Origin of the sequence: Robiginitalea myxolifaciens, assembly GCF_900115205.1 — a bacterium.
In the GTDB taxonomy this organism is placed as follows: Bacteria; Bacteroidota; Bacteroidia; order Flavobacteriales; family Flavobacteriaceae; genus Robiginitalea; species Robiginitalea myxolifaciens.
Map to the genome: position 1 here is coordinate 404,659 of NZ_FOYQ01000001.1, position 55,791 is coordinate 460,449.

At 49.5% G+C, this 55,791-nt stretch carries 56 protein-coding genes (1 of these 56 only partly in view); 32 read left to right on the forward strand and 24 right to left on the reverse strand.

Features of this window, described 5'->3' with window-relative positions; all coding sequences use genetic code 11:
• From coaD to BM318_RS01765, 4 genes are all read left to right on the forward strand, one after another.
• Positions 1-434 carry the 3' portion of a pantetheine-phosphate adenylyltransferase gene (coaD, locus tag BM318_RS01750; protein ID WP_092980185.1) on the forward strand. Its footprint begins 19 nt before the window's first position, so the window shows 434 of its 453 coding nt (coding positions 20-453); its start codon lies off the left edge, out of view; the stop codon is at positions 432-434.
• Between the two features lie 182 nt (positions 435-616).
• Complete coding sequence (locus BM318_RS01755; protein WP_092980187.1) at positions 617-2,464, forward strand: PAS domain-containing sensor histidine kinase; 1,848 nt, start codon at positions 617-619, stop codon at positions 2,462-2,464.
• The gene (locus BM318_RS01760; RefSeq protein WP_092980188.1) at positions 2,457-2,864 is read left to right on the forward strand and encodes a response regulator; all 408 of its coding nucleotides are present in this window, start codon (positions 2,457-2,459) and stop codon (positions 2,862-2,864) included. Before BM318_RS01755 ends, BM318_RS01760 begins: the two co-directional genes overlap by 8 nt.
• Positions 2,865-2,911: 47 nt before the next feature.
• The gene (locus BM318_RS01765) at positions 2,912-4,663 is read left to right on the forward strand and encodes a M14 family metallopeptidase (RefSeq protein WP_092980189.1); all 1,752 of its coding nucleotides are present in this window, start codon (positions 2,912-2,914) and stop codon (positions 4,661-4,663) included.
• Positions 4,664-4,677: 14 nt separating this feature from the next.
• On the opposite strand, the gene BM318_RS01770 is transcribed toward BM318_RS01765, so the two are convergent.
• Complete coding sequence (locus tag BM318_RS01770; protein ID WP_092980190.1) at positions 4,678-5,292, reverse strand: NUDIX hydrolase; 615 nt, start codon at positions 5,290-5,292, stop codon at positions 4,678-4,680.
• A gap of 7 nt (positions 5,293-5,299) precedes the next feature.
• Here BM318_RS01770 and pyrE point away from each other — a divergent pair, with 7 nt between their 5' ends.
• Together pyrE and BM318_RS01780 are read left to right on the forward strand one after the other, a co-directional pair.
• Positions 5,300-5,941 (forward strand): orotate phosphoribosyltransferase, encoded by a 642-nt coding sequence (pyrE, locus tag BM318_RS01775; protein WP_092980191.1) that lies wholly within the window; start codon positions 5,300-5,302, stop codon positions 5,939-5,941.
• Between the two features lies 1 nt (position 5,942).
• Positions 5,943-6,335 (forward strand): orotate phosphoribosyltransferase, encoded by a 393-nt coding sequence (locus BM318_RS01780; RefSeq protein WP_092980193.1) that lies wholly within the window; start codon positions 5,943-5,945, stop codon positions 6,333-6,335.
• Positions 6,336-6,356: 21 nt separating this feature from the next.
• Here BM318_RS01780 and BM318_RS01785 read toward each other — a convergent pair whose 3' ends face one another.
• On the reverse strand, positions 6,357-7,085 hold the full coding sequence (locus BM318_RS01785) for a biotin--[acetyl-CoA-carboxylase] ligase (protein ID WP_092980194.1): 729 nt from the start codon (positions 7,083-7,085) through the stop codon (positions 6,357-6,359).
• An 88-nt stretch (positions 7,086-7,173) separates the two neighbouring features.
• On the opposite strand from BM318_RS01785, the gene rsfS reads away from it, so the two are divergent.
• Genes rsfS through BM318_RS01815 form a run of 6 tightly spaced genes read left to right on the forward strand, consistent with a single transcriptional unit; the run spans position 7,174 to position 11,900 of the window.
• A complete protein-coding gene (gene rsfS, locus BM318_RS01790; RefSeq protein ID WP_092980195.1) occupies positions 7,174-7,551 on the forward strand; it encodes a ribosome silencing factor in 378 nt (125 codons plus the stop codon).
• Positions 7,552-7,554: 3 nt separating this feature from the next.
• A complete protein-coding gene (gene ftsH, locus BM318_RS01795; RefSeq protein ID WP_092980197.1) occupies positions 7,555-9,558 on the forward strand; it encodes an ATP-dependent zinc metalloprotease FtsH in 2,004 nt (667 codons plus the stop codon).
• Positions 9,559-9,568: 10 nt separating this feature from the next.
• Complete coding sequence (locus BM318_RS01800; RefSeq protein WP_092980198.1) at positions 9,569-10,183, forward strand: LUD domain-containing protein; 615 nt, start codon at positions 9,569-9,571, stop codon at positions 10,181-10,183.
• 2 nt (positions 10,184-10,185) lie between these two features.
• The gene (locus tag BM318_RS01805; protein ID WP_092980199.1) at positions 10,186-10,989 is read left to right on the forward strand and encodes a phosphatidate cytidylyltransferase; all 804 of its coding nucleotides are present in this window, start codon (positions 10,186-10,188) and stop codon (positions 10,987-10,989) included.
• On the forward strand, positions 10,979-11,650 hold the full coding sequence (locus tag BM318_RS01810) for a phosphatidylserine decarboxylase family protein (protein WP_092980200.1): 672 nt from the start codon (positions 10,979-10,981) through the stop codon (positions 11,648-11,650). Before BM318_RS01805 ends, BM318_RS01810 begins: the two co-directional genes overlap by 11 nt.
• The gene (locus BM318_RS01815; RefSeq protein ID WP_092980202.1) at positions 11,640-11,900 is read left to right on the forward strand and encodes an acyl-CoA-binding protein; all 261 of its coding nucleotides are present in this window, start codon (positions 11,640-11,642) and stop codon (positions 11,898-11,900) included. The genes BM318_RS01810 and BM318_RS01815 overlap by 11 nt, the downstream gene beginning before the upstream one ends.
• Positions 11,901-11,902: 2 nt before the next feature.
• On the opposite strand, the gene BM318_RS01820 is transcribed toward BM318_RS01815, so the two are convergent.
• From BM318_RS01820 to BM318_RS01845, 6 genes are all read right to left on the reverse strand, one after another.
• The gene (locus BM318_RS01820) at positions 11,903-12,667 is read right to left on the reverse strand and encodes a creatininase family protein (RefSeq protein WP_092980204.1); all 765 of its coding nucleotides are present in this window, start codon (positions 12,665-12,667) and stop codon (positions 11,903-11,905) included.
• A gap of 2 nt (positions 12,668-12,669) precedes the next feature.
• On the reverse strand, positions 12,670-13,947 hold the full coding sequence (locus tag BM318_RS01825) for a sterol desaturase family protein (RefSeq protein ID WP_092980206.1): 1,278 nt from the start codon (positions 13,945-13,947) through the stop codon (positions 12,670-12,672).
• The gene (locus BM318_RS01830; RefSeq protein WP_092980208.1) at positions 13,947-14,591 is read right to left on the reverse strand and encodes a leucine-rich repeat domain-containing protein; all 645 of its coding nucleotides are present in this window, start codon (positions 14,589-14,591) and stop codon (positions 13,947-13,949) included. Before BM318_RS01830 ends, BM318_RS01825 begins: the two co-directional genes overlap by 1 nt.
• Positions 14,592-14,647: 56 nt before the next feature.
• The gene (locus tag BM318_RS01835) at positions 14,648-15,355 is read right to left on the reverse strand and encodes a response regulator transcription factor (protein WP_092980209.1); all 708 of its coding nucleotides are present in this window, start codon (positions 15,353-15,355) and stop codon (positions 14,648-14,650) included.
• On the reverse strand, positions 15,348-16,619 hold the full coding sequence (locus BM318_RS01840) for a sensor histidine kinase (protein ID WP_092980210.1): 1,272 nt from the start codon (positions 16,617-16,619) through the stop codon (positions 15,348-15,350). The genes BM318_RS01835 and BM318_RS01840 overlap by 8 nt, the downstream gene beginning before the upstream one ends.
• A 174-nt stretch (positions 16,620-16,793) precedes the next feature.
• Positions 16,794-19,424 (reverse strand): valine--tRNA ligase, encoded by a 2,631-nt coding sequence (locus BM318_RS01845; protein WP_092980211.1) that lies wholly within the window; start codon positions 19,422-19,424, stop codon positions 16,794-16,796.
• 197 nt (positions 19,425-19,621) lie between these two features.
• Between BM318_RS01845 and BM318_RS01850 the strand changes: the two genes are divergently transcribed.
• Complete coding sequence (locus tag BM318_RS01850; RefSeq protein WP_092980213.1) at positions 19,622-20,008, forward strand: DUF1573 domain-containing protein; 387 nt, start codon at positions 19,622-19,624, stop codon at positions 20,006-20,008.
• An 85-nt stretch (positions 20,009-20,093) separates the two neighbouring features.
• On the opposite strand, the gene BM318_RS01855 is transcribed toward BM318_RS01850, so the two are convergent.
• Positions 20,094-21,437, reverse strand: coding sequence for a PDZ domain-containing protein (locus BM318_RS01855; protein ID WP_092980214.1), 1,344 nt, complete (start codon positions 21,435-21,437; stop codon positions 20,094-20,096).
• Between the two features lie 125 nt (positions 21,438-21,562).
• On the opposite strand from BM318_RS01855, the gene BM318_RS01860 reads away from it, so the two are divergent.
• The 9 genes from BM318_RS01860 (at position 21,563) to BM318_RS01900 (ending at position 30,393) form a co-directional block, all read left to right on the forward strand.
• Positions 21,563-22,762 (forward strand): pyridoxal phosphate-dependent aminotransferase, encoded by a 1,200-nt coding sequence (locus tag BM318_RS01860; RefSeq protein ID WP_092980215.1) that lies wholly within the window; start codon positions 21,563-21,565, stop codon positions 22,760-22,762.
• Positions 22,752-23,768: a UDP-N-acetylmuramate dehydrogenase gene (gene murB / locus BM318_RS01865; RefSeq protein ID WP_092980216.1), complete on the forward strand. Its 1,017-nt coding sequence runs from the start codon at positions 22,752-22,754 to the stop codon at positions 23,766-23,768. Before BM318_RS01860 ends, murB begins: the two co-directional genes overlap by 11 nt.
• A gap of 196 nt (positions 23,769-23,964) precedes the next feature.
• Positions 23,965-24,531 (forward strand): RNA polymerase sigma factor, encoded by a 567-nt coding sequence (locus BM318_RS01870; protein WP_092980218.1) that lies wholly within the window; start codon positions 23,965-23,967, stop codon positions 24,529-24,531.
• A complete protein-coding gene (locus BM318_RS01875) occupies positions 24,528-25,286 on the forward strand; it encodes an anti-sigma factor (protein ID WP_092980219.1) in 759 nt (252 codons plus the stop codon). The genes BM318_RS01870 and BM318_RS01875 overlap by 4 nt, the downstream gene beginning before the upstream one ends.
• Positions 25,287-25,371: 85 nt before the next feature.
• Positions 25,372-25,572 (forward strand): membrane or secreted protein, encoded by a 201-nt coding sequence (locus BM318_RS01880; protein ID WP_092980221.1) that lies wholly within the window; start codon positions 25,372-25,374, stop codon positions 25,570-25,572.
• A 15-nt stretch (positions 25,573-25,587) separates the two neighbouring features.
• On the forward strand, positions 25,588-26,157 hold the full coding sequence (locus BM318_RS01885) for an RNA polymerase sigma factor (RefSeq protein WP_092980222.1): 570 nt from the start codon (positions 25,588-25,590) through the stop codon (positions 26,155-26,157).
• Between the two features lie 112 nt (positions 26,158-26,269).
• A complete protein-coding gene (gene lipA / locus BM318_RS01890) occupies positions 26,270-27,145 on the forward strand; it encodes a lipoyl synthase (protein WP_092980223.1) in 876 nt (291 codons plus the stop codon).
• A gap of 21 nt (positions 27,146-27,166) precedes the next feature.
• Positions 27,167-28,177, forward strand: a complete 1,011-nt coding sequence (gene gap / locus BM318_RS01895) for a type I glyceraldehyde-3-phosphate dehydrogenase (RefSeq protein ID WP_092980224.1) — start codon at positions 27,167-27,169, stop codon at positions 28,175-28,177.
• Positions 28,174-30,393, forward strand: coding sequence for a hybrid sensor histidine kinase/response regulator (locus BM318_RS01900; RefSeq protein WP_245759709.1), 2,220 nt, complete (start codon positions 28,174-28,176; stop codon positions 30,391-30,393). The genes gap and BM318_RS01900 overlap by 4 nt, the downstream gene beginning before the upstream one ends.
• On the opposite strand, the gene lpxK is transcribed toward BM318_RS01900, so the two are convergent.
• Entirely contained in the window at positions 30,394-31,392 is a 999-nt protein-coding gene (gene lpxK, locus BM318_RS01905) for a tetraacyldisaccharide 4'-kinase (RefSeq protein WP_177218239.1), read from the reverse strand.
• Positions 31,393-31,442: 50 nt separating this feature from the next.
• Here lpxK and BM318_RS01910 point away from each other — a divergent pair, with 50 nt between their 5' ends.
• On the forward strand, positions 31,443-32,537 hold the full coding sequence (locus BM318_RS01910; RefSeq protein WP_092980227.1) for a Nif3-like dinuclear metal center hexameric protein: 1,095 nt from the start codon (positions 31,443-31,445) through the stop codon (positions 32,535-32,537).
• A gap of 5 nt (positions 32,538-32,542) precedes the next feature.
• On the forward strand, positions 32,543-33,325 hold the full coding sequence (locus BM318_RS01915; RefSeq protein WP_092980228.1) for a zinc ribbon domain-containing protein: 783 nt from the start codon (positions 32,543-32,545) through the stop codon (positions 33,323-33,325).
• A gap of 92 nt (positions 33,326-33,417) precedes the next feature.
• On the opposite strand, the gene BM318_RS01920 is transcribed toward BM318_RS01915, so the two are convergent.
• Positions 33,418-34,782 (reverse strand): FAD-dependent oxidoreductase, encoded by a 1,365-nt coding sequence (locus BM318_RS01920; RefSeq protein WP_092980230.1) that lies wholly within the window; start codon positions 34,780-34,782, stop codon positions 33,418-33,420.
• 136 nt (positions 34,783-34,918) lie between these two features.
• On the opposite strand from BM318_RS01920, the gene BM318_RS01925 reads away from it, so the two are divergent.
• The 3 genes from BM318_RS01925 to BM318_RS01935 are packed head-to-tail and all read left to right on the forward strand — an operon-like array spanning position 34,919 to position 37,974.
• A complete protein-coding gene (locus BM318_RS01925; protein WP_092982023.1) occupies positions 34,919-35,047 on the forward strand; it encodes a DUF2256 domain-containing protein in 129 nt (42 codons plus the stop codon).
• 3 nt (positions 35,048-35,050) lie between these two features.
• Positions 35,051-36,445: a DASH family cryptochrome gene (locus BM318_RS01930; protein WP_092980232.1), complete on the forward strand. Its 1,395-nt coding sequence runs from the start codon at positions 35,051-35,053 to the stop codon at positions 36,443-36,445.
• The gene (locus BM318_RS01935; RefSeq protein WP_092980234.1) at positions 36,442-37,974 is read left to right on the forward strand and encodes a cryptochrome/photolyase family protein; all 1,533 of its coding nucleotides are present in this window, start codon (positions 36,442-36,444) and stop codon (positions 37,972-37,974) included. The genes BM318_RS01930 and BM318_RS01935 overlap by 4 nt, the downstream gene beginning before the upstream one ends.
• Positions 37,975-38,006: 32 nt before the next feature.
• On the opposite strand, the gene BM318_RS01940 is transcribed toward BM318_RS01935, so the two are convergent.
• From BM318_RS01940 to BM318_RS01955, 4 genes are read right to left on the reverse strand one after another with little or no spacing between them, the layout of a single operon-like run.
• On the reverse strand, positions 38,007-38,558 hold the full coding sequence (locus tag BM318_RS01940) for a ClpP family protease (RefSeq protein ID WP_092980235.1): 552 nt from the start codon (positions 38,556-38,558) through the stop codon (positions 38,007-38,009).
• Between the two features lie 35 nt (positions 38,559-38,593).
• On the reverse strand, positions 38,594-39,427 hold the full coding sequence (locus BM318_RS01945) for a mechanosensitive ion channel family protein (RefSeq protein WP_092980236.1): 834 nt from the start codon (positions 39,425-39,427) through the stop codon (positions 38,594-38,596).
• Between the two features lie 52 nt (positions 39,428-39,479).
• On the reverse strand, positions 39,480-39,698 hold the full coding sequence (locus BM318_RS01950) for a hypothetical protein (protein ID WP_092980237.1): 219 nt from the start codon (positions 39,696-39,698) through the stop codon (positions 39,480-39,482).
• 1 nt (position 39,699) lies between these two features.
• The gene (locus BM318_RS01955; RefSeq protein WP_245759710.1) at positions 39,700-40,278 is read right to left on the reverse strand and encodes an RNA polymerase sigma factor; all 579 of its coding nucleotides are present in this window, start codon (positions 40,276-40,278) and stop codon (positions 39,700-39,702) included.
• Between the two features lie 120 nt (positions 40,279-40,398).
• Between BM318_RS01955 and BM318_RS01960 the strand changes: the two genes are divergently transcribed.
• Positions 40,399-41,097, forward strand: coding sequence for a hypothetical protein (locus tag BM318_RS01960; RefSeq protein WP_092980240.1), 699 nt, complete (start codon positions 40,399-40,401; stop codon positions 41,095-41,097).
• Position 41,098: 1 nt separating this feature from the next.
• On the opposite strand, the gene BM318_RS01965 is transcribed toward BM318_RS01960, so the two are convergent.
• The 3 genes from BM318_RS01965 to BM318_RS01975 all read right to left on the reverse strand — a co-directional run bounded on the left by BM318_RS01965 (position 41,099) and on the right by BM318_RS01975 (position 44,085).
• Positions 41,099-42,250 carry an MFS transporter gene (locus BM318_RS01965; RefSeq protein ID WP_092980241.1) on the reverse strand — a complete coding sequence of 384 codons (1,152 nt, stop codon included), beginning with the start codon at positions 42,248-42,250 and terminating at the stop codon, positions 41,099-41,101.
• The gene (gene kynU / locus BM318_RS01970; protein ID WP_092980243.1) at positions 42,247-43,524 is read right to left on the reverse strand and encodes a kynureninase; all 1,278 of its coding nucleotides are present in this window, start codon (positions 43,522-43,524) and stop codon (positions 42,247-42,249) included. The genes BM318_RS01965 and kynU overlap by 4 nt, the downstream gene beginning before the upstream one ends.
• Positions 43,525-43,626: 102 nt before the next feature.
• A complete protein-coding gene (locus BM318_RS01975; protein ID WP_317040329.1) occupies positions 43,627-44,085 on the reverse strand; it encodes a GNAT family N-acetyltransferase in 459 nt (152 codons plus the stop codon).
• 86 nt (positions 44,086-44,171) lie between these two features.
• On the opposite strand from BM318_RS01975, the gene BM318_RS01980 reads away from it, so the two are divergent.
• Entirely contained in the window at positions 44,172-44,813 is a 642-nt protein-coding gene (locus tag BM318_RS01980; protein WP_092980245.1) for an O-methyltransferase, read from the forward strand.
• Here BM318_RS01980 and BM318_RS01985 read toward each other — a convergent pair.
• From BM318_RS01985 to BM318_RS02010, 6 genes are all read right to left on the reverse strand, one after another.
• Entirely contained in the window at positions 44,810-45,346 is a 537-nt protein-coding gene (locus BM318_RS01985; protein ID WP_245759711.1) for a phosphatase PAP2 family protein, read from the reverse strand. The two genes, BM318_RS01980 and BM318_RS01985, sit on opposite strands and share 4 nt — an antisense overlap.
• A gap of 32 nt (positions 45,347-45,378) precedes the next feature.
• On the reverse strand, positions 45,379-45,651 hold the full coding sequence (locus BM318_RS01990; RefSeq protein ID WP_092982025.1) for a Sec-independent protein translocase subunit TatA/TatB: 273 nt from the start codon (positions 45,649-45,651) through the stop codon (positions 45,379-45,381).
• Between the two features lie 125 nt (positions 45,652-45,776).
• The gene (locus BM318_RS01995; RefSeq protein WP_092982026.1) at positions 45,777-48,092 is read right to left on the reverse strand and encodes a M1 family metallopeptidase; all 2,316 of its coding nucleotides are present in this window, start codon (positions 48,090-48,092) and stop codon (positions 45,777-45,779) included.
• A gap of 58 nt (positions 48,093-48,150) precedes the next feature.
• Positions 48,151-48,714 (reverse strand): DUF6702 family protein, encoded by a 564-nt coding sequence (locus tag BM318_RS02000; RefSeq protein WP_245759712.1) that lies wholly within the window; start codon positions 48,712-48,714, stop codon positions 48,151-48,153.
• A 73-nt stretch (positions 48,715-48,787) separates the two neighbouring features.
• Complete coding sequence (locus BM318_RS02005; protein WP_143099896.1) at positions 48,788-49,474, reverse strand: hypothetical protein; 687 nt, start codon at positions 49,472-49,474, stop codon at positions 48,788-48,790.
• 127 nt (positions 49,475-49,601) lie between these two features.
• Positions 49,602-50,345, reverse strand: coding sequence for a carboxypeptidase-like regulatory domain-containing protein (locus tag BM318_RS02010; protein WP_092980249.1), 744 nt, complete (start codon positions 50,343-50,345; stop codon positions 49,602-49,604).
• A gap of 332 nt (positions 50,346-50,677) precedes the next feature.
• Here BM318_RS02010 and BM318_RS02015 point away from each other — a divergent pair, with 332 nt between their 5' ends.
• From BM318_RS02015 to BM318_RS14350, 3 genes are all read left to right on the forward strand, one after another.
• The gene (locus tag BM318_RS02015) at positions 50,678-53,950 is read left to right on the forward strand and encodes a beta strand repeat-containing protein (RefSeq protein ID WP_143099897.1); all 3,273 of its coding nucleotides are present in this window, start codon (positions 50,678-50,680) and stop codon (positions 53,948-53,950) included.
• A 1-nt stretch (position 53,951) separates the two neighbouring features.
• The gene (locus BM318_RS02020; protein ID WP_245759713.1) at positions 53,952-55,103 is read left to right on the forward strand and encodes a T9SS type B sorting domain-containing protein; all 1,152 of its coding nucleotides are present in this window, start codon (positions 53,952-53,954) and stop codon (positions 55,101-55,103) included.
• Positions 55,104-55,414: 311 nt separating this feature from the next.
• The coding region (locus tag BM318_RS14350; protein WP_218154978.1) for a hypothetical protein at positions 55,415-55,791 on the forward strand (377 nt) is incomplete at its 3' end.

Sequence of the window (55,791 nt, forward strand, 5' to 3'; positions counted from 1 at the left end):
CGGGTTCCTTTGATCCCATTACCCTGGGACACTACGATATCATCCAGCGGGGTATTTCCCTCTTCGATGAATTGATTATCGGGATTGGGGAAAATGCCGAGAAGGCGTATATGTTTTCCCTGGAAGATCGGGTGCGTTTTATTGAAGAGGCTTTTGCACATGAACCCAAAATACGGGTCATGCGATACAGTGGCCTAACAGTTGACTTTTGCCGGGAAGTGGACGCGAATTTCATATTACGAGGATTGCGAAATCCCGCAGATTTCGAATTTGAAAAGGCCATTGCCCATACCAATCGCAAGTTGTCGGAAATCGAAACGGTATTTTTACTCACTTCTTCAGGAAAATCCTACATAAGCTCTTCCATTGTCCGGGATGTAATTCGCAACGGTGGCGACTATACCGGGCTGGTTCCCGATACAGTCCGTATATAACTCGGCCTATCGAAATTCCTTTATTTTTGGGCTATTTCCTACACTTTTCACTTACAAGCGCAGTCTTATAGACTCGGAAAACAACGAGCAAAAGTATACTGACAACGGTTGAATCGATTTTCACAACATTAAGCGGGTGTAAGACGTATATACTTCTATTTTTGTAGGAAATGTCTTATTGTATGTTGCACTCTGCCCAACAGGACATCATAAGTTACACCATTCGGCAATTACCGAATCCTACCCTGTTTCTGAATAAGAATCTGGAGGTAGTCTATGCATCGGATTCTCTGATCGAAGCCTTTGACTTAAAAAAGCGCAAAGTGGTGGGGCAGTCGATCCTTGATTTAGCCCCCAATGCACCTAAGCAATGGCTCGAAGTCCTGGGGAACTGCCTCAACGGTGTGCAGGGTCAGAAAGGTATCGATCGATTTATTGGTTCGAATCGGGAAGTCTTCTGGTTTGAGTATATCAATAATCCCTGGTATGATGCCGATGAAAACATCATCGGTATCCTGATTCAGGTTACCGATATCACAGAACGGGTCAATATCGAACTAGAGCACGAGAAAACACAATTGCTTCTTAAATCCAAGTCGGAAATTGCCCGTATCGGTAGCTGGGAATACGATGCAATCAACGACAAATTACATTGGAGCGAGATGACCAGGCTCATCCATGAAGTTCCGGAAGACTTCGAGCCCGACATTGCCAAAGCCGTGGAATTCTACAAGGAGGGGTATTCGCGTAATACCATCTCCCTGGCCGTACACAAAGCCATAGAAAACGGGAAGCCCTGGATTGAAAAGCTTCAATTAATTACCGCCAAAGGGAACGAAGTGTGGGTATTGGCCGCCGGAAAACCCTTATATAAAAATGGACAATACATCGGGCTACTCGGCACCTTTCAGGACATTACCCAACACAGTCTCTCCGAGCAAAAAACCAAAGAGAGTGAGCGGCTCCTGCGCACCGTGGTAGACAGCCTGCCCCTGAATGTTTACATCAAGGATCTGGAATCCAGAAAAATCCTGGTCAATCGTTCCGAAATGGAATATTTAGGAGCGAAAAATGCCGAGGAAGTTCTCGGTAAAACTGACGAAGAATTCATGTCCGATACTTCGGCCCGAATGTCGCGGGAAGAGGACCTGCGCATCCTGACCCATGGAAAAAAATTCCTGAATCAGGAAACCATAGCGGTGAGCAAGGATGGGACACATACCCATTTTCTCACTTCCAAAATCCCACTCCGCGATGCTGAAGACGAAATCTACGGCTTGCTGGGTATTAGCCTGGATATTACCGAACTGAAACAAAAAGAACAGGAACTGCGGGAACTTATCGATGTAACCTCGCAGCAAAACCGGCAGTTATTGAATTTCGCGCATATCGTGTCTCACAACCTGCGTTCCCACGCTTCCAATTTCTCCATGCTGCTCGACCTTATGGATCATGAGACCGATCCCCAGGAATTATCGAGAATTGAAAGTTTGCTCAATGATGCCTCCGAAAATCTCATGGAAACCCTGGAGAACCTCAATGAGGTAGTGACCATCAATTCCGGGCAGCCCGCGGACTCGGTAAAGACCGTAAAACTCTCCCAGGCCTTGAGCAGGGTGCGAAGCAGCCTCGAAGGTTTAATTAAGGACAGCGGGGCACAAATCATTGACGCCATAGATCCCGGGATGACCGTCCAGGGGGTCCCGGCCTACATCGAAAGTATTCTGACCAATTTGCTGAGCAACGCCATTAAATATAAACACCCCGATCGCCAACCCGTAATTCGGGTTATAGGTAGTCGTGAAAACGGTAAAACAGTACTCTCCGTAGCGGACAATGGACAGGGCATTAATTTGGAACGGTACGGGGAGAAACTGTTTGGCATGTATAAAACCTTCCACCAACATCCCGATGCCCGCGGCATTGGATTGTACATCACAAAAAATCAGGTGGAGGCGATGAACGCGCAGATCATGGCATGCAGTGAAGTTGGTGAGGGGACTACTTTTAAAATTTATTTCAGTGCATAATAAGGACTTACTTTGGATCATCGACGATGACCCTATCCTGGTATACGGTATTAAAAAGATGCTTTTATCGGAATTTCCCGAGATGAATATTGAGACTTTCCCAAATGGACAGGAAGCTATCGATGCCTTTCACGAAGCCCTTTCGGGTAAGCAATCCCTTCCCGACCTGCTGCTTCTTGACCTGAATATGCCGATCATGGATGGTTGGCAATTCCTGGAGGAGTTACTGCCTTTGCGCCCGGCCAAGCGACTTAAAATTGATATCCTGACCTCCTCTATAGATCCCGCTGATATGCAGCGCTTTGATCGGATCCAAAAGAAAATATACCACCAGCTCAGCTACCAGAATAAGCCCATGACCAGGGAATCCCTGGTCCGGATGATCGCCGGTACACAGTAATTATTTCAAAGTGCCTTTTCATACCTTTGCTCAAATTTTAGCGAAGGATGAAGCGTTTGATCAGCACCCTGGCCTGCTGTTTGTTACTCCTCTCAGCCTGTGAGGAAAAAGGGCAAAACGAAGCCAAAGATTTCCCTACTCCTTTTGAATTGGGCAATGGAAACCAAACGGCGACCTATTCCGAAGTGCTCGAATTTTACATGAGCCTTGCCCGGGAATTCCCAAGCATCCACTTGCAAACCCTCGGGGAAACCGACAGTGGAGAACCCTTACACCTGGTCACCTATAATCCTGAGGCCGACTTCAATTTCCAGCGGCTCGCTCAAGACAAGACAATCCTGCTTATCCTCAACGGCATCCATCCCGGCGAAAGCGATGGAATCGATGCCAGCATGGCTTTCTTCCGAGATCTCGCCATCGGGGAGGTCAGTATCCCCGATAATCTGGTGGTTACGGCTATCGCCGTGTACAATGTTGGGGGCGCCCTGAATCGAAACAGCGGGACCCGGGCCAATCAGAATGGGCCGGAAAGCCATGGATTTCGCGGGAATGCGCGGAATTACGATTTGAACAGGGATTTTGTAAAAATGGATACCCGAAATGCCCGTTCCTTTACAGAGATTTTTCATCTGGTAAGCCCGGACTTTTTTATCGATACCCACGTCAGTAATGGCGCAGACTATGTTTACACCCTTACGCATCTCTTTACCCAGGCCGATAAGCTAGGGGGTTCCCTGGGTGATTTTCAGGAAACGATAATCCGAAAGCAACTCGAAGACAGCCTTCAAGCCCGGTCCTGGCCGATTACTCCCTATGTCAATGTATTCAACCGTCCGCCAGATGCCGGATTTTCGCAGTTTATGGATTATCCACGCTATTCCACAGGCTTTACTGCCCTATGGAATACCCCGGGTTTGATGGTGGAAACCCATATGCTTAAACCATATCCGGATCGGGTCGAGGGCACTTATATCCTGTTGGAAGAGCTCGCGGGGATCGTTGGCACAAATGGCAATCAACTAAAGACGGTCCGTTCCCAAACTTCAGATTCCCTGAAAACCATTACCCACTATCCGATCAAATGGGCTATTGACAGTACGCAGGTGAGCCTGCTCAATTTTCAGGGTTATGAGGCAGATACGGTAATTAGTGAAATTTCTGGTCTCCCCCGCCTGTCTTACGATCGCAACAGACCCTTTGTCCGGGAAGTTCCTTATTACAATTCCTTTAAAAGTGCAGACTCAGTGCTGATCCCGGAAGCATACATCCTCCCAAAACAATGGCAGGAAGTGCGCAATCGACTCGATCAAAATAAAATTAGTTACCAGCTCCTGGAGCAGGACACTGTTTTAGAGGTTACCCGTTATCGCATCAGCGGGTATCAATCTACCTCCCGACCCTATGAAGGACATTACCTCCACTACAATACGACCACTGAGTCCCGAAAGGATTCCGTGGCTTTGCGGTCAGGAGACCTCTGGATTCCCACAGACCAGCCCGGATTGAGGTACCTATTGGAAACGCTGGAACCCATGGGCACAGATTCCTTCTTCAACTGGAACTTTTTCGATACCGTATTGCAACAGAAAGAGGGATTTTCCCCCTACGTATTCGAAGATACTGCGGCAGCATTAGTAGCCGCTGATCCAAACCTGAGAAGCGCCCTCGATTCAGCCAAAGCTCAGGATCCAACCCTGGCGGAGAGCGGCTACCGACAGTTAGATTGGATATTCAAACGCAGTCGACATTACGAAGCTGCACACATGAGTTATCCGGTCTATCGTGTAGAAAAGAAATAACCCAAACAGCGCTGCTACTGATCTGAATTGAGCAGGTCCCGCTTGGGTTCGAAGAGGATTTTGATATTGATATAGGATTGTTCCAGGGCCTTTTGAATTTTGCGCGGACCTTTCCACTTAACTTTTACAATTCCCTCCTTCTTTTGTCCTTTGAGTTTACCGTCGTAGTTGGTAGTCATGGCATACCAATGGACTTCTTTTAAGCGGAATTCTCCGTTGCGTTTAAAAACGTGATAGGTGGTTCGCAGGAAGTTCTCGATTTTCAGCTTTTTTACCCCCGTTTCTTCTTCTACCTCCCGAATAGCGCACTCTTCAAGGGTTTCCTTTTTCTTGATAACCCCCTTCGGAAGGTCCCATTTTTCATTGCGATAGATAAAAAGCACCTTGCCCTCGGGGTTGGTTACCACACCACCTGCAGCAATAACTTTGGGGATAGTCTCGGAAAATTTATTGAGGATTTCCTCCAGATTGGGGTGATAGATATAGGCCTTTGTCAGTTTTCCTTTCCGGAGGCCCTGAACCGCCTTGAGGACAGATTCCTCGTTCATCATGAAGTATTCCCCGTCCGTGACTTCGACGATCTTATCGGTCAGGATCAGCGGGCGTTCATTGACAAAAACTTCATACATTTACCACATGATTTTAGACGATGAAACCGCGCGAATCACAGCGTCGGTATTGCTGCAAATAAATGCAATAAAATTAAAACCCGAAAATCCATTTACCTGGGCTTCCGGTTGGCAATCTCCCATCTATTGCGATAACAGGATACTACTCTCCTACCCCGAGCACCGAAAGTTCGTTGCCGAGGCACTGGCACATCAAACCGAGGCCCTGTACGGCACCCCGGATCTGATCGTCGGTGTAGCCACAGGAGCCATAGGTGTAGGCCTTCTTACCGCTGAAATACTGGGAGTACCTTTTGCTTACGTAAGGCCCAAGCCCAAAGAGCACGGGAGGCAAAATCAAATTGAAGGCCGGGCAGAAGCGGGACAACGTACAGTCGTTATCGAAGACCTGATCAGCACAGGGATGAGCAGCCTGCGTGCCATAGACGCCCTGCGCGCTGCAGATTTGGATGTCAGGGGTATGCTGGGAATATTCACCTACGGATTCGACAAAAGCGTGCAGGCATTCAAAGATGCAAATCTACAGGTGCACACCCTCAGTAATTACGACCATCTGATTGCCATGGCCGAATCGCGCGGGTATATAAAAAGCGAACAACTAAGAACCTTACGGGATTGGCGTACATCCCCACAAACATGGAAGCCCTGATATGCATATAGAAGCCCCAACAGCCCAGGTGGCCAAGAGCCAAAAGGACACTTTTGAATACCTGTCCGATTTGCGGAATTTTGAAAACCTGATGCCTGAAAGTATCCAGACATTTGAAATTTTGGACGAAGATACCTTCCGCTTTGCCCTGAAAGGCATGCCGGAAATTGTATTGAAAAAGAAGTCTGCAACCCCGCATGAGCAATTAGAGCTCGGTGCCGCCAGCGGTAAACTTCCCTTCACCCTAACGGCGAATATCCGGGAAACCGGTCCGGAGCAGAGTGAGGTTGATCTGGTTTTTCAGGGAGAATTCAACGCCATGATGGCGATGATGGTAAAAGGACCGATTACAAACTTTATCGGTACCCTGAGCACCAACCTGGCGCAGCAGTAAACCGGAGGGGGTCTCAACCCCCTAGTAGCGAAATTTGATCTCCTTCATACCGAAGGATTCCTCCCGGCCATCCTCCATTTTCAGCAGCAATCGCCCCTCGCGATCTACACCGGTTATCTGGCCGGTAAGGATTTCGTCACCTATCTGGAAAGAACCGGTTTGCCCGTATCCAAATAAGTTCTTCAAGTAAGCTTGTCGTAATTCTCGGGTACTTGTGTTTTCCTCTTGCGCAAAGATTGTCGTGAGACTTGCATACAGCCTAAGGAAGACATCGTCCAGGTCATAAACGGTGCCTGTAGTACTTAAAAGGGATCCCGCCTGGGGTAGTCCCGGGAATTCCTCCTGGTTTACATTCAAACCAATCCCGATAATACTGTACAGGATACGGTTGCCTGTCAGGCTATTTTCCGGGAGTATGCCGCATATTTTATGCCTGCCTGACAAGATGTCGTTTGGCCATTTGATACTTAATGCGGGAATATTCAGGGTGCTTAAGGCCTTAATAAGTGCATTGGACACTGACATATTGATCCGAAAATGATCGGTAGCCTCCAGCGCTTTAAACCTCTTTAATATGCTGAATGTCATGTTTTTACCTTTGTCCGTAGTCCACGTGGCACCCCGTTGGCCTTTTCCCTGGGTTTGCTCCAGTGCCCAGACCACCGTTAAATCTGGGAGGGTATCCTGTTGCAACCTTCGCCGAAGCTCTGCGTTGGTGGAATCGATGGCACTGAGTTTGATAAGGTTCATTGGCCGCTTTAAAGATGATAAGTCAATGTTAAAGAGCAGGTCTTAAAAAACAAAAAAATAATAACTTTGTACAAACTAAAACGATTGGATGCAGAAACGGAAAGCTGGCGCAGATGAGCTGATAGCCTTGATTATAGAAGGAATTGAAGAGGTAAAAGGGCTGGATATTAATTTACTCGACCTGCGGGCGATAGACAACACGGTTTGCGACTACTTCGTAATATGTAGCGGCACCTCCAATACCCACGTCAACGCAATCGTGAATTCCGTACAAAAAATCGTTAGTAAAGCTGCTCAGGACAAACCTTGGCATGTAGAGGGTTCTGACAATGCCGAATGGGTATTGATGGACTACGTAAACGTCGTAGTTCACGTTTTCCAGAAACAGGCCAGAGAGTACTACGATATCGAGGGACTTTGGGGAGACGCCAAAGTAACCCTGGTCGAGAGCAGCTATAATTCTTAACCCATGGCAAAAGACAATAAATCCCCTCAAAATAAATCTAGATTCAGCTCCTGGTGGATCTACGGGCTTATACTGGTATTCCTGCTTGGATTCCAGTTTTTGGGCAACAGCAGCCTGTCTCCAAGTAGTAAGACCACTACTTCAGAGCTCCAGGAATTTCTGCGTAATGGCGATATCGATAAGATCTTGATCATTACCAATACCCGGCAAGCCAAAGTTTTCCTCACCGATGAGGCCTTGCGAAAAACGGTTCACGAAGACGTTGTAGACCAGCCTTTCTCCCTTTCCACTGGGAATGTTCCGCATTACGTCCTGGACTACGGAGATCTGCAGAATTTCGAGAACGACATCAAAAAAATCAAACAGGAAAACAACCTGGATACGGTAGTGGATTATACTACGGAATCCAGCCTGTTCAGCGATCTGCTCATAGGAATGCTTCCGTTTGTAATCATCATTGCCATCTGGATCTACCTGATGCGCAGGATGTCGGGAGGTGCAGGAGGCGGTGCAGGAGGCCAAATATTTAATATCGGCAAATCCAAAGCCAAGCTCTTTGATGAGAAAACCGATACCCGTACTTCATTTAAAGATGTCGCCGGGTTGGAAGGAGCTAAAGAAGAGGTAGAGGAAATTGTGGAGTTCCTCAAGAATCCGGATAAGTATACCTCCCTCGGAGGAAAGATTCCTAAAGGGGCACTGCTCGTAGGACCTCCCGGAACAGGAAAAACCCTTTTGGCCAAGGCGGTGGCTGGAGAAGCCAAAGTACCTTTCTTTTCACTGTCCGGTTCGGACTTTGTGGAAATGTTTGTAGGGGTTGGGGCTTCCCGGGTACGCGATTTGTTCAAGCAGGCGAAGGACAAGTCCCCTTCAATCATCTTCATCGATGAGATTGACGCCATTGGGCGGGCAAGGGGTAAAAACAACTTCACCGGATCTAACGACGAGCGTGAAAACACCCTGAACCAGCTCCTGACAGAAATGGACGGATTCGGGACCAATACCAATGTGATTGTACTGGCCGCGACAAACCGTGCCGATGTACTGGATAAAGCCCTGATGCGGGCCGGTCGATTTGACCGCCAGATCTATGTGGATCTGCCCGATATCCGCGAGCGTAAGGAAATCTTTGAGGTTCACCTGCGCCCAATCAAAACAGCCGAAACCCTGGACCTGGATTTCCTTGCACGACAAACTCCGGGATTCTCCGGGGCCGATATCGCCAACGTCTGTAACGAGGCGGCGCTTATTGCGGCGCGTAAGGAGAAGAAAGCGGTGAGCAAGCAGGATTTCCTCGATGCGGTAGATCGTATTGTCGGTGGTCTTGAAAAGAAAAACAAGATCATAACGCCGGAAGAGAAAAAGACCATTGCCTATCATGAGGCTGGCCACGCTACGGTAAGCTGGATGCTGGAGCACGCTGCTCCGCTGGTCAAGGTAACTATAGTCCCAAGGGGCCAGTCCCTGGGTGCTGCCTGGTATCTGCCGGAAGAACGACTGTTGGTGCGACCTGAGCAGATGAAGGACGAAATGTGTGCCACCCTGGGGGGAAGGGCTGCAGAGAAAGTCATCTTCAATAAGATATCGACAGGCGCCCTTTCCGATCTGGAAAAAGTGACCAAACAAGCCCGTGCGATGGTTACCATTTACGGCCTGAATGATACCATTGGAAACCTGACTTATTACGATTCTTCCGGACAGGACGCTTATGGCTTCAATAAACCGTACAGTGAAGACACGGCCCAGATTATTGACCGGGAAATATCCAAGATTATCGAGGAGCAATACGCCCGGGCCATCTCTGTACTAAAAGAGCACAAGGAAAAGCTTACGGAACTCGCCGAAAGACTTTTGGAGAAAGAAGTTATCTTTAAAGAAGACCTGGAAAAGATCTTTGGTAAGCGGCCTTTCGAAAGCCAGTTCGACACCCTGGGTCAGGAAACCCTTGAAAAGCCGGAAGAAGCCGCTTCTGAGGACTCAGAACAACCACTGGAACAAAAGAACTAATCCGCCAAGTATGGGATTTCTGGATTTTCTTTTTGGCGGGGGGAACAAAAAAAAGCGTTCCAAAGAAACCGTTCAAACACGAGGTGAGCACATGCCCGACCTCAAGATTCCAGTCGACGAAAAGTTTACCATACAGTTCAAGAAAAATGGCGGTAAGTTTATTTACTGCGATTCCCTCGACGAGGTCCATGAAGCCTTTGGAAACATCCTGAAAGAAAACCAGTGGGAATCCTTGGATTTCTATTGTTTGAACGATGCCCTGCGGGAGCGCTTTTCCTCCTTTGGCACCCGATTTACCGAAATGTTGTCCAAGGCCAACATACTTTTGACCACCTGCGAACACCTGGTTGCTCAAAACGGTTCCATCCTGGTCACTTCCAACCAAATTCGCGAAATCAAACTTACGGAGTTGCCCGACAACATTATTGTAATGGCCACAACCAGCCAGTTGATCGAGTCTATCGGGGAAGGTCTGAAGCTTATCAAGAAAAAATACAAAGGCCAGATCCCCACCAATATAACCACCCTTAAACACTTTCAGCCAACCCAGGAAAATGCGAAGGACTTCCTAACCTACGGAAGTAGCTCCAAGCATCTTTATTTGTTGCTGCTGGAGGATTTATAACCATGAGCGAAGTCCTCAGACGCCTTATAACGGGAGCGGTATACGTACTGCTCTTACTCTCGGCTATCTTTCTGAGTTCAGATGCCTTTGACTTCCTCTTTATGGTTTTTGGCCTCGCCTGCCTCTATGAGTTTAAGCGTTTGGTACGCCTGAGGGGCTATTATATTTTTATCGCTTACCTCACCCTGTGGTGGATATTTATTCACCTGACCCGAGAACCGCGATTAATCCAATTCCTCCTGCTGCTAACCCTAAGCGTCAACTTTGGACTGATTGTATTCCTGTTCGAAAAAAAGAAAAGGAGCTTTACCCACGTCCAGCAGTTTTTCATCGCCCTGTTTTACCTGGGTGGGGGATGTATTTTTTTAACAATGATCCCTTACAAAGACGATGTTTTTGCCAAATACCTCATCATGGGTATTTTTCTGATTATTTGGGCAAACGATTCTTTCGCGTACCTTGTGGGGAAATACCTTGGCAAACGGAAATTATTCCCCTCGGTTTCCCCGAAGAAAACCATAGAGGGAGCTGCCGGAGGACTTGTATTTGCACTGATTACTGCATACTTTCTGGGGCAGTGGGCCCCGGTGCTAAGATCCAGCGAATGGATGGCACTGGCCATAGTACTGGTGAGTACGGGTACCCTGGGGGACCTGATCGAATCCAAGTTCAAACGGATGTCCGGGGTTAAGGACAGTGGAGCCATACTTCCCGGTCACGGAGGCATGTTAGACCGACTGGACAGCCTGGTTTTCGCCGCTCCCTTTGCCTATTTGACCTTAATTGCACTGAGCTATGTTTCATAAGGAAGGACAAAAAATAATCCTGATTAGTTTTCTGCTTACCGCAGGGGTAGCCCTGGCCGCTCACTTCTATGTAGAAACGGAGTTGCTCCGGATTCTGCTTCAAGTTGCGGCTTTAATTTTCCTGGTGCTCATCCTGCAATTTTTCCGGAATCCCAGGCGGCTTGTAAATCCGGTTTTTGACCAAATCCTTTCCCCGGTAGATGGAAAGGTGGTGGTCATTGAAGAGGTCGAAGAAAAAGAGTATTTCAAAGATCGACGGCTACAGGTTTCCATTTTTATGTCTCCGATAAACGTACACGTAACCCGTTATCCGATTAGCGGGGTGGTTACGTATTCCAAATACCATCCGGGAAAATATCTCGTGGCCTGGCATCCGAAATCCAGCGAAGAGAATGAACGCACTACCGTGGTTATCCGCACTCCTAAATTCGGGGAAGTCATGTACCGGCAAATTGCAGGGGCACTGGCGCGAAGAATTGTAAACTACGCCGAGGAAGGCGATCAGGTAAATCAGGGAGAAGACGCCGGATTTATTAAATTTGGTTCTCGGGTAGATTTACTCTTGCCGCTGAATAGCCAAATCGCAGTTCAGTTGAAGCAAAAAGCAAAGGGGGCTAAAACCTGTATCGCTCACCTCCCCGATTCAATGGATGAAAGCTGAAGACCTGCATAGCGAATTTGAAAAAGCCGTGGCTCGGGTCAATAACTACCTCGAACCGCTTCCTGCCGATTTGCTCCTTAAGCTGTACGCCTACTACAAAATTGCCAACCGGAATTTTTCCAATCCCGGTAGTAAAACCCCTTTGATCAATGCTTTTAAGGCCAACGCCTTGATCCAGGCCCAGGAAATGAGCCAGGAGGAAGCGATGCGCGCCTATGTAGACCTGGTAACCCGGGAACTACCCAAGTAGGCTTATCGCGCGTAGAGATCGTTTGGATCGGCCTTGCTGAATTCCAGAATAAATGCTCCCAACTGCTCCTGTAATGCCTTGCGAATGGCGTCTCCTGTGGCAGCCGTAGCTTCGGAAGGATCCCCTACGCCAGTATCCACAGTAGCCTGAGACCATTTGCGTTCCATCCAGGCCCAATCCGAAGAAAAAGCTCCGATTTTCAATGGAAAGGACTCCCCGCTGCCCCAGTCTTCGCGACCGAGAACCAGTTCCGGACGAATACTCAACATGAGGCTGGTTTCAATAGCATCTGCGTGATCGCCTTTTGCAATGACATAGGCTTCACGGTCCAGGGCTTTAAACCAATTGGTCATACAGATGAGCATCTTCGGATAGCGCAAACCCAATTCGCGGAGTAAGGGTTTGAAGTTATTTCCCCCATGGCTATTGAACACGATTAGTTTATGCAACCCTTGTCGGTTAAGGGTTGCCGTTAAATCATCGAGGATGGCCAGTTGGGTGGAAGGGTTCAGATTCATATCGAGGTAGATATCGGACTGACCGGTATTTACCCCGTAGGGAATAGTAGGAAGAACAACTGCCTTTGCCCCGCGCTCCCAGGCATAAGCTGCAGCTTCTGCGGCGAGGGTGTCGGCCTCAAAATTATCCGTTCCATAAGGCAGGTGAAAGTTATGCGCTTCTGTGGCACCCCAGGGGAGAATAGCGACCTCGAAGCGATCGTCCTTTAAGGATTTCCAATTGTTCTCCGCCAGGATATAAGGTCTCATACTTAACTGGTTCTGACTGTGGATCCGCTCTGGGTAGGAAGCGCTTGCAACCGGCCAAAATACACACCACCAAGCAGGGAAATCAGGCAATAGGCCAGGCCAATTCCGAGGATGGATTCAAGCGGCTCCATTCCCCCTAACAAATGCCGGCCCCACAATAAGAGCCAGATTCCGAGTAACGCCCTTCCCGTTTCAATCCATACGCCATAGGGTGCGCCATCCATCAGGCTGGTATACCCGTAAACCGCAAGGGTTGCTAAGAGCCCCAGGGCCAGAAGACCTGGATTGCCCAGGGCGCCATAGTGATAAAACATAAAGATCAACAAGGCCAAAGTCGCCAGTAGTTGAAAGATCACATAATAGCGGAATAAGCGGGTGGAAGTGGTTCGGTATTTCTTGAAATCGTAAACATTTTCGATGGCAGTTCGCGGAAAACGCTCCACCACATCGGCAGGCCGCCACCCCGTTGGCATAAACCAAATCCTCATTTTATCCCACCAACTACGTGCATGCCAGGCATCCTGCAGGAGTCGCCACAGGTGCTGGAAATTAATGTACAAAGGATTCCAGGTCGCAGCAGGTTTGAGTACTCCGTATTGGGGAGGCTCTTCTTCGAGTTCCTCCTGAAAAGTCCCGAACATACGATCCCAGATACAGAGTATTTGCCCCAGGTTTTTATCGATGTAAATCGGGTTAATCGCATGGTGTACCCGATGCTGGGAAGGGGTGACAATTATATACTCCAACCAGCCGAGTTTCCCGATATGCTGGGTATGGTACCAAAACTGACCAAAAAGGTGGATGGGGGCAATAATCGCTATAACCTGTTCAGGCACCCCAAGCAGGGCAGCCGGGATCAGGAAAAGGGGGAAATATCCGATTACGTTGGAAATCGATTGCCGCAGGGCACAGGCCAGGTTGAATTCCTCACTGCTGTGGTGGATTACATGCTGGTTCCAGAAGATATTTACCCGATGACTGAGCCGGTGGTTCCAGTATCCCGCAAAATCAATAACCAAAAAGGCAGACAACCACACCAACCAGGTAGCCTTCAATTCTATTAAGGCCAGATTCTCCACTAAATAAGGGTAGCTCACCAGCACCAAAACCAGACCCAGGGAATCCTTGATTATATTGGTAAGGCCTGAACTAATACTGCTCACCGTATCCATTACGCGGTAGGTCTGCTTTCCGGTGAAATGACCGTAGCCCATCTCCAGCAGCATCAAGACCATGAAGAAGGGAATCGCGTATAAGAGTGCGGTGGCGTAAGCTTCCATTAGTTACAATCCTCGGCGTAATTATCTGTTTCGTCTTTGGTCCAGTTGGCCGGAATGGCCTGTAGTTGCACGGAACTTACCTGAACGCAGCTCAAAGGGTTCCCCTCGACGGCCAGGGTATTGAGGTCCGGAGCTCCGGAAACATCCAGACTGCTGATATTATTGTTGGCCAGCGTAAGGAGTTGAAATTCGGGATAAGCAGCAATATCCAGACTATTCATCTGATTGTTATCCAGTCCCAGTTTTTCGAAATCCGGATTAGTCCCGAGATTGATGGAGCTGATCTGATTATTCTCTGCCCAAACAAAAAGCAGATTGGTGTTGTTTCTTAGATCCAGGCTGCTCAGCGCATTGTTGCGAACCGACAAATTAACAAGGGCTTGAAAATCTGCAATACCCCCGAGGTTCTCAATCCCCAAACCATCCAGGTTAAGATCGGTTAAAAAATCAATCGCCCCGGTTCGCACAGAACCATCCAGCGCATCGTCAAATCCCTGGTCTATCAGGGCCTGCTCAAATGCCGGGTCGGTAATTGTTGTGCGCGCCACCTGCATTTCTGGTTCGTCATTGGACTCCGAGTCGGTGCTACACCCTGCCAGGACTGCCAAAAGCAGCACTTTGAACAGGTTTTTCCTTAAATACATGTTATAAAATTTAAAGCGGCAGGTTGTTAGCTTTGTGTGCTAAGTTACGGAAAAGCTCAGGCTTCTCTGGGAACGTGAAAAATAAATCCCTGCCCGTGAACATTCTCAATACGCAGGGCAGGGTCGTTTGCCAGGTATTTACGCAGGCGGGTAATGAATACGTTCAGGCTTTTGCGATTAAAGTAATCATTGCGCCCCCAGAGCTCTTTGAGGATGTCTTCGTGCCGGCTCAGCCGGTTTGGCCGCGCGGCCAGGAAACGCAAAAGTTCATTTTCCCGTTTGGTCAGGATTTGCTGTTCCCCTTTAAACTCAAGGCTTTGGTTTTGCGCATCGTAATTGTAGCCCCCAAGCGACATAACATCGCCTTGTGGCGAGGCTTGCGTACGGGTATCCAGACGCATTAACAGGGCTTCGATACGGACCACCAACTCTTCCTCGTCTATTGGCTTTTTTAAGTAATCCACTGCCCCAACTGCAAAGCCTTTGAGCACATCGATTTTCATGGAACGTGCGGTGAGGAAAAGGAAAGGTAAGCCCGGATGTTCCTTGTGGATTTTTTCGCCCAGGGTAAAGCCGTCCATCCCCGGCATCATCACATCGAGGATTACCAGGTCAAAAGCGCGCGCTTTGAGTAAGGGTAGAACTTCCTGTGAATCCTGTATCCAGCGAACTTCAAAGCCCTTCATCCCCAGGTATTCCTTCAGCAGGTAGCCGAGGGAGGCGTCATCTTCTACCAAAACAATATTATAGGGTTGCTCAGCCATGATCCGATAATCTTAAATGTACGGAAAATACAGTCCCTTCACCGGGAGTGCTTTCTACTGCTATACGCCCCCTGTGGCGCTGGACCACGGTCTTTACGTAGCTCAAACCAAGTCCATAGCCCCGTACTCCTTGAACATCGCCCTGAGGTGCCCGGTAGTATTTCTTAAAAATGCGCGCCTGCACGGTTTTAGGAATGCCCAGCCCCGAGTCGCGAACCTGAATTTCCAGTTCCTTACCGCTGACGGTTGCCCGCAGCGTTACCGGATTGCCTTCCCCGTATTTGCGGGCATTATCCAGGAGATTGCGCAACGCATTCTCCAAATGGAACTCCGATCCTTCGAACGGGAGGGGTTCCGAAGGAATTTCCCAAGTAAACGAAATATCTTCCAGGGAAACCTGGGAAGAAAATTCCCCGCAGACCCGTTCCAGCACGGGACGTATGTCCATGGACTTCAGGACCACAGGGGTTGCACCGCGTTCCAGACTTCCCAGTTCGAGTACCTTTTCGATATGGGTAGACAGGCGGGAGCTTTCCTCCAAAATCTTGTCGGTCAGGTGTTTCTGATCTTCCGGCTCCTGTTCCTTCAGAATTTTTGCTGCCAGGCGAATGGAGAATACCGGTGTGCGTAATTCGTGCGTCAGGTTATTGATGAATTCCTGGGTAGTGGTAATCGTGCGTTCTTGCCAATAGTAGGTACGAAGCCCCCAAATAACCGCCACAAATATCCCGATCAAAAACAGCAGTGTGGGCAGGGTAAGTCCGTTGAGCTGAGTGAGAAAATAGCGATTCAGGTCTTCGAATTGCAGCTGTAAAATAATGCGCTGACCCACGGTGTTGGGCAAATACCCTTCGACAACTATGGGATAGACAAAGCGGGAGGACTCTTCTTTATTTTGGGTTTCCGGGTTCAGGTAATAACTGCTGTCTCGAGTGATCAGCGCATAGCTGAAATCGGCATCGATTTCATTATCTACCAGTTTCTCGCGCAGGAAGTCCTCCAGAAAGAAACGGGAGGCATCGCCCATATGATCCAGTCCGGTATTGAAACGGGTGCTGTCCTGTTCCAACATGCCGGCAAGCAGATAGGTAAGTTGGTTGCGATTGTACAGACCCGCCCGGATATCGTCGCCGGCTGCAGCCACTTTGCGTGAGAACTGAACCCCGGCCAGATTCAGGCCAATACGCAGGTACTGATACTGTACAACAGCGAGTCCCGCCAGGGAAATGGCAAATAGCGCAATAAAGAGAACCCGCTTTTTCAAAACAATTAATCTTTCATTAATCCTTTTAACTCCGGACTAACCTTAACCACAGGAGTCTTAGATTATCTTTGAAGTGATCAAAGGTAGTATTTAGAAAGAAGATTTAGTTAATTCACAAGCGAGAGCGCCGGCATCCAGCCGGCGTTTTCGTTTGTGTACAAAAGGATTGCGCTTTTACTGCAGGTTCGCAAGGCTCTTCTCCAGTGTCTCGATCTTCGCTTCTGCGTCAGCTGCTTTCTTCCGTTCCAGGGCCACTACTTTTTCAGGCGCATTATTGACAAAACGCTCGTTGGCGAGTTTTTTCTGGACCGAGGCTAAAAACCCGCGTGTATAATCCAATTCTGCATTAATCTTGGCGAGCTCTTCGTCGAGGTTCACAGCACCCGAAGCCGGAATAAAGTATTCATTGCTCTTTACGCGAAAGCTAAAGGCACCCTCCGGCGGCTGAGTCACGTACTCAATAGACTCGAGGTTCCCCAGCTTGGTCAGCAATACATCCCAGGCAGGGGATACTTGTTCTTCATTGAGAACTTCAAGGCGGATGGTCTCCTTCATCGGGATTTGCTTCTCCTTGCGAATATTGCGAATTCCGGTAATGACTTCCCGGGCAAAATCAAAGCCTTTCAGCAGGGACTTATCCGGCGCTGCCTGCTCAGGCCAGGGGGAAATGATCAGGGCCGTACTGGCGTCCCGCTCACCCATGTGCTGCCAGATTTCCTCGCTGAGGAAAGGCATAAAAGGATGAAGCAATTTCAAATTCTTTTCAAAAAGCGCGATTACCTGATCCCTGGTTATGCGATCAATGGGTGATCCGTATGCGGGCTTTACCAGTTCCAGAAGCCAGGAACAGAAATCATCCCATATGAGCTTGTAGGTAGTCATAAGCGCATCTGAAATCCGGTACTTGGTAAAATGATCGTTAATGTCGGCCAGGGCTTCATTAAAACGAGCCTCATACCAGGACAAGGCCAGCCTTGCAGCCTCCGGCTGTGGGTTATCTGCCACTTCCCATCCTTTTACCAGGCGGAAAGCGTTCCATATTTTATTCGCAAAGTTTTTCCCTTGCTGGCACAGGGCCTCATCAAAGAGCAGGTCGTTTCCAGCTGCTGCGCTGAGTAAGAGCCCCACGCGAACCCCATCGGCGCCAAATTCTTCGATCAGGGCCAGAGCGTCGGGGGAATTCCCCAGCGACTTGGACATTTTCCGCCGCTGTTTATCGCGAACCAGACCCGTTAAGAATACGGTCGAAAATGGTTTTTCGCCCCGCAATTCATATCCGGCTACAATCATGCGTGCCACCCAGAAAAACAGGATGTCGGGACCGGTTACCAGATCCGTGGTCGGATAGTAATAGTTCACTTCCGGATTATCCGGTTCCAGGACACCTCCAAAAACACTGATAGGCCACAGCCAGGATGAGAACCAGGTATCCAGTACGTCTTCCTCCTGCCGCAAATCACCAGCCTTGAGATCTGATTTTCCGGGAAGTTGCTGCGCCTTTTCCAGGGCGGCTTCAGCGGTCTCAGCGACAACGAAGTCTTCTTTGCCTGGTCCGTAATAGTAGGCCGGGATGCGTTGCCCCCACCAGAGCTGGCGGCTGATATTCCAGTCGCGCACGTTTTCCATCCAGTGCCGGTAGGTATTTTCGAACCGGGATGGAACCAGTTGTACTTCGTCGGACTCCAGCACAGCCTTGATAGCTGGCTTGGCCAGGTCCTCCATTTTCAGGAACCACTGATCGGAAAGCCGGGGCTCGATTACCGCTCCGGTTCTTTCCGAAGTCCCCACATTGTTTGAATAGTCTTCCTGTTTGACCAATTGCCCCAGAGCCTTCAGATCTTTTACAACGGCCTTACGCGCCTCAAAGCGATCCATTCCCGCATACTTCAGACCAAATTCATTGAGGGTTGCATCCGGATTCAGGATATCGATAATCTCAAGATTGTGCTTTTGCCCCAGTACGTAGTCGTTCTCGTCATGGGCCGGGGTCACTTTCAGGCATCCTGTACCGAATTCCATAGTTACGTAAGGGTCGGGAATTACAGGTACCAGGCGATCTGCAAGGGGTACTCTTACTTGCTTGCCGTGGAATTCGAGGTAGCGTTCGTCTTCCGGGTGAACACAAACCGCCGTATCGCCCAGGATTGTCTCGGGGCGTGTCGTTGCGATTACCAACCGGGCATCCGTGCCTTCGACCGGATAGGCCACATGGTAGAGTTGCCCTTGCCGTTCTTCATAACGCACCTCCTCGTCGGACAAGGTGGTTTTGGCCTCGGGGTCCCAGTTTACCATGCGGTACCCGCGGTAGATCAACCCTTTCTCAAACAGCTGTACAAATATCCGGATTACGGAAGCCTCCATATCCGGATCCATGGTAAAGGCAGTGCGATCCCAGTCGCAGGAACAACCGAGTTTTTTTAATTGCTCCAGAATTACCCCTCCGTATTTGTGGGTCCATTCCCAGGCGTGTTCCAAGAAGGCTTCCCTCCCGATATCGGACTTGCTGATTCCCTCTTCCTTGAGCTTGGCAACCACCTTTGCCTCCGTAGCAATAGAGGCGTGATCAGTACCAGGCACCCAACAGGCATTTTTGCCCATCATCCGCGCTCGGCGCACCAAAACGTCCTGAAGTGTATTATTTAACATATGCCCCATATGTAGGACCCCCGTAACATTTGGCGGGGGAATTACGACAGTATAAGGCTCGCGATCGTCCGGTTCAGAATGAAAGTACCCCTGTTTCATCCAATAGTCATACCATTGACTTTCAGTATTTTGAGGCTCGTATTTCGCTGGCAGATCCATTTTTTGGTACGGTTTTTGTCTAAATATGCCGGACAATTAATAAAAAAGAGGGCCAAGGGAATTCCCAGGCCCGAAAACGTTCGAATTGCCCTGTTGGCAATACGAAACAAAAATAAGTAACGTTAATAGATAACAAAAGAATTTTGGATGTTCCTGAGTCAATGGCTACATTTGAGATTCACCCAAAACCTTCTACTATGAAAAAAGTTGCGCTGCTACTCTTTGTAGGTCTTTTTTCCCTGGCGGTAAGCGCCCAGGAAAAGACTGCCAAAATAGCGTTTAAGACTGAGACTGTGGATTATGGCGAGATCGCGAAGGGAAGCGATGGTGTTCGCGTTTTTGAGTTTACCAACACAGGGGATGCCCCACTGGTAATCTCCAAAGTGAGTTCCAGCTGCGGATGTACGATTCCGAAAAAGCCGGAAGCGCCAATCATGCCAGGAGAAACTGGTGAAATCCAGGTGAAGTACGACACCAAGCGTGTCGGACCAATCCGCAAAGCGATTACAGTAATATCCAATGCGGATACACCGACTAAAATCCTGAAAATTAAAGGTACTGTCATGGCCGACGGCACGCGATAAATGCTGCCATTGGGAGGCTTTACCCAAACTAAATAGAAAAACCCCGGCTTGGAGCCGGGGTTTTTAGTTTATATCAAGTCCTTCGTTATTTAAAAAGTGTTTTGAGCACAAAGGAGAAAACCAGATCGCTGTCGAAACGCTCAATATGCAATTTTACCCGTTTTCCTTCCTTTTCATTGATCATTTGTATCACTTCCTGAAGTTTGTAGCGGTGTACCGGTTTCCCATTTACCGCCAGGATAACGTCGCCTTCCCGGAGACCGACCTCATCGGCAGGGCTACCGGCTCGAATTGCCGAAACCACAATTTCGGGCACCAGGCTAAGTCTGGTGGTGTTCTGTAAAAGTATCTGTACGTTACCGAAATTCCCCTGATCTTCACGGACCACACCTCGGGAATCGGTGATCTTTTCAGCGATATAGCGCATTCCCGCGTGTTCCAGTTCCAGACCTGCCAGATTAAAATGGAACGGATCCATAAACCGGGCATTCCGGGTCAGGGTCAATTCCCCCGCCGGATAGTTGATGAACATATTAAAGCGTTTCAGGACGGCACCTCCCAGGGAACCGTTTCTGTCCTGTAAATCCTTTAGCGCATTAAAGGAGGCCATATCCGGAAAAGCGGCCTTCGCATCGGTTATCACGTGAGGTCCGAGGCGCAATTGGTCAATTTTTGTGCGTTTGCCATAGATTATACCGGATAAGCCGCGACCGAGGAATTCCTCGTAGTGCGTCTCCGGCACCTTCAGGCCTTCCTCCTGATCGGGAAATAGCCAAACAGCATCGCCGCTACCGGTATCCACAAGCAGCTTTACCTCAACTTCCTCCCCACCGTCGACAACAACCCCTGCTTCAACAAAAGCCTTGCTGCCTTGCAGCATTAAGGGCAGGGTAATTGCGGAACGGGGCATCTTCCCGTCAAAATCATCGGGGTTATGAAAACGCAGGAAGGTTCGACCGTAATTCAATTCCACTATATGGTCCCGAAATAGATCATACCCGATAATACCGTGGACATTGATCCCCAGGGCCGGGGAAAAATTCATACTGCGGTCTAACACTACATAGACTTCTTGATACGGGTTCTTTAAGCCAGCGATTTCAAATACGTTTCCGGTAGATCTAAGGGCTTCGATAGGATCCCCTTCGCCCAATCCCTGCAAACTTATCTTACTAACGTTGTTCAGGGCTACGGAATCCTGATCGGTAAGGTTAAACAAAATGGGCTTTTTGACCCCGGAATCCAGGATAAACCGCAAGGGTGTGCCATTTACCTCCAGGGGGATAACAATGAGGTTATTGACCAGTTCAAAGTGGATTTTAGGACTCTTTTCCTTTCCATGATTAAATGCAAAACCCTGGCTTACAGCAGGTAAACTGATGCAAAGCAGCAAGCTAAGGAGCAGATATCTCAGCAGCGATTTGGCCATAAAATCATTGGATTTCTCATCAAATTAGTCATTTTCCGCGAAATTCTGTTCAATTTTAACACCCTGTAAAGAGTAGTTGTGCGATACGCGCTTATTTCTCATTTTTGCGGGGTAAACCTGCGCTCATGCCTCTTCTCTCAGAAAAGGGCCGTAAAATGCCCGCCTCCCCGATACGAAAGCTCGTCCCGTATGCCGAAGCAGCAAAGGCTCGCGGGATAGAAGTCATCCACTTAAATATTGGCCAACCCGATATAAAAAGCCCGCCACAGGCCCTTCAGGCTGTTCGGGATGCAGACATTGAGGTACTGGAATACGGGCGGAGCGAAGGAAGTGACCGTTATCGTCAAAAGCTGGCCGAATACTACGGGCGGCACGAGATCCAGATCAGCAAGGAAGATATTCTGGTGACCACAGGAGGTTCAGAAGCCCTGGCCTTTGTGCTGGGTTGTATTGCTGATCCTGGGGACGAGATCATTATCCCCGAGCCGTTCTATGCCAATTACAACGGCTTCGCAACGGCAAATGGGGTTACGGTAAAACCGGTTGTCTCTACCCTGGCTGCAAACTTTGCCCTTCCCCCTATCGATGCCTTCGAATCCTGTATAACCCCTCAAACCCGCGCCATTCTCCTGTGTAATCCCGGTAACCCTACCGGATACCTCTACACCGCCGAAGAGGTTGCCAAACTGGCCGAACTCGTTCGCAAACACAATCTTTTCCTGGTGGCCGACGAGGTTTACCGCGAATTTGCCTACGACGGCAAGCAACACCACTCCATCCTCTCCCAACCCAATCTGGACGAGCATGCTATTGTGGTAGACTCCGTTTCCAAGCGATACAGCATGTGTGGGGCGCGTATCGGATGCATCATTAGCCGCAACAAGGAGGTCATGCAGGCAGCCCTTAGATTTGCTCAGGCTCGCCTGGCTCCCCCAACGCTGGCCATGATTGCCAGTGAGGCCGCCCTGGATACCCCTCAGTCTTACTTTGATGACGTCATTCAGGAATACTCTGAGCGGCGGAACTTACTACTCGCTGAACTGGAATCTATCCCGGACGTGCGGGTAGCCCATCCCCAGGGAGCTTTCTATTGCATTGTGGAACTTCCACTTTCCAACGCGGAACACTTTGCGCAGTGGCTTCTCGAATCCTTTGAGCTGGATGGCAGCACCGTAATGGTAGCGCCGGCAGCAGGTTTCTATGCAAGTCCCGGACTTGGCTTGCGGCAAATCCGTATCGCCTATGTGCTGGAACAGGATAAACTCCGCCAGGCGGTACGAATCCTGAAGGAAGCCCTGAAAATTTACCCGGACAATGCGCATTGAACACAACATCTCGCTACGTCCCTACAACACCTTTGGGATTGAAGCGACTGCGAGTCATTTTGTCCCGGTCCGGGAATTGCAGACCCTGAAATGGGCACTGGGCAGAAAAGACCTTCCGCCTCCCTTTATATTAAGCGGTGGGAGCAATATCCTGCTCGGCGGTGACCTCAATGCGCTAGTCCTCTATATAGATAATAAAGGCAAGCAGGTGGTCTGGGAGAGTGAGGACCGCGTTCGTCTGGAAGTTGCCGGGGGGGAGTCCTGGCACGGTTTGGTCCTGTGGTGCCTGGAGCAAGGCTATGGAGGACTGGAAAACCTCTCGCTTATCCCGGGCAAAGTGGGGACGGCGCCGATCCAGAATATTGGGGCCTACGGAGTGGAACTCAAAGATGTTTTCCACAGTTGCCAGGCGGTGGCCCTGGAAGATGGAAGCCTGCGGGAATTCGACAAATCGGCCTGTGCTTTTGGTTATCGCGATTCTATTTTTAAACAGGAAGCCAAGGGGAAATACGTGATCTGGTCCGTTACCCTGGAACTCACCAAGAGAAACCACCAGTTAAACACAGATTACGGGGCTATTACCCAGGAATTAAGCACTCAAAATGTTCATGACCCCGGTCCCCGTGAAATTTCGGACGCCGTAATCGCCATTCGCCGGCGTAAACTTCCCGATCCGGCCGAAATAGGCAATAGCGGCAGCTTCTTTAAAAATCCGGTGGTAAATGGGGACAAATATGCCGAACTACAGGGACGGTATCCGGAAATCCCCGGATACCCTCAAAACGATGGTACCACCAAAGTACCTGCCGGTTGGCTGATCGAAAAACTGGGGTTCAAAGGAATCCGAAGAGGGGATGCAGGCGTACATAAAAATCAGGCCCTTGTCCTGGTCAACTACGGGGAAGCTTCCGGGGAGGAAGTCTATGCCCTTGCCATGGAAATTCAGGCAGCCGTACGGAAGGAATTCGGCATTTTACTTACGCCGGAGGTAAATATCATAAAATAACCCCTGAAACCTTAGGTAACAGGGGTTATACCAAACCAAACTAACCAAAACACGATACATAGTAGTTCCTATGCATCGAACTAACTATTGGAAAACGCTAGATTAAAATTTATAACTTAGCGTTTCTCTATATACGGATCGCGTTGCCCATTCGGATCATTTGTCTTCGGATTTTTTTTAAAGTCCTCCCCAAAGCATGAGCACACTACTGGAAAAGCACATCGTAGAACTCCTCCAAGAGGGGGATCAAAAGGCTATTTCGCTCCTCTATCAGCACTATGGGGATACCTTATACGGGGTTGCGCTCAAAGTGGTCCAGAATGAGGAAATCGCGCAAGATGTAGTCCAGGAAAGCTTCATAAAAATCTGGAAGAAGGCACATACTTACGATCCGGCCAAAGCCAAATTGTTTACCTGGCTTTTTCGGATTACACGTAATGCCGCCATCGACAAAGTCCGCAGTATCGGCACAAAACGGGATAAGGAAATCCAAATTGACGTTTCTGACGTATATACAATAGGTGTGGAAGGGTTAAGTCCCGAGTTGATGGACATGCAGAAGCAACTCGACAAGATTGACCCCAAATATCGGGAAGTCCTTGATGCCCTGTTTTTTCAGGGAATGACCCACCAGGAAGCCAGTGAAGAACTGGATATTCCCCTCGGCACCATTAAGTCCCGGCTAAAAATCGGGCTGCGGGAGTTGCGCAAGATTTACGACCCCGCTTTTGTTGGAATAATCACCCTAATACTGGGATTATGAAAGAGAAAATACAAGAATTCTTAGCTACCGACCTGCTGGAGCGTTATCTGATGGATAATGTCACCGAGTTGGAAAGCGCCCGGGTAGAACGCTATATCGCCATGTACCCGGATGTGCGCAAAGAATATTTGGAGTTACAGGAAAACCTGGAAACCTACGCCCGCCTTTACGCTGTGAAAAGCCCTGAAGGCTTGCGGGAGCGAATCATGCATCGCGTGGCTCGCGAACGGGCGGGACGCAGGAAGTTTATCAATTACTCCATTGCCGCCAGTGTAGCCGCGTTATTCATGGCAGGTGCGTCGTTCTTCTTCTGGAATCAAAATCAAAACCTGCAGCAGGAAAACGCACTGGTCAATAACAAGATCCAGGTTCTGGAAGCCGACATGAAGGAACAATTAGAAGATGTTCGCAACCAGTTTATTGTCCTGAACAACCCGGGCACGCGCAAGTTTATGGTAAATGGCAACCGCAAGGCTCGGGAATTAAAGGCCATCGCCTATGTAAACCCGGTCAAGAAGCTTTCCTACATCAATGTTCGCAACCTGCCTAACCTTCCCGAAGATCAGGATTATCAGATGTGGGCAGAGGTAAACGGAGAAATGGTTAACCTCGGAGTTCTGGGCCAAATCAGCGATAAGGATAAACTCATGGCACTCCCCTATGGAGATAAAGGAATTAGCTATATAACCATTGAGCCCAAAGGGGGCAATACCACGCCCTCGGTTCAAAATATCGTAGCCGATTTTTCGTACTAGAAGGGCAAAAAACCCGATTGACTGATGAATGCATTAAAGCCCCTTATGTAGGGGCTTTTTTGTATCTTTGCACAAAGTTCAATCGATGAAACTCATCCTTTTAACCATAGGTCTCATGGCCCTGGCTGTCGCCGGGATCGCCATTAAAATTTGGGCTCGTAAAAACGGCGAATTCGCTGGAACCTGCGCCAGTCAAAATCCCTATCTCAACAAAGATGGAGAGGCATGTGGACTTTGTGGCAAATTACCGGCCGAACAGGAGTGCCGCCAGGAACTCCAGGCCTGAATCACCCCCTAATTCTTGGATCAGGATAACATACAATCCATTATTGAAAAAGCGAAAGCTGGGAACCAGGTGGCATACAGCCAGCTCCTGGATCGCTATTGGAATGAATTGTACCACTTTCAGCTGGGGCGGACCCAGCAGGAAAGCGATGCCGAAGACATTGCTATTCAGACCTTTGCCAAAGCCTTTGACAAGATCCACACCTATGATCCGAAATTTGCTTTCAACACCTGGTTATTGACCATCTCTAAAAACCTCCATGTGGACCTGCTGCGCAAAAAGCACCGCAACGTCCTGGAGCAACGGGGAAATAGTTTTTCAGAAGCCATGAAGAAAATCCTGGACGAATCCCCTTCGGCTGAGGATCAATTAATCCTCGAGCAGAATTTGGAGACGCTCCTGGCATATATAAAACAACTAAAGCCCCGTTACCGTGAGGTGATTGACCTGCGCTATTTCCGGGAAATGACCTACGCAGAAATCGCGGAACAACTCGGGGAACCCATTGGCAATGTGAAAGTAAAATTGCTTCGGGCCCGAAAACTGCTGGCAGGCCTGATTCAGCAGGACCCTTCAGCTTCCTGAGATAACCCGGTCACAGCTGGGCTTACCGGGGTATTTTTAACCCCAGCCCACCGGGTACTAAACTGCTTACTTCCCCCTTAAATAGTTCGTATATTTGTCTAAAATTTACGCTATGAGCGACACTGCTGTCGAATCCATTCAACCTCCAAAAGGCAAACCAAAATGGCTGCGGGTAAAATTGCCCACAGGCAAAAAATATACCCAACTCCGCCGTTTGGTGGACACCTACGACCTGCATACGATCTGTACTTCGGGAAGCTGTCCGAATATGGGCGAGTGTTGGGGAGAAGGAACGGCAACCTTCATGATCCTTGGGAATGTATGTACCCGTTCCTGTGGTTTTTGTGGGGTAAAAACAGGACGTCCCTCAGCTGTAGACTGGGCAGAACCTGAGAAAGTAGCCCGATCCATTAAAATTATGGGGATACGTCATGCCGTCGTTACTTCGGTAGACCGGGACGACCTGAAGGATATGGGTTCTATTATCTGGGCGGAAACCGTCAAAGCCATTCGACGCATGAATCCGGAGACTACCCTGGAAACACTAATACCTGATTTTCAAGGTATCGAATCCCACTTGGACCGGATTCTTGAAGTGGCCCCTGAAGTGATCTCACATAACATGGAGACTGTACGCCGCCTTACCCGTGAAGTTCGTATTCAGGCCAAATACGATCGAAGTCTCGGGGTACTGCGTTACCTCAAAGAAAATGGAGCACACCGGACCAAATCGGGCATTATGCTGGGTCTAGGAGAACAGGAAGCGGAAGTGATTCAAACCATGGAGGACCTGCGCGAGGCTGGCGTAGATGTCGTGACTATCGGGCAGTACCTGCAACCCTCCAAGAAGCACTTACCGGTAAAAGAGTTTATTACCCCGGAACAGTTCGATGCCTATCGGGAAATTGGTCTGGAGCTCGGCTTCCGCCATGTGGAAAGTGGAGCCTTGGTCCGCTCTTCCTACAAGGCGCATAAGCACATTGAATAACCTTTTAGATCGGCGCTACCTTTGGATACACTAAATATCGGAATCAACGGTTTCGGTCGCATCGGGCGTACGCTCTTTCGACTGCTTCACAATCACCCGAATATCCGCGTTACGCATATCAATGATCTGGCCGACGCGGCTACCCTCGCTCATTTGCTGAAATACGACAGTATTCACGGGATGTTAGCTGAGCCAGTTGCCAGTGGGGAAGGAATTCTGGGGATCGGGAAGGCCAACACGCCCCTGACCCAATTCAATAATCCAGGGGAGATCCCCTGGGACGCCTCAAATGTAGACCTGGTCGTTGAGTGTACGGGTAAATTCAAGGGGAAAGGGGATCTTGAATCCCATCTAAAGCCAGGGGTAAAAAAAGTGCTGCTTTCTGCTCCCTCCGAAACGGCCGACGTACCCATGGTCGTTATGGGGATCAACGAGGATTCCCTCCAATTCGAGACTAAACTCTTCAGTACCGCTTCCTGTACTACCCACAATGCAGCACCAATGCTGCAGCTACTGGATGAACTCTGCGGTATTGATCAGGCCTACATTACCACGGTCCATTCGTACACCTCCGACCAAAGTCTCCACGACCGCCCACACCGCGATTTACGACGGGCCCGGGCTGCCGGTCAGTCCATAGTACCGACAACCACCGGAGCTGCAAAAGCGTTGACCCGGATCTTTCCTCACCTGGCCACTGCTATCGGTGGCTGCGGGATACGGGTCCCCGTACCGAACGGCTCCCTGACGGATATTACTGCAAACGTTCGTAAACCCGTTAGCGTTCAGGAAATTAACGCTAAATTTAAGGCTGCAGCCCAGGATTCTATGCACGGAATCGTTTTTTACACCGAAGATCCCATAGTTTCAGTAGATATAAACAATAGTTATTACTCCTGTACGTTTGATTCTCAGATGACTTCGGTTATCGGGAATATGGTCAAGATTATCGGCTGGTACGACAATGAAATGGGTTATAGCAGCAGAATAGTAGATACCTTGGAGCATATTCTCGCAAAACAACTTATTTGATCGCGAAATACAGACATAGTGTTCGCCTGATAGTTTTGTGCTGTTCGTTATTCCTTTTTTCAGGCCTTAAGGCCCAGAATACAGGAACAACGGAGCAACAGCTAAACTCTTTATTGCTCAACGCCCGGGAAGCTCGCAACCAGAACGACCTGGATAAAGCCCTTGAAATCCTGGACCAGGCCGCCAACCTGGCCGAAGAAAACGAGGATGAAAAATTCCTGGTCGATGCCTTCCACCAGTTCAGCCGTATCTACCTGGACCTAGACAAGGAAGTAACAGCGCTGTTTTACTGGGATCGGGCCTCCGTTCTCCTCGAGAACCTGGCCTATCCAAGAGGAATGGCCGTTCACCGCTTCGTCGAAGCCCAAATGCTTACGATGGATGGCAATTACTTCCAGTCTATCTTCAAATTAAACCAGGCTAAGGAATCTTCGAACGATCGAAACCTGCTGAATCATATCACTCTCCTTGAGGCAGAGAACCTGCGTCAAATAGAGAAATACGACGCTTCAGAAACCAATTATAACTCCCTTCTGGTCAATAATGACCCGATTGAGAAGGAGTGGTTGCAAACCCAGGCCCATTTGGGCTTGGCCGAACTAAATCTGCTTCGCGACAGGCCCGAAGATGCTATTTCCAACGCCAGGGAAGCACTGAACCTCGCCAACAACTCCGGCTTTTCCACCCAAAGTTGGGAAGCAAACCAAATGCTGGCACGCATTTATGAGGAAAGTGGGGATATGGGAGGTGCCCTCAGGCATACCCAATATTTGATGCGACTGCGGGATTCTGTCTACAACGTGGAAAAGTTTGCCGCAGAAACCTCCACCGCGGATAAGGTCCAGATAGACTACATGCTCAAGGAAGTTGAGCGACTGGAAACGCGGAATCGCCAGCTCGGGGAATCGGCCAACCGTTCAGAGCTTACGGCAATCCTGACCTCCGCATTCCTGATCATTATTTCGCTGCTGGCAGTTTCCCTGTATCGAAACAACCAGATCAAGCTCAAGACCAATGACCTGCTCCAAACCAAGAACCGGGAATTGCAGTATGCCCGGGATGCGGCGGTTCAGGCCATGGAAGCTAAAACCAACTTCCTCTCTACCGTAAGTCACGAACTACGGACCCCGCTCTATGCAGTTACAGGGCTAACCCACCTCTTGCTCGATGAGAATCCGACCAAGGCACAGGAAGAACATCTGAAGGCCCTGAAATTCTCTGGGGACTACCTCCTGAACTTTATCAACGACATCCTGCAGATCAATAAGATCGATGCCGACAAACTGGAGCCCCTGGAAATGGAATTCAACCTGAAAAAGGTGCTTACCGAAGTAATCAATTCCCTGCAGCAAACCTCCAAAGAAAGCCGTACCCAGCTTATCCTGGACTACGACAAGGAAATTCCGAACCAACTCCTGAGTGATCCCGTGAAACTCAGCCAGATTTTCATGAACCTGGTCGGCAACGCCCTCAAGTTCACCAAGGACGGAGAGGTGTTGGTATTTGCCAAATTATTGGAGAAAACCGAGGAATCTGCCCGGGTATTCTTTGAAGTCCGGGATACCGGTATCGGAATAGACGAAGAACAGCAGAAACATATTTTTGACAGTTTTGAACAGGGATCTATTCAAATCAACCGCGAGTACGGGGGAACCGGTTTAGGGCTTACGATCACCAAGAGTTTATTAGGCCTCTTTGGAAGTAAGATCCAGTTGGAAAGTACCCTCGGAGAGGGCAGTTCATTCTTTTTTGAACTGGACTTTAAACGCAAAGACAGCCTTACGGACGATATCTCCTTTCAACTGGAAGAGAAGGACTACGACTATGATAACCTTTACCTGCTCATCGTAGAGGACAACAAAATCAACCAGGTGATCACTAAGAAAATGCTTTCCAAAAAAGGTATTGAAAGTGATATCGCCAACAACGGGACCGAAGCCATAGAGCTGGCCTCCAAAAATAACTATGACGGCATCCTTATGGATATCCACATGCCCGGGATCAGCGGGGTGGAGGCCACTCAGGAAATCCGCAAGTTTGACCCGAATATTCCCATCATAGCCCTGACGGCCATTTCCCTGGATGACAGCCTGGAAGCCTTCTACGCTGCCGGTTGCAACGATGTGGTTACCAAACCCTTCAAACCGGAACTATTCTATCAGAAAATCGGGGAAAACATCGTGGACCACAAGAGTCGGAAATCGCTGAATGCCTGATCAGGTCCAGAGCCCTTTGAGTACCTCCTCCAGAACATTACGGTAATCCTTCCCGAAATCATGGGCAACGGGTATCACGTAATACGCATCCAAATACCTGCCCAACCGCGTGGCATCTTTAGCCGTTGTCAGGACATTCCCCGCAGTCCGAATCTCATTGATTTCCTTATCCGTAAAGACATGATGATCTCCGAATCGGCGATGGGTAAAATCAAGGTCAATTTCCCGTAAATGATTCAGCAGGGGCTCCGGCCGGGCGATCCCGGTAACTAGCGTGAGATCTTTATCTTTAAGCACCTCCAGTTTCACCAGATTCCCCTGGTTATCCGTGATTTGCCCATAGCTCAGCGTAGCAAAGGCAAGCGGCATAGCCTGGGCCAGTCCCAGTCGTTTGCGATACTGCTGAGCAGTCTTGAGATCGGGAAGCTCCGGGCATTTGGTTACCACGACAGCATCCGCCCTGCGCACCTGGGATTTGTGATCCCGCAGGTCCCCGAAAGGCAGGTATCCCTGCTCGCTGTAAGGGGAATCCCAGGTAGTTAGTAACAGGCTGATTTTTGGAAGAACCCTGCGGTGCTGGAAGGCATCGTCCAGCAGGATCAAATCGGGTGTATGCTTTGAAATAAGCTGAGCAATCCCCCGGCGGCGATTCCCATCTACTGCTACAGTAATTCCAGGAAACTTACGGGCAATCTGAAGCGGCTCATCCCCTACATCCAGAGCGGTGTCCTCAGGGCGAACCCAACGAAAGCCCTGAGTTTTCCTCCCATAACCCCTGCTCAAAACCGCAACCTTCTTCTTCCCGGCAAAATAGTCGAGCAGCCATTCGGTCATGGGTGTTTTCCCGGTTCCGCCCACACTCAGGTTTCCGATACAGAGGACAGGCACCTCAAATTCCGCCTGGGCAAAGAGTCCCCAATCATAGCATTTATTGCGCAGCCAAACAATGACCCCGTAAAGCGGTGCGAAAGGAAATAACCATTTTCTTAAGGAGCTCACAAGAGCGAAAATAGTTTATTTATCTTTGAAAGAACCCTAAAATCAAAGGGATGATCCTAGGAGAAATTACCGACATACTCGAGGCCCTTGCCCCGTTGCAACTCGCCGAAGACTTTGATAATGTTGGGCTGATAACGGGAGATCCGGGGCAGGAAATCCACGGTATTCTGGTAACACACGACGCTCTGGAAGCCGTAGTGGCAGAGGCGGAGGCGAAAAAGTGCAACCTCATCGTCTGCTTCCATCCCATCCTGTTTAAGGGTATTAAACGGCTCAATGGTTCGGACTATGTGCAACGCGCCCTGCTTAGGGCCATCCGTAGCGAAATTGCCATCTATGCCATTCATACTGCACTGGATAACGTCCCTGAAGGAGTAAGTGGCAGGTTGGCAGCATCCCTTGGGCTGGAAAATTCCCGGGTCCTGATTCCCAAAACGGCCACGATAGAAAAATTGGTTACCTACGTCCCGGTAAAAAACCGACAGGCTCTGCTGGATGCCTTGTTCGAAGCCGGTGCGGGGAGCATTGGCAATTACTCCCAATGCAGTTTTACTACGGAAGGGAGCGGCACTTTTCTGCCAGGAGCAGAAGCCTCGCCTGCTGTAGGTGCTCCGGGATCCTTACAGGAGGAACGGGAAGCCCAGTTACATCTGACCTATCCCGGTTACCGACGTAAGCAGGTGTTGGCTGCCCTTTTTGCAACACATCCCTATGAAGAGGTCGCGTATGAGATCACCGGGACCCTGAATACCCACCAGCATCAGGGGATGGGTATGATCGGGGAACTTCCCAAACCTATGGAAGTAACTGCCTTTCTGAGGCATCTGCGAACACGCCTGGGCACCCCTGCCATTCGCTATTCCAATCCACCCGGGAAGCGCATCGGAAAAGTAGCCGTTCTGGGGGGAAGCGGCGCCTTCGCAATCGAAGCGGCCAAACGGGCTGGAGCCGACGCCCTGGTCACGGCAGACTTGAAATATCACGACTTTTTTCAGGGGGAAGACAGCCTCTTGCTGGCCGATGTGGGACATTTTGAAAGCGAGCAGTTTACAAAAAACCTGTTACACGAATATCTTACCGAAAAAATTGCTAATTTTGCCATCCATTTATCCGAGGTCAATACCAATCCGGTCAATTACTTTTAAAAAACATGGCAGCAAAGAAAGAAGTCACTGTAGAAGAAAAACTCAGAGCCCTTTACGATCTTCAACTTATTGATTCCCGAGTCGACGAAATCCGCAACGTACGCGGAGAACTTCCCCTGGAAGTGGAGGACCTCGAGGACGAAGTACAAGGGTTAAAAACCCGGGTAGACAAACTCAAGACTGATGTCGAAACCGTAAACTACGAGATTACGGCCAAAAAGAACATGATCGAGGACGCCAAGGCCCTGATCAAAAAATACAGCGAACAACAAAAGAATGTTCGCAACAACCGCGAGTTTAATTCTCTCTCCAAAGAAGTGGAGTATCAGGAACTGGAAATCCAGCTGGCTGAAAAGCACATTAAGGAATTCAAAGCGCAAATCGAGCAGAAGAAGGAAGTGATCACCGAGACCAAGGAGAAACTGTCCGAGCGCGAAACGCACCTGAAACACAAGAAAGGCGAATTAGACGCTATCCTATCCGAAACTGAAAAGGAGGAGAAAGCCCTGCTGGCCAAGTCAGAGGAGTTCCAGGAAAAAATTGAAGAACGCCTTGTAAATGCTTACAAGCGCATTCGTGGAAGTGTAAAGAACGGGTTGGCCGTAGTGCCGATTGAGCGTGGCGCTTCCGGAGGATCATTCTTTACCATTCCCCCTCAGGTTCAGGTAGAAATTGCTTCCCGCAAAAAGATCATTACCGATGAGCACAGTGGACGTATCCTGGTGGATCCTGCCCTGGCCGAGGAAGAGCAAGACCGCATGCAGGAGCTCTTCGAGAATGTAAAATAATTAGCTTAGCTCCGGATCGATTCCGGGATGACAACAAAGAAAAGCCACCCCATCGGGTGGCTTTTTTTATTCGGTTTTGTTCCCGATCTGCCTCAGGTATTTTGCAACTGCTGAACTTCGATCAGTTCCAGGATTCGATCCATGACTTCCCGGGAATCCCAGCGGGAGGCAATATCCGGCATGGCCATAACCTCCTTCATAATAGCTTCCTGCTTCCGACCCATATCCAGCGCCTCAGTATAGGGCCGGTCCGAAAAAGTTACCCGGGAATAGGCCGGTATCCACTTATCGGGATACTGGGCGGCAAAGTGTTTTTCTATTTTCTTTTGCAAGAGGAAACTTGGATCCGCGGTTAACGAACTCATTTCAATGAAATTCTGATAACTCAACTCGGCAATGGCATCCCCATTGGGTTTCCGGAGTTCCTGATATCGCTTAAAAATCAATTCCCAGTCATCGCCGTGTTCTCCCATAAGCGCATTCAACTGGGTAATATCCTCGAAACCAGCGTTCATCCCCTGACCAAAGAAGGGCACCACCGCATGGGCAGAATCTCCGACCAGGGCTACCTTGTCCCAATACGTCCAGGGATAACATTTAATTGTAACCAGGGCCGAAGTCGGGTTGCGGAAAAAATCCTCTGCAAGGTTTTCAATATCCGGCATGATATTCGGAAAATGTGTCTGGAAAAATTGCCGCGCATCGTCCCGGGTTTTAATTTTTTCGAAGGAAACCTCCCCTTCAAAAGGCAGAAAGAGGGTACAGGTAAAACTGCCGTCCAAATTGGGCATTGCGATAAACATAAAGCGTCCGCGAGGCCAAATATGGAAAGAGTGTTTGTCTAGCTTGTGGGTTCCATCAGGATTTGGTGGGATGGTGAGTTCTTTATACCCGACATCGATAAAATCCTGAGAATAATTAAAGCGGCTGCGTCGCTGCATTTTATGCCGAACCCTGGAGAAGGCGCCGTCACATCCAAATATGAGATCAAATTCGTAAGCTTCCCACTCCCCTTTTTCGGATTCACCCGTAAAAAGCTTCGCCCCCGGTAAATCCACATCCCATACCTTTTCTTCGAATCGAAATTGAACCCCGGCCGCTTCGGCCAGGTCAATCATCCTGCGATTGAGGACAGAACGGGAAATACTCCAGATAGCCTCGTCCTGTTTGCCGTATTTCTGGGTATAGTCGTCCCGATCTACGACGTGCATTGCTCGTTGGTAAAGCGGAATGGCAATCTTGCGGATCTCCGATTCGATCCCGGCTTCCCGCAGGGCCTTCCACCCGCGATTACTCATTGCCAGGTTTATAGAACGGCCCGAAAACTCTACGGTCCGAATATCCGGACGCCGGTCAAAAACGGTAACCCGATGCCCGGCCCGGGTAAGGAATATCGCCAGTAGGGATCCCACAAGTCCGGAACCTACCACGGCGACCTCTTTGGGGGTCTGATTCATTGCATCCCATTTGGTCAGACCTTAAAGGTAAGCATTCTGAGCGGTCCCATTAAAGCCGGCAGGTCGATCTTATGATTTCACTAACGTCTTTTTGTTTAAAGTTTATCTACTTTTGATAAACAAGTTGCTCCAGTCTATGAAGAAGTCCCAGCTTCCCCAAAAAATATGCCCGGTTTGCCAGCGCCCGTTTACCTGGCGGAAAAAATGGGAACGGGACTGGGAGCAGGTTAAGTACTGCAGTGAACGGTGCCGAAGAAACAGCTAATTCATGAATACTACCCTTTATTGGTTCCGGAATGATCTGAGAACTACAGATAACGCCGGCTTTGCCAAAGCCTGTTCGGCAGAGCGAACCCTGGCGTATTATTGCTTTGAGTCCAAATATTTCGAAGCCGGGGAATACGGAATTCCCAAAACAGGGCCTTTCCGGGCGCAATTCCTCCTGGAATCCCTGAAGGATCTGGAAACAGAGCTCCGCCAGCTCAATATCCCTTTAATCATAAGCATGGGAACACCACAAAGTGTTCTCCCTGAACTCATAACAACATTTGGTGTTAATTCGATCTGCTTGCAGGAGGAATGGACCCGCGACGAAGTCAGTTCCCTGGAAGCGGTTCGTCAGGCGCTTCCCCCGGATTTTCCAATCCTGGAATTTTATGAGCAGTTCCTATATCACCCGGCCGATATCCCCTATGAGCATGTGGGGAAGATCCCGGATGTCTTCACCGGTTTTCGCAAAAAGTGTGAATCCCGGGCCGAAGTCCGCGAATTGGTTAGCGCGCCCACTCCCAAAAAGCAATCCTGGAGCCCGCTGGAGCAGGAAGTCCTTGAGCAATACGGGATAGCATTTACTGCGACGGATGCCCTGTCCGGTCCCGGTAACTTAGCCCAACTGGAGGATCTCGGGCTGGAACAAGCCGAAAAGGATCCAAGGACAGCTTTTCCTTTTGTTGGAGGCGCGGGTTCCGGCCAGGAACGCATTCAGAATTATTTCTGGGAAACCAAACGCCTTAGTTATTACAAGCGAACCCGTAACGGCCTTCTCGGCACCGATTACAGTTCCAAATTTTCCCCATGGCTCGCCAACGGCTCCCTGTCGGCCCGTCAAATCTTCTGGGCAGTACGTCGCTACGAAAAGGAAGTGACCAAAAACCAGGACACCTACTGGCTGGTCTTTGAACTAATCTGGCGGGACTTTTTCAAATACGTATCTCAAAAACACGGGGCCTCAATTTTTGCCCTGGAAGGCATCCAAAAGAATAAAGGCACTGCAGCTTCCGCAGGGCAACAATGGCGCAAGGACTCCAAAGCCTTTGAGCAATGGACCGAAGGCCGGACCTCCAGTGATTTTGTCAATGCCAACATGATTGAGCTTCGGACTACCGGGTGGATGAGTAACCGCGGCCGTCAGAATGTAGCCAGTTTCTGGTCTTCTACCCTGAAGCAGGACTGGCGCCTGGGAGCTGCCTGGTTCGAATACCTCCTCCTGGATTACGACGTACACAGTAATTGGGGGAATTGGATGTATAATTCCCGGGTAGGTAACGATCCCAGACAGCGCACCTTTAACCCAGCCTTGCAGGCAGACCGGTACGATTCGGATGGTAAATTCCGCCGCACCTGGCTGCAAACCGGGCTATTCCAAACCCAGCTCGAATTATGAAAACCCTGCGGCTTATCCTGGGCGACCAACTCAATTACAAACACAGTTGGTACACAAAAACCGATGACCAGATTTGTTACCTGATGGCGGAGATGCGGCAGGAAACAGACTATGTTCGCCATCATATTCAAAAGGTCATTGCCTTCTTTGACGCCATGCGAAAGTTTGCGGACCACCTGAAATCCGAAGGGCACGAACTGCGCTATTTTCACATCGACGACTCGGACAACCCCCAGGAACTACCCGCCCTGATCCATCAGGTATTAGAGGAAACCGGAGCCGAAAAATTTGAGTACCAGCTACCCGATGAATATCGATTGGATCAGCAACTAAAGGAGTTCACTGACGGACTGGATATCGAAGTGAGCGCGGTGGACACCGAACACTTTTATACCTCCCGGGAAGAATTAGCCGAATTTTTCAAGGGCAAGAAGCAAATCCTAATGGAATCCTTTTACCGGATGATGCGCGAAAAGCACGGCGTCCTTATGGATGGGGAACAACCCGCCGGAGGGCAGTGGAATTACGATAAGGAAAATCGCAAGAAATGGAAGGGAAGCCCTGAAATTCCCGAGGTTCCCATGCCGAACAAAGACCTGAGCGAGCTGGAGGGAGACCTTAAAGATGCCGGGGTCAAGACCATTGGAAAAGTTACGGCAAGTGAATTTCCCTGGCCAACCACACGGCAAGAAGGGCTAGACTTGCTGGAGTTCTTCTGTTCGTCCCTCCTACCTCATTTTGGAGATTATCAGGATGCCCTGCATACGGATGAACCCTTTCTTTTCCATTCCCGACTCTCTTTTGCCCTGAATTCTAAACTCATCTCCCCTTCGGAGGTAGTAGACCGGGTAGAAGCTGTCTACCGCACCGACAAAGATCGTGTGGATATTTCCCAGGTCGAAGGCTTTATTCGCCAGATCCTCGGCTGGCGGGAATACATGCGAGGTATTTACTGGATGGAAATGCCGGAATATGCCGATAAGAATGAGTTAGACAATCACAACGCCTTGCCGGATTTCTTCTGGACCGGGGAAACCAAAATGAATTGCCTGAAATCGGCCATTACGCAAAGTCTTGAACACGCCTATGCGCATCATATTCAACGGCTTATGATTACCGGCAACTTTGCCTTACTCGCTGGCGTCCACCCGGATGAGGTAGACGCCTGGTATCTGGGGATTTATATCGATGCCTTGCAGTGGGTGGAAATCACCAACACGCGGGGGATGAGTCAGTACGCTGACGGTGGGTTACTGGCCACAAAGCCCTACGTGAGTAGTGCAAATTATATCAACAAGATGGGGAATTACTGTTCCTCCTGCAGCTACGACCACAAGGCCAAACTCGGGGAAAATGCCTGCCCATTCAATGCTTTGTACTGGAATTTCCTGGCCGAAAAGCAAGACAAACTCGGCAACAATCCCAGAATGGGCATGATGTACAGCTTGCTGAATCGCAAGGATAAAGAGGAATTAAAGAGCCTTCGCCAAAGGGCGGCAGCAATCCTGGAAAATCCCGATAATTTTTAGTTGGCTGTTATACCCGGTTAGCGTTGCGCTATTCAGGGCTTGAGAATCCCGTCTACAATCCCGTATTCCACGGATTCTTCAGCATTCATCCAGTAGTCGCGATTGAAATCCTTCATGATCTTCTCAAAGGATTGCCCACAGTTTTCGGCCAAAATCCGCGCACCAATTTCCTTGGTTTTGATAATCTCCCTAGCCTGGATTTCGATATTGGAAGCCTGGCCCTGGGCCCCGCCACTGGGTTGGTGGATCATTACCCGAGCGTGAGGCTGGATAAACCGGCGCCCCTTAGTCCCTACTGAAAGCAAAATGGACCCCATGGAAGCCGCCAGACCACTGCATACAGTAGAAACCGGGCTTTTCAGGGAGGTAATAGTATCGTATATGGAAAACCCAGAGGTAACATATCCTCCCGGGCTGTTAATCACGAGTTGAATTTCCTCATTGCTGAGTAAATCGAGATACAAAAGCCTGTCTACCACATGTTTGGCAGAATGATCGTCGACCTGGCCCCATAAAAAGACCTTGCGTTCCTCTAATAAACGGCCATCTATCTGTTCTTGTATCTTTCCTTTTTTCGCGCTCATAAAACTGTTTTGTCTTAAGGCCCAAAAATAAGAAATTACACTTCAACGTCCACGCGATTCTCAACAACTTCCTTAATAGGCACAACCGTTTTGCCTTTGGAGGTTTTAATAACGAGAAATATACTGTCTACCGATTCAACCGTACCCTCGATCCCTTTTTCCGGAATACTGATCTTGTCGCCGGCCACATAGGTTTTTCGGGTGTAAAAGGCACGCAGCAGATCGCCGAGGATTTCCCGCGAACCCAAACCAAAACCAAGCGCGAGGGCCGCCAGCAAAGCACCAAAGATCAGGGTGATATTATTGGTGATAATTGTCGTATCTACCCCGGCCTGATTGAGGGCAGTGATCGATACCATGATCAGGATTACATAGAAGACAAGATTGCTGAAAATTTTGGATCCGCTGAATTCAAAAGTTTCAAAAAGCCCTTTGACGGTCTTTTTGAGGTAACTCGCAATATACAGACCAACCAGGATAAGGGCTATGGCACTGAACAAACGTGGCAGGTAGCGCAACAAATTGCCTATCTCCTCTGAGATGATGGTCCAGTTGAGGATATCGGCAACCACAATTAGCAAAACCAGATACAACAACCATTTTGCAAAGCCGAGGATAATCTTACTCAGGTCTATCTTGAATTTGGAAGAGCCAAAAAGGTCCCCTTCATTAAGGCGATCGCTTAAGGCGGAGATTCGGGTTACACGCAGGATGCGGCGCAAAATCCAGAGTACAATTCGAATGGTGAGCCAACCCAGGAGCAGGACTACCAAAGCCCCCGCTATCTGGGGCAAAGCAGCTGCGATTTCGGAACCCATGGCTTTCAGGGAATTCAGGGTCATCTCACCCCATTGATCTACATTTTCCATTTGTTAGCTTGTTTGATGTTTGTATACTGTTGTTAACGGGATACCCTACAGATCAGGGCTTTTGCTTCCCTCCTTTTTTTCCACCCTTGCGACGACGCTTCTCCTTCAGGGTTTTCTCGACGGCGGCAGGGAAATTATAGCTTACAAGTTCCCCCACATCCAATAGCAATTTAGCCGCTGCAATATCGTTCATTACCCGCTGTTTCATGTGCGGAGGCACTTCCAGTAAGGAACGCTCCAGTTGTTTGAATGGATTCACCTTGCCTGCCATCTTAGGTAATTTTTCGATATTCGTCCATAACCTTCGCCCGCGCTCTTTTCAGGCGCATCTTAATTGCGCTTTCCCCCAGTTCCATGCTTTCCTGCAGCTCTTTTATCGAGAGGCCGTCCTGGTACTTCAAAAGCAAAAGCGCCCGGTCAGCGGCGTCTATTTGCTGAAGGGCGATAGCCAATTTCTCGGCTTGCATCTGCATGAATTCCTGTTCATCTATCTCCTCGAGGAGCTCCTCTTCTTCAATTTCTGTATCCCGAACCGCCTTATCACTCATTTTCCGCTGCTTATCGCGGTTGACATAGTTGACGCAGAAATTATACGTCAGCGAATACACCCAGGTCGAAAACCGGGAAGCTCCTTTAAAAGTCGGCAACTTCAAAAAGAGATGCAGGAATACGTCCTGCGTAAGATCTTCGGCCTCAGCTTCGCTACGTGCAAAACCACGACATTTGTTGTAAACCCGCTGCGCATACCGGTCATAGATTTGACCGAATAGTTCGGCATTTCTATTGCGAACTATGGCCGCAACGAGTTCTTCGTCGGTTAACAGATTTTCGGGAGAACCTTTGAGTTCCAAAATCGAGTCAGGTTGTTAAGCTACTCCTTTAGGACACCAAAATCTTATTTGGGTCACATACAAATTTAGTCGGATTTAATTTTCAGGTGGAAAGGCCGTATTTTTGGGAAAAACCAACGCATGAAATTTCTTCCGTATTCCCTGCTTCTCGTACTGTTATTATTTTCCTGTAAAGAACAAGCCGAAAAGTCCGAAACTCCTGAATCGGCTACCGAAACCGCAGAAGTGGAAACAGCTGATTTTCTGCAGCAGGTGGCTCAGCAGCATGGCTATGCTTCCTGGGCAACGGTGCAGGAGCTGCATTTTACCTTTAATGTAGACCGTGGAGACAATCACTACGAGCGGTCCTGGATCTGGAAACCGAAAACCAACGAGGTAACCGGAATCAGCGCCGGCGATACCACGACCTACCTGCGCAGTGCCGTTGATTCCACCCTGATGGACCTAGACGCAGGTTTTATCAACGACAAGTACTGGCTACTCGCGCCCTATCAATTGGTTTGGGATCGGGAAAACTTTGAACATAGTACAACCTCCGGCGTCGCTGCGCCAATTTCCGGAGCGCCTTCCGAAAAACTCACGATTGTCTATGGTAGCGAAGGAGGATATACCCCCGGAGATGCCTACGACTTTTATCTGGATGCCGACAAGGTTATTCGCGAATGGGCCTTCCGCAAAGGGAATCAGGAAGAACCGAACATGATCACTACCTGGGAAGGTTACCAGGAAATGGAGGGATTAAAAATAGCTACGGACCACAACAATGCAGAAGGAGGCTTCCGGCTCCATTTCAGCAACGTTCAGGTTATTACAGAATAGGTTATTCTTTCATCCTCCTGCCCAGGAGAAATGTCGCCACCAATACCAGGGTGGCCAGGCTCAGCAGCACCCCAAAACTGAAGGTAAGCCCAAAGCTTTCCGCCAGATACCCCAATACAGGCGGTGCAGCGAGGAATCCACTATATCCGGTACCTGCAATAAACGCAACTCCCTGAGCGGATTCCACCCCTTTTACATTTCCTCCTATGCGGAATAATTCGGGGATAATCACGGAAAATCCGAGTCCGATGAGTCCAAAACCGACTACAGCTGCCCAAACCATCCCCGTTAAAACAGCAATGTACCCGATAATTGCTATCAGGCTCCCCAGGGCTACAATTTTGATGGATCCCAGACGCGCACTAATTCCATCTCCCAGAAAACGTCCGAGGGTCATAAAAATGGAAAACATTAAAAAACCGGCTCCCCAAAGCCACTGTTCGGCATCCAGGACTTCCTGAAGGTAGAGTCCACTCCAATCCACAATGGCCCCTTCTCCCCCCATAACCACGAAAGATATAATCCCGAGAAGCAAGAGGGGCTTAAAGAGATCAAAACTGAAAGGTTCTTTCTCCACCGGGGCGGCGATGATGTGTACGTATTCCTTGCGCAGGAAGAGGTTGATCAAAAAAACAAGCACCACTACAACAGCCATATGCAAGGGAGGAGCTCCCAGGACGGGGATTAAAAAACTTCCGAGTCCTGCCAGAACGCCGCCGAGGCTGAAAAATCCGTGAGCGGCCGACATAAAATTTTGTTTGTCCGACTTTTCGATTTCGGTAACCAGGGTGTTCATGCTGATATCGAGGAATCCATTAGACAACCCAAAGAGGTAGAGTCCGATCATTAACCCGATATAATTGGGTGCCAGCAGGGGTAATAAGGCCGTGATGCTACAGGCCAGAACCCCGTACCAGGTAGCCTTTCCCACCCCAACGCGATTGATTATCCGTGCCGCTATCGGAAAAACAGTAAATACACCAAGCGCCAGAAAAAAAATGGCCAGACCCAGGCTGGCCTTGTCTATCTCCAGGTTGGCTTTAACACTGGGAATATAAATGGCCCAGGTGCCGAACCAAAGATTCAGGCTGGTGAAGACCCAGGCCGGAGCAAAATACCTGCGTCTCGATAGAATGAGTGCCAGGGACTTCATGCGAGGCTTTCTATTGCCGCTTTAAGAAGTTTACCAAAACGATACATGTCGAGGTAGGAACAGTAGAAAGGGGCTGGTGCCAGGCGAATGACATTGGGTTCCCGCCAATCGGGGATAATACCTTGTTCCATAAGTGCATCGAAGAGTGGCCTGCCCTGCCCATGGAGGTACACCGATAATTGGCACCCCCTTGCCTCAGGGGTAATGATTTCAAAATTGCTATTCGTCTCGCGTGCCACTTCTCCCAGTACAAACTCGAGATAGGCTGTTAGGGAATCGCGCTTGGCGATCAATGCCGGCATCCCCACTTCTTCAAAGAGGGCCAGGCTAGCCACCAAGGGAGCCAGGCTAAGCACAGGGGGATTACTCAACTGCCAGGCCTCGGCAGTAGGCATGGGGTCAAAATCAGGGGTCATTTGAAACCGGGTTTCCCGTTTGGTTCCCCACCATCCTTCAAAACGGGGAATCGTGGGATCATTGAGATGTCGTTGGTTAATGAATACCCCCGAGGCATTCCCAGGCCCGCTATTGATGTATTTATAAGTGCACCAGGCGGCAAAATCCACATCCCAGTCGTGGAGTTCAAGGGCTACATTTCCCGCAGCATGGGCAAGATCCCAACCAATCATTACCCTGGCCTTACGCGCCGCAGCGGTTATCGCCTTCATGTCCAGCACCTGACCGTTATAATAGTTTACTCCGCCCAGCAGGACCAAAGCCAGTTCTTCTTTGTGCGTTTCAATAGCACGGATAAAATCCTCAGTATGCCAGGCATTTTCACCCGGGCGCTTGGCCACCTCGACCAGTCCTTCATCCGGGGAGTAGCCGCGCGTCCGCAACTGGCTTTTGAGCATGTACTGGTCGGAAGGAAAGGCCTTTTCTTCGCAGAGTATTTTGTATCGCTTTCCCTCAGGACGGTAGAAACTGACCATGAGCAGGTGCAGATTAACCGTGAGGGTATTCATGACGGTAACCTCATCGGGCAAGGCCCCAACGATTTTAGCCATGGGCGCAGTTAGCGCCTCGTGGTAGGTCCACCAGGGACGTTCTGCCTTAAAATGCCCTTCTACTGCCAATGATTTCCAGTCGTCCATGATATCCTGGACATATCGGTTGGCCTCCCGGGGTTGCAACCCCAGGGAATTACCCGTAAAATAAATCACTTCCTGACCCTTGTGGGTGGGAAAATGAAACTGGGAACGATATTGAGCCAGGGGATCACTAGCGTCCAGGCTGCGGGCAAAGGCTTCGGTAAACTGAAAATCTCCGGACATAGGATCTGAGTTTTTGCGCAGCCCAAAAATACAACGGAATCACGAGAATGGAATTTGGTTCCCGGAATATGGAATTTGGGATTTGGGATTTCTGATTTGAGACTACAAGCGGTGGCGCATTTCGAGTATATGCGCCTCAAATGCAACTTTTTCGTAGGCCCGTATGGCAGGGCTATTCCCGGTATAAACCGTTAACCGCAATTCCTTTAACCCCCTGTCGCGGCACCAGGATTTGAGCTGCCCCATAATGCGACCATTTATACCACGGCCCCGAAAATCCGGATGGGTATACATAAAGCCCAGATACCCATAGGTATCGTGGTCCAGGTAATGGCGGGGTTTCCGAACGGCCGCGTAGCCGCAGCTGATGATTCTTGCCCCGGAGGTCGCCACGAGCAAGCACACATCGTCCTGCTCAATAAATTCTGGTATATCGTAATAATGTACCGGATCGGGGCGAATAGTCGGATCAAAGGGTCTTTCCTCCCGAATCAGGGCTTGTTCCATTTCCAGCAGTTCAGGCAGGTCTTCGGTCTTCGCTTCTCGGATACTAATTTCCATAATGAGCAAGGATTGGTACCCGGAAGGTACGATGAGGAATTGGGATTTGGAATTCCTACCCACTACCTTTGAAGCAAAATCTGCAAATGCACTTTCTATCCCAGGATCTGGAGGACTACATTGCCGGCAATAGCGAGCCGGAATCGGAATTGTTGCAGGCACTCAGTAGGGAAACCCATCTGAAAGTCCTGCGTCCCCGGATGATAACGGGCCACCATCAGGGCAGGGTACTCAGCCTGATATCCAACCTAATGGCGCCGGAAAATATCCTTGAAATAGGAACCTACACGGGGTATTCCGCACTTTGTTTGGCCGAAGGCCTGGCTCCGGGAGGCCGGTTACAGACCATTGAGATGAATCCGGAATTGGCCACCATTCAGCAAAAATACTTTGGACAGAGTCCATACGCCGCTCAGATTATTTCCCATCTGGGGGCGGCCCTGGACATTATTCCAACCCTTCCTGAAACCTTTGACCTAGTATTTATAGATGCAGAGAAACGGGAATATCCCGAGTATTTTGAGGCCGTTTTGCCCAAGGTGAGACCCGGGGGATTAATCTTGCTCGACAATGTACTCTGGAGCGGCAAGGTTGTGGACGAACCACAGGCCAAGGACCCGGTCACCCCTATCCTTCAGGAACTCAACCAGAAACTGGCTATGGATCCAAGGGTACAAACCGTACTGCTGCCCATCCGCGATGGCCTTACTGCTTGTAGGGTACGCTAAGCTCTGGTTTGCAATCTCCGGGCAACCAGGAAATATGCCAAAACTGCTAAAGCGCTACCGGCCAGTGCACCCACCAGTACGTCTCCCGGAAAATGTACGCCCACATAGATGCGGCTGTAGGCTAATAATACCGGCCAGAGATACAGGGTATAAATCCAGCGATAGTCTTTTCTGAGTACTAAAACGGCCAGGGTCGTCAGGCAAAAGGAGAAAGCCGCATGCCCGGAAAAAAAACTGAAGTCTACGGGCTCCTGCAAAATGCGAATCAATTCCTGCACTTCAGGATCATTGTTCGGGCGTAAGCGCCGTACACTATTCTTTACCCAATTGGTAAGCAACAGGGTGGTCAGCAGGGAAAGGACCATGGTCAGGGTAAGAGATAAAGCTATCCGCCAGGGCCTGCGGCGAAACAGAAGAAAAAACAGCAGGAGGTAAAGTGGTATCCAGGTGTAGATTTGCGTAAAAGTTACCCAGAAAGTATCGAAGCCGGGACTGCCCAGGCCATTGAGCCAGAACAATATTTCCCGATCCATGCTGCGCAAAGATTCCAGCACCCCTGAAGCGTTTATTTACGGCTTATGGTACCCCCGACGTCTTCGATATTCTTCTTGACGGACTTGATATCCTCCTCGATTTCCTTGGTGAATGAGGTGTCAATACCCTGCTTTTCGGCGCTTTTGTGGATCTCGCGCTTAATGTCTTCGGTAGCGTCCTTGAGTTGTCGCATACCCTTTCCCAGGCCTTTGGCAATGCCGGGGATTTTGTCGGCGCCAAAAACCATGACCACAATAAACAGGATAAAGAAAATTTCAGCTCCGCTGATAAATAGATAGGGCATTACCATAAAACAAATATAAGCAGAAGTTTATTGCTCAATACTAAAAAGTCCCGGAGTGTTCCCCGGGACTTTTCATTTTATATGCTGTCGCTGGTGCGACTTAATACAAGTGCATTAAAAGGCTACTATTCGCCTTTAATTCCATCCTTGAACTGCTCAAATTCAGAAGGCTCCTCCTTCTTAGGCCAGCTGTTGTTATCGGTATCGATATCAGCCGTTTCAGCATCCGGATCTACAACGATTCCAACCAACTCCTTGGTAGAGGAGAGTACGCGGCTTACTTCTTTATCGTTCTTCCTCCAGATTTCAGGGGGATAGGTAACGCGCTCGGTAGTTCCGTCGGCATAGGTATATTCTACAATCAACGGCATTGGAATTCCACCCGGCTTATCAAAGGTAACCTCGTAGAAGAACTTAGGCTCCTCAACCTGGGCACGCTCCTCCGCAGTCATGTTGTCCATCATAAAAGCACTGAGCGGCTGACTTACCTCAGAAGGTTTCTTGCCTTTCATCTCAGGATCGATCTCGTCGACATCCTCATCGGCCAGATAAACCAGCGGAGGCAATTGATCTGCAGTGATATTGTTGTTCGCCATATATTCCTTCAGGGCTTCTGTAGGCTTATCGCTAACGTAGTATTTCTTAACACCTTTAACCCCGATGTCTACATAATCTGTGGTGTAGAACCAGGATCTCCAGAACCAGTCCAGATCAACCGCAGAAGCATCTTCCATAGTACGGAAGAAATCCTCCGGGGTCGGATGCTTGAATTTCCAACGCTGGGAGTACGTCTTGAATGCATGATCAAAGAGCTCGCGGCCCATTACCGTTTCACGCAGAATATTCAGCGCGGTAGCGGGCTTGCCGTAAGCATTCGGGCCCAGTTGGTATACATTCTCCGGGTTAGACATAATTGGAGAAATGTACGACTGGTCGCCGGCCATGTAAGGAACGATCTTTGAGGCCTCTCCACGACGGGAAGGATATTTCTCATTCGGGGCAATCACATCGGGATTCGCTTCCCCGAATTCCTGCTCGGCTACATATTGCATAAAGGTATCCAGACCTTCGTCCATCCAGCCCCACTGGCGCTCGTCGGAGTTTACAATCATCGGGAAGAAGTTGTGACCAACCTCGTGGATGATTACCGACATCATTCCGTATTTAACGCGGTCGGAATAGGTTCCATCCGGATTCGGACGCCCGTAGTTCCAGCAAATCATCGGATATTCCATTCCCTGATTCCGTGCATGGACGGAAATAGCCTTGTGGTACGGATAGTCAAAGGTATGGGCGGAATAGCTCTTCAGAGTGGAAGCCACCACTTTAGTCGAAAGCTCCTCCCACAGCGGGTTACCTTCTTTTGGGTAGAGGGAAACGGCCATAACATCTTTGTTTCCGATCTTAACGGCCATCATGTCCCAGATCCACTTACGGGAAGTTGCGAAGCCATAGTCGCGAACCATGTTCGCTTTGAATTTCCAGGTCTTTGTATCCTGGGAACGACTTTTCTCAGCAGCTTCTGCTTCCTCCTGGGTAACGATCATCACAGGCTTGTCATAAGACTTCTTTGCCTGCTCGTAGCGGCGCATCATTTCTTTGCTAAATACCTCCTTGCGGTTTTGTAACTCCCCGGTGGCATCGACTACGTGGTCTGCAGGAACAGTAAGATTCACTTCGTAATTTCCAAAAGGAAGGGCGAATTCCCCGCTTCCCCAGAACTGGTGGTTTTGCCAGCCTTCTACATCGCTGTAAACAGCCATACGCGGGAAAAACTGGGCGATAACATAGGCCCGGTTCCCATCCTCCGGGAAATACTCGTATCCGCTTCTCGCGCGATCCGTTGTATGGTCAGGGATATTGTACCACCATTTGATCGAAAAGCTGATCTGCTCTCCGCTCTTCAATGGCTGAGGGATATTGACCCGCATCATGGTTTGATTGATGGTGTAGGACAACGGGCTTCCACCTTCGTCGATCACATAATCAATGTTGAAACCACCGTCGAAGGGCTCTCCCATAAATTCTCCGGCAAAACTACCGGTTCGGTAAGCGAGTGGGACACCCCCTCCGTTGCGCAAAGGAGACTTTGAGTCTTTGGCCCGTACGTTCTGATCCAACTGAACCCAGAGGTATTCCAGATCGTCCGGTGAGTTGTTGTGGTAGGTAATCGTTTCTACCCCGTAGAGCTTGGCATTCTCGTCGTCCAGGGTAATGTCCATTTTGTAATCGGCCTGCTGTTGGTAATAATCAGGCCCCGGAGCTCCGGAGGCGGAGCGATAGGTATTCGGCGTAGCCATCTCCTGGTACATCTGCCGAAATTTACTTTGATTGGTGTGCCCGCCTTCCCGCTCCGGCGTCTCCGGCTGGGTTTCCTGGGCAAATACTGCAGCGCCGGCAAGGAATAGGGCTGCGCTGAGGAAGTACTTAATTTTATTCATTTTTTGTTTGATTTTGTCGGCCGGGAAATTACCCAATTTTTACGTGTTAACCCCCGTCCTACTTAAGATTTAACATTCCTTTATTATTCTCCCGGATCAGAACAAAACTTTTCTTCTGGCCCAGGATTTTCAGGTGGACCAAGTTCTTCTGCTCGTCGAAGAGATCCGTGAGCACATCGTTCTGAATAGCCACATCATTTATTTCCTCCTGGGGGAATTCGAGTTCGAGGTAACAAAGGATCAGGTCGTCTTCGTAGCGCTTACCCAGAAAAACTACCTGCTGTTGCTCCCCGTTCACACTTAAAAGGAATTTAGCGCCAAAATACCGGGCGATATACTCATTAGCCACTTTGGCTTCTGACTCGGTGTTCAGTTTGGCATCAATGCCGTAGCGCTCCTTGAGCAGGAGATCCAGATCATCGATAAATATTCGGGAAATGATCTGGAAAGACTGGGATTTTTCCGAGTATTCGATATTGGTGACACTCACATAAAACTTATGCAGGAGCTCCCCGGTTTTGAGTTCCAGGGGGAAGTTTACCGGAGGAAAGGCACTATTGGCCCGGAGTCCGAAAGACATTGAAAGAAGCAATATCAAAGGAAGCAGCAAACGTCTATTCATCTGACTAAATTTTCTGTGTTCAAAGGTAACAAATGCCGTGCCAGTATGCAGAGTTGCTCCCGGGCAGCTGGCCTTAGTCCAGGTCATTGTTCTTGCGGTACTCTTCGCCTTTGCGTCGGAAGAAAGCCCAAATCCTGAGCTGATCCCCGGAATAGGCGACATCGGTAAATAGCGAATCTACCTCGCAGAAATACAGGTAATCCGACAAACGCTCCTCGGGAATCCCCAGTTGATCCACAAAAACGCTGTCGGCAAAGGGCTGGCGAATCTCCATAAGCTTGGCAAACCGATGTTCAACAGCCAATTGTTTCTTCAGGCGTTTGGTGCGGCCGGTGATGGCATTGAGTAAGGGGTTCAGGGGAAGCAGCCCTCCGCCCGTCGTTGCCTCGTGAAGCCTGTTTTCCGTTGGGGTGTATTTACGGGCCGTGGCATTCGGCAGATTCAGGGAATAGGAGGTTGGCGCCTTATTCTCCGGAATCCGGGTCAGGTCTTCGGCGAGGTCCCCGGTAAGTGCATACGGGCTTACCACAACCTCATCCAACTCATTGACAAATGGCTGCAAGGGAATTTCGATTTCTCCGGCCTCCAGGGCCTCAGGTGAAATTACCCACATCATCCGCATATAGCGCACCGCCGAAATCATGAGGGTATCCCCCTGGCTAACCTCCAATCGGAATACACCATCCGCATTGGTAATGGTCGCCGTCCTGGCGCTTAAATTTAAGATATGTACATCGGGAATGCCTTCACCATTCTCCACAGTTCGTCCCTGTATTTCCTTAGGGATTGAGGAAACCACTGACTGCTGCGCCGATACATTAAATGCAAATAACAACCCCAGAATTAGTAAGCAACTACGGGGTGATTTTGGGCGGTAGTGGCCCGGATCAATCCTCCTGCAGGCTCTTGCGGTAAGCGTCACTTTGGGTTACCAGAAATTCGATGAGTTCAAATTCATTCTCCTTTCGGAGCAGGGAGCGCGAAGGCATTTGCGCATCGCAGAAATAGAGGAAGTCTTCAATTCCATCCGGAGGCAATTTCAGGTCCCGAATAAAAAAAGTATCGTCGTAAATCTGCCGCAATACATCGCTCATTTTCAGCTCTGTTCCTTCGGTTTCCTTCTTCTTATTTAAGGTTCCGGCCAAAAGCTTAAAAATGTTGACAAAATTCAAGCCATTCTGCATGCCGGTAACCGTAGGATCCAGGGCTATATTCTGCACCTCGCTTGTTTCATCGACTTCGTAATCAAAGCCTTTGAAACGCTCATTCTGGAGCCTGAGAAATTCCTCCTGCTCCTCCGGACTAACTGTTACCTCGTCCAGTTCCGTTACTTTTTCGTTAACCTCTACCACCAGGCGGTTTCGTCTCAAGGTCTCCTCATCTATGGTAACCACCTGAAGCTCATAGTTCAGGGCCATAAAAACGAGTTCATCGTCTAATTTGGCGGCTATGGCAAACCGACCCTGTTCGTCTGTAATGGTCGCAGTCCCGGCAGTGGTATTGATAACGTTCTCGTTGGGTACTGCGGTGTTCCGATAGAGTACGGTACCCCGGAGGATTTCGCGGTCGTCTTCCTGGGCAAAGGCAGAAGTCGCGGCTAAGAACGCAGTAAGTAGTAGCAATTTTCGCATTTCGGCTGGCAATAGAAATATAAAGAACGGGCATAGCCGTCGAAAAAAAAACACGGCGGGCATAAACTTATGTTAAGGTCAATAAAAACAAGGGGTTCCGCAGGTAAAATGCACTCGAATAATTTACCTATGTGCATCTTGTCGGATTCTGCCTCCGTTTATCCCGAAAATTGCGTAATTCAAGGGTTTTCTGACGCGTAGTTTCGGCAGAATCTTATTTTTGTTTCTTGGAGTTGGAATGACTTTGATTTTTGTCCCGATTTATCCCCACAAATCGGAATCTGCTGTAAATTAGGGCAATCCACCCACCTGCATACCCAAAAATGCGGATTATGAAAGCTAAGAACTTCCTACTATGCGCCCTGCTGCTGGGCGGTCTGTCTGTTTATGGACAGGTAAAAATCGGCGACAACCCTCAAAATATTGACCTGGCATCCCTCCTGGAACTGGAGAGTACAGATAAGGCCCTGGTCTTAAGCCGGGTAACCACCGCCGAAATGAATGCCATTGTTCCCCTGGAAGGAGCTATTGTATTCAACACGGATATCGCCTGCCTGTTTTACTACGAAGGCACCCAGTGGATCAACCTTTGCGAGGAACTCCCGCTGGAATTTACGACCGACGCCATTGTGAATACAGCCGAAACCATGGTGATTACCCTGAACGGGGATGCCGTGAACTTCGAAGTGGGCGAAATCAGCAGCGAAAACATAGTGGATTTTAGTATTGGGGGGATTGATATTCAGAACAACGCCGTTACAGCGGATAAACTAGCCCCGAATTCCGTGGGCTCCGAAGAATTACAGGACAATACCATTACCGACCTGGAAATGGATTATACCGAAGTTACCCTGGCCGACTTCACCAATGATGCCGGGTTTATTACAGGGGCGAACATTATCAGCGCAGATGCCGGAAACAATATTACGGCAGGTACCGATGGGGGCGCCTATTTCAACGCTGAGCCCTTCGAAATCGCCATCAACAACCTGCAGGACGACCTGGACTTAAAAGAAGATGTCGCCAACAAATCCACCGATGTTACCCTGGGCAACTCGGATATCCTCTACCCTTCTCAAAATGCGGTGAAGACCTATGTGGATAACGTGGTTGGGGGCTCGGCCCAGACCATCGTCAGTACCGATGGCGGAAACAGTATTACAGCCGGGGGTGACGGTGGGGCATTCCTCAATATTACACCGCTTCAGAATCAGGTAACTACAGTACAAAACGACCTGGCTACCCACGTGGGAGCCGATGCCGACCTCAGTGCAACCAATGAGCAAATCACGAGCATTGTGCTCAACGGGAACGATTTGGAAATTACTGAAGGCGGGGTTGTCATTACAGGAGATCTCAGTGCGCTTGCCGGAGCCGGGGCGCAGAATTTGGCCGGGGTCCTTGCAACCGGAAACGACGGAGGTGCTGCACAAATCAAAAACATACTCGATCCGACCGATCCACAGGATGCAGCCACCAAAGCCTATGTGGATGCCGAAATTGCCGGTGTTGGCGGCGGGGGAACCCAGGATTTAAATAGTGTTCTTACACAGGGCAGTGATGCCGGGGCACAGCAAATTAACAACCTTGCCGATCCTACGCTGGATCAGGATGCGGCCACCAAAGCCTATGTAGATGCGGTTGCCGGTGGTGGCGCGGTAGAAGTTGCCGATCAGGTTACCATCGTAGGGGTGGGTTCCATGGGTGATCCTTTCCGGGTTGCCGATGGGGGTATCGATACCGACCAGCTGGCCGACGACGCGGTTACCGGACCCAAAATCCTCGACGGTACTATTGTAACTGCAGATATCGCGGATAACTCCGTAACCATTGAAAAGATCCTGAACGGAGCCCCGGGTCAGGTTCTGACGTCAGATGCCATGGGCGATGTTATTTGGGCTGCTCCTAGCGCGGGTACCGTTGCTTCAGACGCCACCCTTATCGGAGACGGTACAGCGGGAAATGAATTAGGCCTGGCCGATGACGCGGTAACAACCGCCAAAATATTGGACGGTGAAGTACAAACCGATGACCTTGCCGATGAAAACGTAACCCCTGCCAAAATCGAGGCAGGAGCTGCCGGGGAGGTACTCACCACGGACGGAGCCGGCGATGTGGTTTGGGCAGCACCAACTGCTGGTGCTGTGGGTACGGATGCTACGCTGATAGGAGATGGAACAGTAGGTAACGAACTTGGCCTGGCCGACGACGCGGTAACAACCGCCAAAATATTGGATGGGGAAGTACAGACAGATGATATTGCAGACAACAATGTGACGGTTGACAAAATTGCCGAAGGAACTGACGGACAAGTTCTGACCACGGATGGAGCCGGGGATGTGATATGGGATACCCTTAACGCAGATGAAGTTGCATTCGACGGTCTAACATCATCATTAACCGCAACCGATGTGCAGGGAGCGATCGATGAAGTTGTAGCTAATTTAGGAGCCACGGGCGATCCCAATGGAGTGTTTTTTGCAGATGCTGGCACGGGAGCTCCTATCACCGACGAACCTGGCTTCTCTTGGAACCCCGCCTTGCGATTTAATACCGGAGGATTGGGAATTGGATTAGATGGTGATCCACACGGTGACCTTACCAAGGTGCATATTCGAGAGCAGGTTACAGGTATCGCCTACCCCTTGATGTTACAGAACGACAATACGGCAAATGGCAATACTGTTGGTCTTTTATTTTCTGTAAGCGCCACTACACCAACACCTTATGCAAAAGGTGCTATTGTATTCGAGCGGGTTGATGGATTCGGGGACGGAAGTATTCACTTTTTGCAAAATACTGGCAATGTACTTTCCGGTCCTACACTAAATGATGCCAAGTTTACGGTCACCTATCAAGGTGACGCGGGAATAGGTACTCGAACACCAAATGCCAAATTAGAGGTAGAAGGAGAAACGCTCACCGAGAGCCTGGAGAATGAAGGATTCTATACCGATGAAAATGGCGTTACGGGTACACCCGGTCAAGTCCTGACCGCTACAGCAACAGGTACGGCCTGGGCCGCTGCCGGAGGTGGCGGAACCGTTAACGTAGACGGCACCACCATTACCGGAGACGGCGATGGCACTCCGCTTGCCGTAGGAACAATTTCAGGAGGTCCGGGAGGCCAAATTGCAGCTAATTCAATTACTCAAGGGGACATTGATACTGACGCCATAGGAAGCGGTGAAATTATAGACGATGCCGTTGGCGAATCCGAAATTCAAGATGCTGCAGTAACTCCTGCCAAAATAGAACCCAGTCTGAACGACGGGGATGTCCTCACCACCACGGGAGGGGCAGTTGTTTGGGCCGCTCCAGCCACCTCCGCGGTTTCTGTTTGGGGAAAAGTAAATGGAAATTCAAATGCGCTTACCAAGGGCAACGGGATTTCCGGTATAACGAGCGCGGGTAATGGCCAATTCACCATAAACTTTACTGCTGCTCTGGCAGATTCGAATTATACAGTACAACTTTCCGCGACGGGCGACTACCGCATTTATGTTGTAGTGCAAACCAATAATTCCATGGATATTGAAGTAAGGAATAATATTACGGATGCTTTAGAGGATCCTTCATTCTTCTTTGTAAGCATCATCGAATAATATGCGATTTGCAATAAACATAGCGCTCATTTTCCTGGGAGGGATGCCCACGGCACTCGCCCAACCTGCCCTGCAGCACTACGGAGGAATGCAGATGCACGATGGGGCGCAGGTGGGTATGCACACAGACCTGGTCAACGAGGCTGTTTTTGATCAAAATCAGGGCCTGCTTGGCTTCTATGGAGATAATACCCTTGTAGTTAGCGGTTCTGTGGCACCGGGGTTTTTCGATGTGGAAATTGCGGCCCCCTTTGGTGTGGAATTGCAACTGCCCTTGCTCATTGGCAATAACCTCAATTTCATTATCGGGGATTTCCGAACGGATCGCGCCCTGGCCGATCGTTATATTGGCATGTTGCAAAATGGATTTACCAATGGGGAATCCGACGCTTCCAAGGTAGATGGTTTTGCCCTGTTTACCCAGCAAAGCACCATTGTATTTCCGGTGGGAGATATTGACCAGTTACGGCCCCTCACTTATCAGGCCGGGGCACCTGCGGCTATAGCCAAGTGTGCCTATTTCCGGGACGACCCCACGAATTCTGCTCAGTATGGTTTCCTGGATCCAACCTTTAAGCCCCCGACCATAGAGAATATAGGAACCCGGGAATTCTGGCGCCTCGAAGCCGACCAACCCGGCACAGTTACCCTCACCTGGAATCCGGATAGCGACCTGGAACTGCTGACGGATGATCTCGGTAAAATTGAATTGGTGGGCTGGGATAAGGCTTCCTCTCGCTGGGTACCCATTGGCACAGCTACCCGCGCGGGAGACCTGCAAAATGGTTTTGCGATCTCCGAAACCATTGTTCCGGACGAGTACGAGGTGCTCACCTTTGCAGGGTTGGGCGAACCGGAAGAGTTACTCGATCTGCCGAATTATTATTTGAGTCCGAACGGGGATAACATCAACGACTTCCTGGTCATCGAAGAGCTGATCGATTCGCCGAATAACGAACTGCGCATCTATGACCGCCGTGGTCTTCTGGTATATACTGCAGATAATTACACCGGGGATTTTCAGGGAATATCCAACACCAACAATCTCGTTGTAGACCGCGATGCAGGCCTTCCGGAGGGAATCTACTTCTATATTGTCCGAATGCTCGACCTGAATTTGGAATATCAGGGCTTTCTCTACTTACGTCGATGAGCCAGTTAACCATCCGTTTTCGATTAAACGTCCCTTTCAGACGATTAGGGAAAGTTTTGCTGATTTTCACAACAGCTAAGGGCTATTTCCCAACAAATTAATGACTTGCGATACCCCCGGCAGTATTTTTATAGTACCAAATCTATTGGGCTATGAAACGATTTATACCAGCAATTTGTCTACTATTTTCTATCTCTTTGGGAGCACAACTCAAGGTTGGTGAACGACCGAGTCAAATTCACCCAAATTCCGTCCTTGAATTGGAAAGTTCTGACAAAGCATTGGTCTTGCCCCGTTTGACAACTGCTCAAATGAACGCAATATCACCCCTTACCGGGGCAGTTGTATACAACAGGGACGAAGAAGCATTGTACTATTTTGTAGCTGATTCCTGGTATCGCGTCAGTGGTGCTGCCAGCCGTGACTTACGGTTTATCAATAATAACGATGGAACTTTTACAATTGTCTATGGAGACGGATCTACATTTCAGTCACAAGATTTGACAGGACCGGCTGGACCGGCTGGAGAAAAAGGCGAGCCGGGAGATCCGGCTACTGATGATCAACAAATCACCGACTTTAGCCTGGATGGAAATATCCTGACCCTGACTCTTGAAAACGGGGGAACTCAGACTGTAGACTTATCCGGTTATGTCAGCACAGACAACCAAGATTTGACCGGAGCCAC

Coding starts and splice junctions, on each gene's coding strand:
- BM318_RS01910 (WP_092980227.1), top strand. CDS start 31,443: ATGATCCTAGGAGAAATTACCGACATACTCGAGGCCCTTGCCCCGTTG.
- BM318_RS01950 (WP_092980237.1), bottom strand. CDS start 39,698: ATGGCAGGCAAGGTGAATCCATTCAAACAACTGGAGCGTTCCTTACTG.
- BM318_RS01920 (WP_092980230.1), bottom strand. CDS start 34,782: ATGAATCAGACCCCCAAAGAGGTCGCCGTGGTAGGTTCCGGACTTGTG.
- kynU (WP_092980243.1), bottom strand. CDS start 43,524: ATGTCCGGAGATTTTCAGTTTACCGAAGCCTTTGCCCGCAGCCTGGAC.
- BM318_RS02010 (WP_092980249.1), bottom strand. CDS start 50,345: ATGCGAAAATTGCTACTACTTACTGCGTTCTTAGCCGCGACTTCTGCC.
- rsfS (WP_092980195.1), top strand. CDS start 7,174: ATGCAGAAACGGAAAGCTGGCGCAGATGAGCTGATAGCCTTGATTATA.
- murB (WP_092980216.1), top strand. CDS start 22,752: ATGCGCATTGAACACAACATCTCGCTACGTCCCTACAACACCTTTGGG.
- BM318_RS01810 (WP_092980200.1), top strand. CDS start 10,979: ATGTTTCATAAGGAAGGACAAAAAATAATCCTGATTAGTTTTCTGCTT.
- BM318_RS01930 (WP_092980232.1), top strand. CDS start 35,051: ATGAATACTACCCTTTATTGGTTCCGGAATGATCTGAGAACTACAGAT.
- BM318_RS02000 (WP_245759712.1), bottom strand. CDS start 48,714: ATGAATAGACGTTTGCTGCTTCCTTTGATATTGCTTCTTTCAATGTCT.
- BM318_RS01765 (WP_092980189.1), top strand. CDS start 2,912: ATGAAGCGTTTGATCAGCACCCTGGCCTGCTGTTTGTTACTCCTCTCA.
- BM318_RS01855 (WP_092980214.1), bottom strand. CDS start 21,437: ATGGCCAAATCGCTGCTGAGATATCTGCTCCTTAGCTTGCTGCTTTGC.
- BM318_RS01995 (WP_092982026.1), bottom strand. CDS start 48,092: ATGAATAAAATTAAGTACTTCCTCAGCGCAGCCCTATTCCTTGCCGGC.
- BM318_RS01975 (WP_317040329.1), bottom strand. CDS start 44,085: ATGGAAATTAGTATCCGAGAAGCGAAGACCGAAGACCTGCCTGAACTG.
- BM318_RS01780 (WP_092980193.1), top strand. CDS start 5,943: ATGCATATAGAAGCCCCAACAGCCCAGGTGGCCAAGAGCCAAAAGGAC.
- BM318_RS01830 (WP_092980208.1), bottom strand. CDS start 14,591: ATGTATTTAAGGAAAAACCTGTTCAAAGTGCTGCTTTTGGCAGTCCTG.
- BM318_RS02020 (WP_245759713.1), top strand. CDS start 53,952: ATGCGATTTGCAATAAACATAGCGCTCATTTTCCTGGGAGGGATGCCC.
- ftsH (WP_092980197.1), top strand. CDS start 7,555: ATGGCAAAAGACAATAAATCCCCTCAAAATAAATCTAGATTCAGCTCC.
- BM318_RS01805 (WP_092980199.1), top strand. CDS start 10,186: ATGAGCGAAGTCCTCAGACGCCTTATAACGGGAGCGGTATACGTACTG.
- BM318_RS01935 (WP_092980234.1), top strand. CDS start 36,442: ATGAAAACCCTGCGGCTTATCCTGGGCGACCAACTCAATTACAAACAC.
- BM318_RS01860 (WP_092980215.1), top strand. CDS start 21,563: ATGCCTCTTCTCTCAGAAAAGGGCCGTAAAATGCCCGCCTCCCCGATA.
- BM318_RS01985 (WP_245759711.1), bottom strand. CDS start 45,346: ATGGATCGGGAAATATTGTTCTGGCTCAATGGCCTGGGCAGTCCCGGC.
- BM318_RS01965 (WP_092980241.1), bottom strand. CDS start 42,250: ATGAAGTCCCTGGCACTCATTCTATCGAGACGCAGGTATTTTGCTCCG.
- BM318_RS01980 (WP_092980245.1), top strand. CDS start 44,172: ATGCACTTTCTATCCCAGGATCTGGAGGACTACATTGCCGGCAATAGC.
- BM318_RS01835 (WP_092980209.1), bottom strand. CDS start 15,355: ATGGCTGAGCAACCCTATAATATTGTTTTGGTAGAAGATGACGCCTCC.
- BM318_RS01990 (WP_092982025.1), bottom strand. CDS start 45,651: ATGCCCTATCTATTTATCAGCGGAGCTGAAATTTTCTTTATCCTGTTT.
- BM318_RS01925 (WP_092982023.1), top strand. CDS start 34,919: ATGAAGAAGTCCCAGCTTCCCCAAAAAATATGCCCGGTTTGCCAGCGC.
- pyrE (WP_092980191.1), top strand. CDS start 5,300: ATGATTTTAGACGATGAAACCGCGCGAATCACAGCGTCGGTATTGCTG.
- BM318_RS01940 (WP_092980235.1), bottom strand. CDS start 38,558: ATGAGCGCGAAAAAAGGAAAGATACAAGAACAGATAGATGGCCGTTTA.
- BM318_RS01915 (WP_092980228.1), top strand. CDS start 32,543: ATGGCAGCAAAGAAAGAAGTCACTGTAGAAGAAAAACTCAGAGCCCTT.
- BM318_RS01770 (WP_092980190.1), bottom strand. CDS start 5,292: ATGTATGAAGTTTTTGTCAATGAACGCCCGCTGATCCTGACCGATAAG.
- BM318_RS01785 (WP_092980194.1), bottom strand. CDS start 7,085: ATGAACCTTATCAAACTCAGTGCCATCGATTCCACCAACGCAGAGCTT.
- BM318_RS01800 (WP_092980198.1), top strand. CDS start 9,569: ATGGGATTTCTGGATTTTCTTTTTGGCGGGGGGAACAAAAAAAAGCGT.
- BM318_RS01845 (WP_092980211.1), bottom strand. CDS start 19,424: ATGGATCTGCCAGCGAAATACGAGCCTCAAAATACTGAAAGTCAATGG.
- BM318_RS01755 (WP_092980187.1), top strand. CDS start 617: ATGTTGCACTCTGCCCAACAGGACATCATAAGTTACACCATTCGGCAA.
- BM318_RS01820 (WP_092980204.1), bottom strand. CDS start 12,667: ATGAGACCTTATATCCTGGCGGAGAACAATTGGAAATCCTTAAAGGAC.
- BM318_RS01815 (WP_092980202.1), top strand. CDS start 11,640: ATGAAAGCTGAAGACCTGCATAGCGAATTTGAAAAAGCCGTGGCTCGG.
- BM318_RS01870 (WP_092980218.1), top strand. CDS start 23,965: ATGAGCACACTACTGGAAAAGCACATCGTAGAACTCCTCCAAGAGGGG.
- BM318_RS01960 (WP_092980240.1), top strand. CDS start 40,399: ATGAAATTTCTTCCGTATTCCCTGCTTCTCGTACTGTTATTATTTTCC.
- BM318_RS01850 (WP_092980213.1), top strand. CDS start 19,622: ATGAAAAAAGTTGCGCTGCTACTCTTTGTAGGTCTTTTTTCCCTGGCG.
- BM318_RS01880 (WP_092980221.1), top strand. CDS start 25,372: ATGAAACTCATCCTTTTAACCATAGGTCTCATGGCCCTGGCTGTCGCC.
- BM318_RS01875 (WP_092980219.1), top strand. CDS start 24,528: ATGAAAGAGAAAATACAAGAATTCTTAGCTACCGACCTGCTGGAGCGT.
- BM318_RS01945 (WP_092980236.1), bottom strand. CDS start 39,427: ATGGAAAATGTAGATCAATGGGGTGAGATGACCCTGAATTCCCTGAAA.
- BM318_RS01825 (WP_092980206.1), bottom strand. CDS start 13,947: ATGGAAGCTTACGCCACCGCACTCTTATACGCGATTCCCTTCTTCATG.
- lipA (WP_092980223.1), top strand. CDS start 26,270: ATGAGCGACACTGCTGTCGAATCCATTCAACCTCCAAAAGGCAAACCA.
- BM318_RS02015 (WP_143099897.1), top strand. CDS start 50,678: ATGAAAGCTAAGAACTTCCTACTATGCGCCCTGCTGCTGGGCGGTCTG.